Below are 56,945 nucleotides of genomic sequence, written 5' to 3' on the forward strand. Positions count from 1 at the left end.
AATACGCTGGCGGCTTTTTTTGTATCAAAATATTATGTCTCTAAAAAACTACAATTTTAATGGTGTGATTCGTACCGAACGAGCCTTAGGAAACCGTTAAATCTACGCTGTTTTTTTAATGCTAAGCTTGTACTATTTATAGAAACTTCTGCTCTTTGTTATTTACTAGATAAATGAAAAAAGTACCGTCTGTCACGGCTAACAGAAAAGATCTCCTACTGGCCCTTTTTCGCAATAGTGATCGAGATTTTACCGCTTGACTCCTTTATTACCAGCCACGTTTTTCACGACGCCATTGCCCTTATAGGATGTCGCTATTTCTACCAACCCCAGTTTTAGCAACTTCATCCCTCGCCTATGGCGTCGCTGTATCAACCATCTGCTAATTTCACGACGTTATTGTGCCTCTATGCCGTCGCTATTTTCTCCAACAACAAATTTTACAACACCATTCAGCTCTTCTTCCATTAAAAAACAGCCTCTCGTTTTGAAAGAGTTGCTTTTTTCCTTTTATCTGGCTTGGAAATAAAAAACGTTTTTCGCCCTTGAGGAAAGTGAACCCAGATAGTAATTGAGAGTGAGTACACTTCAACAGTAAGTGTTCCGGCATTTTCTGTGTTGGGAACTTTTCAGGCAGACGTTTTATTAAAAGAGGTTATCCCACAATTTGTGTGACTGTGGTAACCTTGATGGAGAACAATGATAAGGGATTAAAATTATGATCAGTGTTGTGGTGAATCAAGCTAGCGGATAGGTAAAATGCCAACTGGCGACAAAGACAAGGGGAGGAGAAAAGGATGCATCCTTTACGGATTGAACCGCTGGGAGATCAGGCGCTGCGTGTTGTATTTGGTACTAGCATTTCTGTGGAAACCAATCAACATATTAGAAGCCTGTCGTGGATGCTTAAAGAACAAAAGATAGAAGGCGTACTAGAATGGGTGCCGACGTATACGACCTTGACGGTTTATTATGATCCATTAATAATCTCGTTCTCGAGTTTGGAGGAAAAGATGCAATACTTGGCTGTTGGTACCGGGGACGTGCCGCCCGCGAAAATTTACCGACTTCCTGTCTATTACGGAGGCGATATGGGGCCGGACTTACAGAAAGTCTCCGAGCAAAATGGCCTCGAGTGGGAGAAAGTGATTCAGATTCACTCAGCGAAATCCTATCTCATTTATATGCTTGGGTTTACGCCGGGATTTCCTTACTTAGGAGGTATGGACGAGCGCCTGGCCACACCCCGTCTAGCGGTTCCGCGTAGACAAGTAGCAGCCGGATCCGTCGGGATTGCCGGAGCGCAAACAGGTGTTTATTCGATAAACAGTCCAGGTGGATGGAATATTATTGGAAGAACACCTGTTAAACTGTTCGACCCTGGTCAGTCAGTTCCGGTGTTACTGGAAGCCGGAAACTATATTCGGTTTACACCGGTTACGCTAGAACAGTATAAAGAAATTACGGAGCAGTTGGAAGAAGGGACGTATGAAGTGTCTTATGAGGAGGGGACCAGTGATGGGGCTTCAAGTAGACCTTAACTGTGATTTAGGCGAAAGCTATGGGGACTATGTTATCGGACAGGATCATAAAGTGTTGGACTATGTGACGTCGGCGAACGTTGCCTGCGGGTATCATGCGGGGGATCACAATGTAATGGCAAAGACGGTAAGACTTGCGAAAAAAGCTGGAACAGCGGTCGGAGCTCACCCTGGTTTTCCGGATCTAGGCGGATTTGGACGAAGAAAAATGGAGATCAGTGCGGACGAAATATACCGACTTATTATATACCAGATCGGTGCCTTGCAAGCGTTTTGCCGAGTGGAGGGTGTCCGTGTGCAGCACGTGAAGCCTCATGGTGCCCTTTATCAAACTGCCTTACATGATCGCTCCGTTGCAGAAGCAATAGCAGAGGCAGTTTATGCGATTGACTCATCGCTTGTTTTATTTGGGTTGTCAGGTAGCGAGCTGATAGCAGCTGGTCAGAAGCGCGGATTGCGGACGGCAAGTGAAGTGTTTGCGGATCGTACATATCAGCCAGACGGCACGCTAACGCCACGTCATGACCCGGATGCCTTTATCCGAACACCTGCGAAAGCCGCAGAACGAATCATGGAAATGATCGAACAGCAGCAAACAACAGCTGTCGATGGTACTTTCTTAAGCATGAGGGCAGACACCATCTGTGTTCATGGGGATAATCCGGAAGCATTGGCTTTTGTCAAAGAATTGCGCAAAATGATGACAGCTAAACAGATTACGATTGCGGCTGTGGGTGATAAAAAATGAAACAACAGGAACTCTGTTACGTAAGAAAGCCAGGCTTGTTTACAACGATTCAAGATAGCGGGCGCTATGGATTCCAGAGACAAGGCATTTCTCCAGCAGGTGCGATGGATCCTTACGCTTTAGCGCTTGCAAATATGCTGGTGGGAAACGAGGCGTCTAGCGCGGTGCTTGAGATAACGATTACGGGACCCACTTTACTATTTAAACAGGACACGGTAGCCGCGGTAACCGGTGCAGATGTGGAACCGATTTTGAATGGAAATCGCATTGCTATGTGGAAGAGCTTCGCCATTGAAAAAGGAGATGAACTGCGCTTTAAAGGAGCCCGTTCTGGGATGCGTGCTTACTTAGGAGTACAGGGCGGCTTTGCTGGGGAAGGAAGGATGAGCAGCCACGAAACATACGTGCGTGCAAACATAGGGGGCGTCAACGGAAGAGAACTCCAGCGAGGGGATACGATCTTTTGTTATGGGGGTAAGCAAGCAGCCGTACCACCAGGAACCGCCCTTCACGAGGATCTCATACCAGGCTATCCGAATAAGCAAGTGCTGCGTGTTCTTGCCGGACCGGAAGAAGATGCTTTTACAGAAGAGGCGCTGACGACCTTTTATCAATCGTTATTCACAGTTACGAATGAAGCAGATCGAATGGGACTCAGGTTAAAGGGAGCGAGGCTAGCCCATGCTCGTCCAGCCGACATTTTGTCCGACGCCGCCACTTTCGGTACGGTACAAGTCGCCGCGGAAGGTCAACCTATTATCCTGATGGCGGACCGGCAGACGACAGGCGGCTACACGAGAATTGCAAATGTAATCAGTGTCGATCTCTCAAAAGCAGCCCAAGTACGTCCCGGTCAGCAAGTCTCTTTCCGAAAAGTAACGTTGAGAGACGCCCATGAGCTGATGCGAAAAGAAAGAAAACTCATGCGAAGCTTGGCAACGCGCTTGGCGGACCAACAAACATAAAAGAGGCTGTCTCAAAGATTTCCTCGCTGTAGGGGGGGAATCTATTAAAAGAGACAGCCTCTTCCTCTTTTTCATTATTTGTTATTTAAGTAGTTTAGCAAGTCTTGATAGAAACTAATATTATCCGTGAAGAGAAAAATAGGTAAAAAAACAAATGTTGCAATCAATGCTACATTTGCGAGTAAAAAGGAACGAGTATAAGCCCAGACTTTCATTGTAAACCACTCCTTCACGATCGGAAAATGACTTTTCCTTTGTTCGATTGTAACAAATTTGTCACAAATAAACAAGAAAAAATTTTAAAAATGAACATACTCTTGCATTGTAAAAAGATACATGGTATATTTATATCTATCACATAAGATACTATTTCACATCGCGGGGTGGAGCAGTCTGGCAGCTCGTCGGGCTCATAACCCGGAGGTCGAAGGTTCAAATCCTTCCCCCGCAACCAATTTAAATAATGATTGAACCATAAAGCCTACTTTGCGAAGGCTTTATTTTTTTTGCTTTACGGATTGGACTGCATTTTTTCAATGATTAATTTTTGCAAATACGTTAAACTAGAAAGGAAACGGAAAAACGAAGGATGAGTTAGTATGCTGAAGGATGAATTCGAATGGATTAATCAACAGCGGCCCACCTCCCACTTCCACCATAGTCTCATCCAGGGGATTGGCGATGATGCCGCTGTTTTTGCAAGCAGCCAGAAGTACGAACAGCTGCTATGTGTTGACACGTTAGTGGAAGGGATTCATTTTAGAAAGAATACGCTCAGCCCGGAAGATGTCGGTCACAAAGCATTAGCGGTTAACATCAGTGATATCGCGGCGATGGGAGGGGAGCCGCTTTTTTATATGGCTGCACTCGCGGTGCCGGAAGCGTGGTCAGAAGAAGAGTTAGCAGGCGTATACAAAGGCATGACAATGCTCGGCAGCCGGTATAACATGGATTTAATTGGTGGCGACACCGTGTCTGCTCCCAGCGATTTCATGATATCCGTAACTGTGTATGGGCGCATTGAAAAAGGGCATGCCCTGTTAAGAAGAAATGCCCGGCCTGGAGATATTGTGTTCCTCACGCGCCCTGCTGGCTGTTCTGCTGCAGGGCTGGAAATATTACTGCAAAAAGGGCGACGTTTCCCTTTTCAAATAGAAGAAAAGCGGTTAGTCTCCGCCCATCAACGCCCGGAACCGTGTGTGGAAGCAGGTCGAGTGATTGCTTCCGTTGATGCGGAGGCATCGTTGAATGATATAAGTGACGGCCTTGCCAGCGAACTGCATGAAATCGCGGAAGCCAGTCATTGTACTATTGAACTGGACAAAAACAAAATCCCGGTGGCTCCGGAATTGCAGGTTTTTTCAGAGGAGCAGTACTGGAAGTGGATTTTTTTTGGCGGAGAAGATTTTGGTCTCACTGGTACCGTTCGAGAAAAGGCCTGGCCGCGGCTTCAAAGAGAAATGGATAAAAAAGAGCTGGACCTCTACCCGATTGGGCGTGTTCAGGCAGGCTCTCCGGCTGTTTTCATCGTGAATGGTGAGAGACGAGAAAGTTTGCAAAAAAAAGGGTACAATCACTTCAAAAAGAAGCGGTAGCCCGCTAATAAGAAAGTTAGGTGCGAAGATGGAGGGTACGGAAGTGAAAAGCGGTTCGCCGGAAGAAACACATGAAATCGCAAAGCGCCTTGGAGCTCTTTTACAAAAAGGAGACATTGTAACGCTCTCAGGCGGGCTTGGTGCGGGAAAAACTCACTTCACCAAAGGGATAGCGGATGCACTTGGTGTACGTAAGATCGTGAACAGCCCAACCTTCACGATCATTAAAGAATACGAGGGACGTCTTCCTCTCTACCACATGGATGTTTACCGGATTGACGAAGAAGAGGCGGATGCACTTGGGATCGAAGAATATTTAGACGGGGACGGCGTCTGTGTCATAGAATGGGCTGAAAAAATCAGCAGACTGCTTCCGGAGGAGCGGCTGGCCATTACGATCGATAAGGAAAGTGAAACAGCCCGGATGATCCGCATCGAAGGAGCAGGTAAGCGGTTTGAGGAAGTGTGCAAGGAGCTGTAAAGGATGAAAATATTAGCAATTGATACGTCAACCCATGTATTAGGTATAGCGCTTGCTGACGAAGAACGAATAGTAGGCACATACGTCACGAATTTTAAGAAGAACCATTCACTGCGTCTGATGCCGGCCATTGATTATCTCTTGAAAGAGCTGAACGTGAAGCCAGAAGAACTTGATGCTGTTGCTGCAGCTAAGGGACCAGGTTCTTATACAGGGGTGCGAATCGGCGTCACTACTGCCAAGTCACTTGCGTGGGCACTTGGCATTCCAGTGTACGGCATCTCGAGTCTGCAAGTGCTCGCCAGGAACGGCAAGCACTTTGGCGGTTTCATCTGTCCATTTATTGATGCAAGAAGAGGACAGGTTTACACAGGCTTATATAAAATCGGTAGAGATTATTCAGTTGAAACGGTCGCCGAAGATCGTATTATGTTGCTGGAGGAGTGGCTCGCTTTTCTACAAGAAAAACAAGAGCCAGTCCTGTTTTTGAGCCAAGATTGGGAAGCGCATGAAGACACGGTCCGGCGAACGCTTACAGATTTGGCTGTACAGGGAGAGAAGGCGGATATGCTGCCACGGCCGGAAGAGCTGGCTCTTCTCGCTTACCAGCAAGGAGAGGCGATCCCCGCCCATCTGCTTGTCCCGGAATATACACAGCCAACGGAAGCTGAAAAAAAGTGGCTGGCAGAACAAGAAGGTAAAAAAGATGCCTGATTTTCCAATTATCCGTTTTATGGAAGAAACTGATATTGACGGTGTATTACGGGTGGAACACGATGCATTCCAGATGCCTTGGACCCGCTATGCATTTGAGAACGAATTACGACACAACCGGTTTGCCCGTTATTTGGTAGCAGAGTGGGAAGAGGAAATAATCGGTTACTGCGGGGTATGGATTGTTTTAGATGAGGCCAATATTACGAATATCGCCGTTCATTCTCGACACCGTGGAAAAAAAGCTGGTGAGACGCTGCTTATCCATGCAATAGACCTGGCCTCTGTATATGGGGTAAAACGGATGTCACTGGAAGTAAGAGTAAGTAACACCGCTGCCCAATCCCTTTACACGAAGCTCGGTTTTCAAAAAGGTGGCATTCGGAAAAGCTATTATACAGACAATAATGAAGACGCATTAGTAATGTGGGTGAATATCGATGAATATAAAAAACAGACAAACAGATGACGAGCTCATTTTAGCGATAGAGACAAGCTGCGATGAGACTGCAGCAGCTGTCGTTAGAGGAGGCACGGAAATACTGTCGAATGTGATCGCATCACAAATCGAAAGTCATAAACGTTTCGGCGGTGTCGTTCCGGAGCTTGCCTCCCGCCACCACACAGAAAGCATCACGTGGATTGTGGAGGAAGCGCTGAAAGAGGCAGAATTAACACTTGTGGACATTGATGCGGTAGCGGTGACACATGGCCCGGGACTTGTCGGCGCCCTTTTAGTCGGGGTGAATGCGGCGAAAGCAATTGCTTTTGCGCACGGACTGCCTCTTCTGCCGGTCCACCACATTTCCGGGCACATTCAAGCCGCTCGCTTGGAACGAGAATGGCAGTACCCAGCGCTTGCGCTCGTCGTCTCCGGAGGACACACGGAGCTTGTACTTATGGAGGAAGAAGGCCGTTATCAAGTGATTGGGGAGACACGCGATGACGCGGCTGGAGAGGCGTATGATAAAGTTGCCCGCAGCTTGCAGCTTCCTTATCCAGGAGGTCCCCATATCGATCAACTTGCCAAAACAGGGACTGCGAATATCGCGTTCCCGATTGCCTGGTTGGAAGCGGGTTCTTATGATTTTAGCTTCAGCGGTTTAAAATCAGCAGTTATTAACACGCTCCATAACACCCGGCAGCGTGGGGAGTCGCTTGCTCCGGAAGACGTTGCTGCAAGCTTTCAAAAAAGCGTTGTCGAAGTACTTACTACCAAAACGAAACGTGCAGCTGAGGCCTACCAGGTGAAGCAAGTTGTTCTTGCAGGAGGGGTTGCTGCCAATCAAGGACTGCGGAATGCGATGGAAGCAGCATTCCAAGGGACAGATATGGAGTTAACGATCCCGCCACTTTCCTTATGTACCGATAATGCTGCCATGATCGGTGCTGCGGCGCACATTCAGTGGAAACAGAATCAAAGGGCCGGTTGGGATTTAAACGGCACAGCAGACTTGGCACTTACGTAAGTGCCAAGTCTTTTTTTGCGTGTATAACTTTTCTGTGGATAATGTGGAAAAAGCTCGAAAAGGCTTTTATTCACAGGAAGTGGAGTTGTTAACAAAAAATCTGTGGATAACTTAACGATTCTGTGAATAATGGATATAATTCCTAGTTTTTCAGCCATACTAGTGTTAATAACTCTGTGGATTATGTGGATAGTCGTGTTTTTCTGAAAGGATAGGAACGGTATGAAGGTTTTAAAAGTAATGCTGTCTCTTTTCATTCTCGTCGGCAGCATGGTGGGATTCATAGGGCTGAGTAAAGCTCAAGAGACGCAAAAAGAAAAACATGCGGTGTTGGTTGTCGTTCCTGGTCTCTCCCTTGATCATTTTTTTAGAGTGATGGAGACAAATGTGGACAGTTTGTGGAAAGGGGCTTCCGCGATCGCCCTTAATCGGCTCACAGGCGGAGGGAAGACACCTTTGAATGAAACGCTGACACTTAGTTCAGGAAAACGAAGTACAGGCAGGGATCTCGTGCAAACGGATGAGCTTTTGTTCATGGAAACGTCAAATAAATACGAGAACGTTTACACCTTGCCCTACTTAAAAAAAAATACCCCTATTACAGGGACGAATGAGGAGAAGCGATTGGCAGAACTCTTAATGGCAAGAGGGGTCCACGTCAGCTTTACCGGACATAGTGACACCGCGACAAGCCGTCATCAGACCGCTCCATTTTTTACAGTAGACAAAGAGGGGAAGACGAATGGAAACCGGGAAATTTCCGTTGTGAAAGATGACGGCTCGCCGGGTGGGTACAGGATGGACGGCACGAATACAAGGGAATGGGTGGAGAAGGTAGAAGCGCGCTATCCGTTGACATGGACAGTAGTGGAGTGGGGGGATTTATACCGGGATCAGACAGCGACGGAAGAAACCGTTTCCCGTTTAGCCCAGTTTCTAAGCGAACTTCGCCAAACCGGAACAACGGTATTTTTGCTCGGCACGGACCCTGGAGTTTCTAAAGGGATCGGAAATGATAAAATGGTTCCGTTTGTGAAATGGGAAGAGGATGACGATACAGAGGGAGCCTGGTATTCCCCGACAGTACGGCAGCCATTTTTGGGGAGCAGCCTGGATGCTGCGCCGACTTTTTTAGATTATTACAGGATACCTGTCCCGAATACTTGGCATGGACGCCCTTTAGAAGAAGGGAAGCGCTACCGGGACCCTGCTGGAAATATGCAGGCGGCTGTGAACGGAGCTGCTCATATTTTTCAGACACGCGGGCCTGTTCTTTCCACGTATGTTTTACTGCTAGCTCTACTTTTGATCGTCACTTTTCTTTATTGGAAATATAATAATAAACTGGGACGGGCGAAACCGAGGGTCGTACAGACGGCAATAACGGCAGGGATGGTTTCTCCGCTCTCATTTATCGGAGCCGCGGCGGTCTTCGGTAGAAATATCACAAGCGTCGCCCTGTACAGTTCGGTAGTCGTTGTCTTTTCGATAATAATTGCGCTTCTTCTCGTCCACTTTGGAAAATTCCGTCTGGTGTGGCTTACATCTTGTCTGACACTTGTTGTCCTTACAGGAGATTTACTACTTGGGGCCCCACTGATGAAGCACTCTTACCTCGGCTACGATCCGTTGATAGGCGCTCGTTACGGCGGTATCGGCAATGAACTCGGAGGCTTCTATGCAGCGGCGGCTGTTGTTTTTTTAGAGCCATGGGCTGGACGGAAAAATAAACAGTGGATTGTCTCCGGAATGGCTGTCGTATTTCTTATCATTCTTGGATCCGCTTATTTAGGACAAAACGCCGGGGTTACCTTGGCTTCCGGGTTCATGTTCGCCGCACTGTTACGGGAGTCGGGTTTATGTAAAAGATGGGGAAAACGATACGGTCTTGTGTTAATCGTGGTGGTCTTTTTCCTATTAATAGGCATGTTGTGGTTGTTGCAGCAAGCAGGAGGTGCTTCACACATTGGCAGTGCGTTTCAACTGGCGCTGTCTGGAGAATGGCAGGAGCTTTATACACTTATCGAAAGAAAACTGGCGATGAACAGAAAAATTATTATACACTCCAATTGGACAAAGCTGCTCGTGACAAGTTACTTGCTGGCAGTTATTTATATGATCACAGAACGCTCACCTGCGTTATCAAACTCGCAAAAAAGCGTTCTCCGCGCGGGTGGGATCGGATCGATATTTCTACTCATATTGAATGATTCAGGAGCGGTTGCTGCGTCGACTTCGATGTTTTATTTACTTTGTGCCCGTTCGCTATGGCTGTTTCAGACGGCAAAGAAGAAGGGGATGTAAGACATAACTAAAAAAAGCACTGCAGCTTATACTTCTTCAAGCTGCAGTGCTTCCCATTGTTCCATTTTATTGTCAAGCTCCTGGCGGATGTCTGTTAGTTGTCCCTGCAACGTACCGGCAGCTTCAAAATCCTCGTAAATTTCCGGTTTCAGCATTTCTTTTTCTAGTTTTTCAATTTCACATTCGAGGGCTTCGATCTCCTCCTCGATGAGTTCAATTTCCCGCTGACGTTTGCGTGACTCCCTTTTCGCTTCCTTGTCCTGAAGATATGTCTTTTTGTCACTTTCTTCAACAAGGCGGGGAGCTGCTTGTTTGCCATGCTCGTTAGCCTGTTCTTTCATCCGGATTGCTTCCCGCTGTCGTTCCTCATCCTTTTTTCGAGAATAATAATCGTAATCTCCGAGGTATTCCGTTAGACCGTTTTCATCAAGCTCGATAATTTTAGTTGCCATCCGGTTCAGGAAGTAGCGGTCATGGGAGACGAAAATCAATGTGCCGGGATAGTCAAGCAGGGCATTTTCGAGTACTTCTTTGCTATCTAAATCAAGATGGTTCGTCGGTTCGTCAAAAATGAGTAGGTTGGCCTTTTGCATCATTAACTTAGCAAGAGCAAGCCGTGCCTTTTCTCCACCGCTTAAGTCACGAATTTGCTTCAACACATCGTCACCGCTGAATAAGAAATTACCAAGAACGGTACGAATGTCTTTTTCGAGCGAATGTGGATAGTCGTCCCAAAGCTCATGAAGGACATCTTTGTTTGAATGAAGTTCAGCTTGTTCTTGATCATAGTAGCCGATCGTTACTTTGCTGCCAAGCACAACGTTACCCGATACCGGTTGCAACTTCCCGGCAATTGTTTTGAGAAGAGTTGATTTTCCGATTCCGTTAGGTCCGATGAGCGCAATGCTTTCTTGTTTTTTCACATGGAAACTAATGTTATGAATGACCGGTTCTGCATCTCCGTAAGCAACACTTACATCCGAAACGCTTAAGACATCATTTCCGCTTTGCCGTTCTACATCAAAAGAAAACTTAGCGGATTTTTGACTGCCGAGCGGCTTGTCCATAACCTGCATTTTCTCCAGTTTTTTGCGGCGGCTTTGGGCACGTTTAGACGTAGAGGCACGAACAATGTTGCGCTGCACGAAATCTTCTAATTCTGCTACCTCTTTTTGCTGTTTTTCAAATACTTTTAATTCCTGCTCGTAACGTTTTGCTTTTTCTTCTAGATAATCACTGTAGTTGCCGTGGTAGAGAAATGCTTTCGTCCGGGCAACCTCATATACTTTTGTCACGATGTTATCAAGGAAATAACGATCGTGTGAAACGATTAGCACCGCACCATTATAGTTTGATAAAAAACTTTCCAGCCAGCTGAGCGTGTCGATATCGAGATGGTTCGTCGGCTCGTCGAGGATAAGGACTTCCGGCTTGGACAGCAGCAGCTTCCCAAGGGCCAGCCGTGTTTTTTGGCCGCCGCTTAAGGTAGATATCGGGGTGCTATAGTCAAAATCGGCAAATTTCAGCCCGGAAAGCACACTGCGGATATCAGCTTCATATTGATAGCCGCCTTTTTCTCGAAAGCTGTGCTGCAACTGGTCATATTCTGCCAATACTTTCTCATAAGACGATGGGTCATCATGCACGGCGGGGTCTGCCATCTTTTGTTCCAGCGAACGTAACTCTTTCTCCATTCGCCGGATTTCTGCAAAGACGCTTAACATTTCGTCCCATATGGAACTCTCTGACTGAAGACCGCTATGCTGGTCCAAGTAGCCAAGCTCGATTCCTTTCGGGGTGATAATGTCGCCGGAATCATAAGGAAGCTCACCTGCGATAATTTTGAGCAGCGTTGATTTACCTGCGCCATTGCGGCCGACAAGCGCTATACGTTCGTTCGCTTTTACTTCTATCTTTATCTTGTCAAGAATCGTTTCTGCCCCGTAAGATTTTATAATGTCGACGCACTGTAACACTATCATTGGATCCATCCTTTATAAGAAAAAATTCCTTAAACTTTTCTTTATTGTAACTTACTTTTTCAGGTTATGCGATCGTTGGTGATGGAAGACGAAGCGGCAGGACATCGCTTATTTCATGGCAATTTTATGAACAGGTAGAATGACTCGTTATCTTCCTATTACATACAAGGTTAGAATAGTGTACAATATAAAAGAGTCAGGCAGTTCCGACGCTGTGAGTTACTTTTTCGTGTCAAACGGTGCTATACTGTTGAACAGAAACAAGAAGACATGGTTGGAGGCTGCTATGAACATAGACGAACAGAAAATACCACAAGCTACAGCAAAAAGGCTCCCGCTTTACTATCGATTTTTGGAGCATTTGCATGCATCAGGGAAACAGCGCGTCTCTTCGACGGAGCTGAGTGATGCCGTAAAGGTGGATTCTGCAACGATCCGACGGGACTTCTCCTACTTTGGGGCACTCGGAAAAAAAGGGTACGGATACAACGTTCAATACTTGTTGTCTTTTTTTCGGAAAACGTTAAATCAAGAAGAAGTGACCAAAGTCTTTCTCGTCGGTGTTGGCAATTTGGGTACGGCTCTTTTGCGATACAACTTTGCAAAAAGAGACAATACACAGATTGTAGCAGCTTTTGACGTGAATGAAGCGATTGTCGGAAAAGAAGTGGGCGGGGTAGAGGTGTATCACATTCGTGATATCGAAGCGGTGAAAGAAGAAAAGGATGCAACTGTTGCCATTCTGACTGTACCATCAACTGCTGCCCAGCTTACCGCAGAAAGCCTTGTGGAAGCAGGAGTGAAAGGTATTCTGAATTTCACCCCAGCACGCATCACCATTCCCGAGCATATTCGCATACATCATATCGATCTTTCTGTGGAACTGCAGACACTCGTATATTTTTTGAAACACTATCCTCTGGACACGTAGAGGATCATTTTAGACGGAGGTGACCTGTATGCCAATAGGTCCAGGAAGTATTGTGTTAATCGTGTTAGTTGCTTTGTTAATTTTCGGTCCGAAAAAATTACCGGAACTCGGACGCGCGGCCGGAAACACATTGAGAGAGTTCAAGCACGCAACGAAAGGGCTCGCCGATGATGATGACGACTCGAAGTCAAAGTCTCAGCAGCACTCCAACTCTTCTGATAAGTAATGAATAGGACGGGGACGGTCATGGCTCAGAAGGATATGTCCATTTATGATCATATTGGCGAGTTGCGAAAACGCCTGATAATCTCCGGAAGTTTCTTTCTTGCAGCGATGATTGTCGGGCTCTTCCTCTCTCCGAAACTGATCACTTATTTACAAAACATTCCAGAGGCTGAAAGTTTTCCAATGAACGTTTTTCAGCTGACGGATTCACTGAAATTATATATGAATTTTTCCTTTTTTGTCGGCTTAATTTTGATCTTGCCGATACTTTTGTACCAGCTTTGGGCGTTTATTGCGCCGGGTCTTCTGGAAAAAGAGAGGAAAGTGACACTGTCTTATATTCCAATTGCGACGGTGTTATTCTTCGGCGGGCTTGCTTTTGCGTACTTTATCCTGTTTCCAAATGTCATTCATTTTCTCAGCCAATTATCGGATAGGCTGAATTTGACGGAACAATACGGCGTCAATGATTATTTTGGCTTTCTCTTTCGGCTGACGATTCCATTCGGATTTTTATTCCAGCTTCCAGTAGTCGTGATGTTTTTAACGAGGCTCGGTCTTGTCACGCCGGCATGGTTGCGGAAGATGAGAAAGTTTGCCTACTTTGTATTACTCGTGGTCGCCGGTTTCATTACCCCGCCGGAAATTATCTCCCATTTAATGGTGACGGTGCCGCTCTTGCTTTTATATGAAGTGAGTATTTTTATTTCTCGTTTTTCATATAAAAAAGTTTTGCAGGCAGAGCAGGAGAAAATGGCACAATGGGCGAAAGAAGATAACGAAAGACAAAAGGATTAAATACAAAAAAACTTGGCTCTTCAGCCAAGTTTTTTATTTAGGAAAAACATTTCCGTAACGTCATGATTTATCCTGGCGTTTCATTCTGAAAAAGCGGATGCCGATCATAATGTCAATTGCTGCAACTGCTGCAAAAAAGAAAGCCCACCCATCCCACGATGAGGAATTGACGTTTTGGACGGCTAAGTAAATAAACAGTCCCGCCAGTCCGAAGTATATAAGGCCCATTACAGGCTGTGACGTTTTCATGCAAACAGTCCTCCTAAGATAAGCTGCATTTGTTCCAGTTCTTTTTGCATTTCTTGAATATAATCGCCGAGCAATACTTGCACAAGGACCGCGTACCCATTCATTGATACGTGAGCGATGATCGGTACGATAATGCGTCCCGTTTTGACATACAAGAATGAGAAGGTAAAGCCGACAGCAGCATAAATTAATAGATGGGTAAAGTCAAAATGGACGACAGCAAAGATAATCGAACTGAAAAGTGCCGACAGAAAGAAATTCAAGCGTTTATAGAACGCACCAAAGATTACTTTTCGGAAGACGATCTCTTCAAGGATGGGACCGATGATCGCGACCACCACGGCAAAAACAGGGACCATTTTCACCATATCAAGAATTTCTTTCGTGTTTTCTGATCCTGGTGGAATGCCAAGTATTTCACTTTCAATAACACTTGCCGCAAATTGCGCAATAAAGGCCAGAAATATTCCGAGTATCGTCCACTTTACCGCATGGCCGGCCGAGGACCGCGGCAATGACGGGCGTCTGTCAAGACGGCGTTCTGGTAGAAGCAGCGCGACGATAACAATAAGGGTCACGACAAAACTGCCCATGCTCCAGGCAGCAAAACTCTCAATTAACCCCATTCCGCGGCTGTACAGGAAGGGGACCCCGACAAGACTTGAAAGCTGCATAAGAATGTAAAGAATAAGTATTGCCCAATAACGTCCGTTCACACTGTTTCAACTCCTCTGATTCGCATGATGCTTTCAACATGTTCCACTTACGCTTTTCTATCATATGTTCGTATTGTATCATAGATGCGTTTAAGGACGGGAGCATTGAACTTGCGAAGGCTATCCCGTACGATAAAAGGTAAAACAGTAAATTTGGAAATTTTTTATGCTTCCCCCTTGCAAAACTAAAAAAGAATGGCTATCATAATAATTGGTGTTAGCACTCGTCGTGAGTGAGTGCTAACAAACACAAAATTGTCGGTAACCAATACCGCGCAAATACTAAAGGAGGGTGTTTACCATGTTAAAGCCTCTTGGTGATCGCATTATTATTGAACAAATCCAAACGGAAGAAAAAACACAGAGCGGGATTGTGCTTCCAGACTCTGCCCAGGAAAAACCGCAAGAAGGAAAAGTGGTGGCTGTTGGGAATGGTCGCGTCACAGATAACGGAGAGCGTATTGCGCTGGAAGTGAAAGAAGGAGACTCTGTTATTTTCTCTAAATATGCAGGTACAGAAGTGAAGTATGAAGGAACAGAATATCTAATTCTTCGTGAAAGCGACGTTCTTGCAGTAATCGGATAATGACAGGGTGCGAACCCTACATACATGTATTTAAATAATTGGAGGTTGAGAAAATGGCTAAAGAAATTCAATTTCGTGAAGATGCCCGCCGTGCGATGAAACGCGGGGTAGACGAGCTCGCTAATGCTGTCAAAGTAACACTTGGGCCAAAAGGCCGCAACGTTGTACTTGAGAAGAAATTCGGATCTCCATTGATCACAAACGATGGTGTTACGATCGCAAAAGAAATTGAGCTTAAAGATCACTTCGAGAACATGGGAGCACAGCTCGTATCCGAAGTCGCCAGCAAGACGAATGACATTGCCGGTGACGGTACGACTACGGCAACTGTTTTGGCGCAGGCTATGATCCAAGAAGGACTGAAGAACGTAACATCCGGCGCTAATCCAATGGGACTGAAAAAAGGAATTGAAAAAGCAACCCAGACAGCAGTCAGCGAACTGCAAAAGATTTCGAAGCCAATTGAAAGCAGTGAATCAATTGCTCAAGTTGCAGCTGTTTCTTCTGGAAGCGACGAAATTGGACAAATTATTTCCCAGGCAATGGATCGCGTCGGAAATGACGGTGTCATTACTGTAGAAGAATCCCGCGGGCTGGAAACAGAGCTCGAAGTAGTAGAGGGTATGCAGTTCGACCGCGGCTATGCTTCTCCGTATATGGCAACTGATACTGAAAAAATGGTTGCTGAATTGGACGATCCGTATATCTTGATTACAGATAAGAAGATCTCCAACATCCAAGAAGTATTGCCAGTGCTTGAGCAAGTTGTCCAGCAAAGCAAGCCAATTCTGATCATCGCAGAAGACGTAGAAGGCGAAGCACTTGCAACACTCGTGGTGAACAAGCTGCGCGGAACCTTTAACGCAGTTGCGGTGAAGGCACCAGGCTTTGGTGACCGTCGTAAAGCAATGCTTGAAGACATTGCCCTTCTTACTGGCGGCCAAGTTATCACGGAAGACATCGGTCTTGATTTGAAATCCGCTACGATTGAACAGCTTGGACGCGCAAGCAAAGTTGTTGTGAATAAAGACGACACTACCATTGTAGAAGGCGCAGGAAACCCTGAAGACATCGCAGGCCGCGTGAACCAAATTCGCGCTCAAATCGAAGAAACTACTTCTGATTTTGACCGTGAAAAGCTGCAAGAGCGCCTTGCTAAGCTTGCGGGCGGTGTAGCAGTGGTGAAAGTCGGAGCTGCTTCCGAAACAGAAATGAAAGAAAGCAAGCTTCGCATTGAAGACGCACTGAACTCTACACGCGCAGCAGTTGAAGAAGGTATCGTATCCGGCGGTGGTACTGCCTTGATGAACGTATATCAAGCAGTTAAAGCGCTTGACGCAGAGGGTGACGAAGCGACTGGTATCGGCATCGTCCTCCGTGCTCTCGAAGAACCACTCCGCCAGATCTCACAAAACGCTGGCCTGGAAGGTTCTGTCGTCGTAGAGCGCATGAAGAGCGAAGAAGTAGGAATCGGCTTCAACGCCCTTACTGGCGAATGGGTGAACATGATCGACGCTGGTATCGTGGACCCTACAAAAGTAACTCGTTCTGCGTTGCAGCACGCCTCTTCCGTTTCTGCCATGTTCTTGACAACCGAAGCTGTTATCGCTGACGAGCCTGAAGAAGAAGGCGCCGGCGGTGGAATGCCTGATATGGGCGGCATGGGCGGCATGGGTGGAATGGGCGGCATGATGTAGTGATTGCTTGAAATCCCTATACATCAAGGGTTTGGTAACTGCATCACCCAGTGCTAACATTTTGCTCACATTGAGAATATTAACAGAGGCTTCTCAATAGTTCACTAAACTATTGAGAAGTTTTTTTATTTCTCCTTAGTCCACTTGATCGAATTCCCCATCTCTATATCAAGCGATTACTAGATACCTCGTAAAGTAATAGATCGCTTTTTTAACTTTTATTCCCTCGTAAGTCGGATTATAATAGACCTTCCGGTTGCCTATGGCGGTGGTAGTGGCGGAAGGTAACTTTTCGCTGGATCTGACACCAGTACAGATCGTCCTTCTCCTCGTATGTCCAATAGAAAAAGGGCTGTTAAAAGGTCATGTCTTCATAACCTTTTGATACAGCCCCATTTTATTAACCTTCCAATTTTTCAATGCGACAGATGGATTGTTTCAGGATGGGTTGATGGGATAGCGGATCGATTACATCCCCGGTTAACTCGTTGGCTGGTTGTTCGTTCTGCCATTCGCCAAAGTGAAAAGGAATGAAGACATCGCCTTGTTTTACTTCCTTGCTTATTTTTACTGGTACTTTGATGGCACCGCGAGGAGACTGAACTTGCACTTTTTCCCCGTCCTCCACGTTCAGTGAATCTGCATCTTGTTTGTTAAGCTGCACAAAAGCTTGAGGTGCCTTTTCTTCCAGGTCGGCCACTCGGCCAGTTTTGGTCCGGGTGTGCCAGTGCCACAAGAGACGCCCAGTATTCAGCCACAGTGGATAATCTTCCCTTGGTTTCTCCGGTGAACCCAAATGATAGGTCGGGTGGAAAATGGCCCGTCCGTTTGCCTGTATATCTTTGAATTCTTTTTCGGTCTTTGGTCGGCCAGTGACGATGTCTTTACCATAACTTTGACAGTACTCTGGGGTTGTTGCAAACTCCCCGTCTTCATACAAGCGTACAGTACCAGTTGGGTTATCTTCCGGTGCCGGCCAGCGGATGCCATTCTCTTTTTCTAGAAGGTCATACGTCATTCCCGACATATCACTTGGCCGTCCTTTGGATACTTGCTTCCATTCCTCAAAAGCTTCTTCCGGTGTGGAGTATCCTACCAATGGTTTACCATCCTTATCCTCCAGCTCCATCCTTCTGCTGAATTCTACTAGGATCTCAAAGTCGGTTTTGACACCTTCCGGGGGCTCTACGGCCTTACGTAACACATTGATGGTCCGATCCGCGTTTTCCATTGTTCCTTCTTTTTCACCCCACATGGCAGGAGGGAGGACAATGTCCGCTACTTCTGTTGTTTCAGTCAAAAACGGATCTTGAACAACAACGAAGGCTTTCTCCATTGCAGCCCTTGCCCTTGGGAGGTTTGGCAGGGATACAAGCGGATTGGTATGGATATTCCAGAAGAATCCGATCTGGCCTTTTTCCATTAATTCTATCTGTTTGATAATTCCTTTTTCAGGGCCGACAGCCAGGGAAGACTCTTCAACATTCCACAGTTCTGCAATCTCACGAAGATGATCCGGGTTCTCCGGATTGCGGTTGCCCGGATAGGTTCCCACTCCGCCTACTGTACGGTTGCCCGAGGAACTTGGCTGACCTGCCATATGAAGTGGACCGCTGCCCGGTTTGCCTATCAGCCCCCTCATTAAGTGAAGGTTGTTGATAGCCACACAGGCTGCTGTTGCATCACTGCTTTGAAATGCACCCTGGAGGGTGGTGGAAATCAGACTCTCTGTCCGTCCGAGCTGTTCTGCCGCTTTTCGGAGCATGCCAACCTCTATGCCCGTCTCTTTGCTTGTTTTCTCTAGTGTCCAGTCCTGGACGGATGCTTTCATTTCTTCAAATTGAACCGTATGTTCTCCAATAAACTCTTTATCCAGCCAGTCGTGGAAGATGACTTCCCTAATCAAACCATTCATTAAAGCTACATTGGTGGCCGGCCTCAATGCCAAATGCAGATCGGCCTCTTTAGCTGTGAGGGTCTCCCTGGGATCCACAACAATCAGGTAAGGTTTTCCTGTGGTTCTTTTCCGTTCCATGATCCGTTCGAAAAAAACACTGCCGGTTTCGGCTGGGTTATGACCGAACAACATGATAGTGTCCGCTATGTCCAGGTCTTCAAAGGAAGCTGGAACACCATCAGAACCGAATGACTCCAGCAGACACCATTCTGTCGTAGCCGTACAAAGGCGAGTGTTGGCATCAAGCAGGTGAGTGCCGATCCCGGCTCTGCCGATTTTAGCAATCGTATAGTAATCTTCGAGGAAACCTTGACCGGTGGAATAGATAGCCACTCCGTCACCGCCATTTTTTTGGATCACTTCCTTCGCTTTTTGGACCATAAGATCCATGGCTTCCTCCCATGTCGCCTTCTCCAGTTTCCCTTGGTCATTCCGTATTAAAGGTTGGAGCAGACGGTCTGGACTATTGTTTGGCTGCCATTGGTATTCTGCCTTGGGATCAAGTCTTCCTAGATTGATGGAATGGTCTTTATTTCCTCTGACCCCGGCAATCTTTCCATCCTTGACGGCAATCTCACATCCACAGCCGATCGAGCATAGGTTACAGGTGCTGTGTACCCATTTGTCTATACCATCTTTGCCATCGATGTTTTGGTCAGTTTTTTGCTCTCCCCAAGCCATGATGAAAACCTCCTTTTAATTTTCCGCGTATAATGTAGGAACGACATACGGGATATGCGCGTCCTTCATAAAATCTTCTTCGACCGGCAGTGCTTCTTCCAATTCCTCTTTCATCTCGTTGAACATCCGCTCCATCTCCTGCAGTGTCTGTTCCTCCAGCAATTTATTCTGGCTGCAAATCCGCTTCCAGCCTTGGAAAATAAGTTTTTCCGTTTCATCATCCCGGTAAATGATATCCAACCATTCGACCAAGTCGGAATACTGCGGTACATCTTCTTTGGCCAGATATGGCAGAAGTTTGTCCAGGTTTTCCTGTTTTTCCTGAAGAATCAAGTGGACTCTTTCTTCCAGCGGATCTTCCGGGAAATATCGGTGACTAAGCAGTCTGTCCGTCAAGTCCTTAACTTTAGACAAAGCCTTGTACATATGATCGATTTCCTGACGTTTTTGTGCATTCAAAATTATCCCTCCCGAGAAAATTTACTTGGCAGGACCTATATAGTTCATCGGTACATTGCTTGATGCAATAGCTGTGTATATATTCCCGTTGGAATGTTACTTAAACAGGGGGGGAGATTGAGAGTCTGATAAGGAGGAGGGCGGATGCCTTTCGTGCGAGGGGGAAAAGTACCCGAAAAGCCTGTGCTTACTTACCCTGAATAACCGGTAATACAGCATAAGTTGATAACGAAGTATAATACTGTTATAATGAAAAAGGAATGCTTACCGAATCAACTTGAAAAATATCATGGATGATATGAATTATCTGGCGTTCTTACGCTTTAGTTAAGGACTTAATCACACTGGAACGGCTTCGGAGCCGTAAGGATGTACGAGAGGAAGGGCTTACGTCGTTTGGGTTTTTATTAAAATGGTTAGGATATAGCCGCGGCAATTGATCTTAAGATTAATAATAATTACAAGTTGCTTAAATATTCGTCTAGTATTTACAGAGTCATCATTTGAATGGTGGCTTTTTTTATTTCAGTGAATCTGTTTTTCTGCACGATATCCATAACGTTCTATAATTTAACTTCGTCAAATGGTCTGTTTTTGTTTGTAAGAAATCCGAGATTGTTTAAAAGGGTGAGGTGGGGACGGTCTCCTTCTTTTCCGTTTCACATTTCCTTGTATGCATTTATAATTAGATATAACTACATATAATTGGGGGAGACAAATGAATCGCTTGATAGCGTTATTGTTGGGAATGACGGTTTTTATGACCGGTTGTGGCAACGGGGAGGAGAACGGAGCTCGGCAAGATCAAGAGATGGATGATTCGGCTTCGTTAACCATATCAGCAGCTGCGAGTATGACAGATGCGTTGGATGAGGTACAAGAGCTGTATGAAGAAACTCATGATACCGTGTTAACGTTTAACTTTGCAGGCTCTGGCAAGCTGGCACAGCAGATACAACAAGGTGCACCGGTGGATGTTTTCATTTCGGCGAACCAGGAGTGGATGGACAGGCTGGAAGAAGAAGAGCTGGTCGCAGTAGACACACGTACCGATGTTACAGGCAACAGTATCGTGTTGATTGCCGGGAAAGACTCTGATTTAGCATATGATTCGATTTCAGACATAAAAGTGGGGAAACTCGACCAAATCGCTATTGGCAATCCGGAAAGTGTGCCAGCTGGAAAATATGCGAAACAGTCTCTTCAAGCCGTCGATATATGGGATTCGGCGGAGAAAGCAGTCGTATTAGCCAAAGACGTACGCCAAGTGCTTACTTATGTAGAAACCGGGAATGCCGAGATCGGTTTTGTCTACCACAGCGACGCTTTATCATCAGACAAGGTTCAAGTGTTGACGAAAGCGGAAATGGAGACCCATGATCCGATTATTTATCCGGCAGCTGTAACGACGGACTCGGAACAGCAAGAGGCAGCAGGAGAATTTATCGAATTCCTCCAGGGCGAAGAAGCACAAGCCATTTTTGAAAAATACGGATTTGAAAAAAATTAGGTGATACACGTGGCAGGCATTGATTTTACACCGCTTTGGCTTTCTTTTAAAACAGCAGCTATCGCGACGGTGATCGTATTTATTATCGGGGTATTCCTGGCAAGAATAATCGCCCGCCATCATTTTTTCGGGAAGAGCGTTGTCGAAGCGTTTTTTCTGCTTCCGCTTGTTCTCCCGCCCACCGTCGTCGGTTTTGGGCTCCTCATGTTGTTTGGAAAACGCGGACCGTTCGGCACCTTCCTCGACAAGTGGTTTGATATGCAAATCGTCTTCACATGGAATGCTGTTATCCTCGCAGCTGTGGTCGTCTCCTTCCCTCTCATGTACCAGAGTGCCGCAGCAGCTTTTCAACAGTTCGATGCGAATGTGGAAAAGGCAGCCTACACGATGGGCGCTTCCAAGTGGAAAGTCTTCTGGACCATCTCTTTCCCACTCGCCTGGCCAGGTCTCTTGTCAGGCCTTGTCCTCGCATTTGCACGCGCTCTCGGAGAGTTTGGAGCGACGCTCATGCTTGCCGGCTATATTCCAGGGGTGACAAATACGATCCCACTTGCGATTTACTTTGAGGTAGAAGGCGGTAACACCGAAATGGCGTCATTCTGGGTCGGAATCATTGTTGTACTTGGTTTCAGTGCCATTCTCTGGCTTAATTGGTGGAGCAGGCGGAATATGATGCGACATACTAAAAAAACAAGCTAGATCGTGAGGGTTACGTATGCTGGAAGTGTCAGTACAAAAACAATTGTCTCATTTTGATTTACATATTTCCTTTACAACCGACGCGGAAATAATTGTACTGTTCGGACCGTCCGGATCGGGGAAGACAACCGTGCTGGACTGTATTGCTGGATTGGTGAAGCCAGACAATGGGTTCATCCGTTTGCAAGAGCGAACGTTATTCGCGGAAAAAATTTCGCAACCCATTCAAAAACGCAACATCGGCTATTTATTCCAAGATTATGCGCTCTTCCCGCATAAAACCGTATGGAAAAACATTGCATATGGCATGAAGGACAGCAATCTTGCCCGCGGTTTAATGCAGGAGCTTCGCATTGAACATCTCCGTGATCATTATCCGGCCCAAATATCTGGTGGCGAAAAACAGCGTGTGGCGCTCGCTCGTGCACTTGCCACCGCACCGAATTTACTGCTTCTTGATGAACCCTTCTCCGCTCTAGACGACAGCACTCGTGAAAAAAGTCACGCCGAACTGCTCCGCCTTCAAAAGGACTGGAAGATCCCCGTTATTCTTGTCACCCATTCAAGGGAAGAAGCGGAAAAGTTAGGCGATCGTATTCTGTTCGTGGAAGACGGTAAGCTTGTAAGGGAGGAGACAAAAAACTTTAGTTAGAAAAAACATATGGGTAAGATACATAACGATACATTCCTTACCCGTATAATGAATAAAAAAAATTGTAAAAAAAATCGCATAAAAGTTATTGACAAATACATAATAGTCAGTTATTTTTAAATTACCTTGTATGGTACATACAACATGCAAGGAACAATCATTATTCGTATTTTTTTATTCCAACAACTTGTATGGTACATGGTAGAGGAGGGGTTGTCCTGAAAGCAATTGTTGTAGAGAAAACGGGAGCTCCAACAGAACTGGTCTACAAAGAGGTAGAACAGCCTGTCATAAATGAAAACCAAGTTTTAATTAAAGTCAAAGCAGCTAGTGTTAACTATGCTGATGTGAAAATGAGAAGCGGTACGTATCCAGGAAAGTTGAGTTTACCATTCACCCCTGGACTTGATTGCAGTGGAATAGTGGTAAAAACGGGTGCAAATGTTACTCATTTACAAGAGGGCCAGCATGTCATCGCGTTTCCGGCAGGCGGATCATACGCGGAGTTTGCAGTGGCTGATGAGAGAATGACATTTGCTATTCCAGATGCAGTCGATTTCAAGAATGCGGCCGCCTTTCCAATTGCAGCTTTTGTTTCCTATGAGTTATTATTCCGCGCTGCACGGATTCAGCCAGAGGAATTTTTGCTCATTCATGCAGCAGGCGGAGGAATTGGAACTACAGTTATTCAAATGGCAAAAAACGCTGGATGTAAGCGTATTATCGCCGTATCTGGAAATGAGGAAAAGACACAAATTGCAAAAGAAATGGGAGCCGATTGGGTGATAAATCATCAAGACAAGGACTTTGAAAGAGAAGCTGCCGCGATAACTGGCGGTCAAGGTGTGGATGTCATTCTGGATTCCATCGGCGGAGAGTTTTTCCATAAGAACATGCAGATTTTAGCATCCTTCGGCAGATTGATTTACTTTGGTAATGCAAGTCAAGAAACAGCCAAAGTAGATATAAGCGAATTGTATCCAAGCGGAAGAACGATCACGGGCTACAGTTTTGGAAAGGTTAGGAAAGAACGTCCGGAAATGGTCAAAGAAATTGCCAATAAGGTAATCCCAATGTTGGCCGAGGAAAGGATCAACATAAATATATCCAAGGTGTACCCGATGTCAGATGCTGACAAAGCTCATGAATGGGTAGAAAGCCGAAAGAGTACAGGGAAGTTAATTTTGGTACCATAGGGTTAAAAGGCTGAAAGAGGTGCATGAAAATAGCGATTTCGACGATTAGTATCACTGCTCAAGTTACCGAGACAATCAGAAAAGCGATTGTAAAAGGGGAATACGAACCAGGTGAGAAACTTTCAGAATCTGCTTTATCTAAGCATTACGGTGTGAGTCGTACCCCCGTAAGAGAAGCGTTAAAACAATTAGAAAGAGAAGGGTTAGTAGAAATCAGCCCGCGGGTTGGGACTCGTGTTACTAAGCCGACAGAAAAAGAATTAAACGAATTGTTCACAGTAAAAGAATCTTTAGAGGGGCTGGCAGCTGGATTATTAGCTGAGAGACAGGACCAAGTAAAGATAGCAAAAATTGAACAATCTGTCATCAACATGGAAAAAGCTGTAGAAGAAAATGATCATGATTTGTATGTGACATCCAACAGTATTTTTCATGAAACGATCTTGGAAGGAGCAGACAACTCCAAACTTAGCTATTTACTTGAACTGCTTTTGAATCAAATGCCGTATCAACGGTATGTGTATTTAAGCATCGAGGTGCCAGAACGTCTGCATCAGTCATTACAAGAACATAAAAACGTGTTGGCTGCACTTAAATCTGGCGATCCGCTGAAGGCTGAAGAAGCGATGAAGGCCCATGTTAAAGCAAGCGGGCTTCAACTGAAAAAAGGGATAGCTCAAAAATTATTAAAGGGGTGAGAGAACAATGAAATTCGGTATTTTTGCGAATTTGAACGGTCAAGGCAGATTGGATGAGTATGGCAAGGTGTTAGAGGAAGCAAGAGAACAGGCGGTTTATTGCGATGAAAATGGGTATGATTCCATCTGGTACACGGAGCATCATTTTGGTCATGAAGGTAATGAGTTGATTTCTAACCCCATTCTAATGGGAGCCGATATTGCAGCACGAACGAAAAATATTCGAATTGGCCAAGCAGCTAACGTAGCAACTTTTTGGCATCCGCTACGGTTAGCGGAGGACATTGCGATGCTCGATCAATTGAGTGGGGGCAGAGTAGAAATCGGATTAGCGCGAGGTTTGTACGGTAGAGAAGCAGCCAATTTAAATGAGAATGCGGACCCGACAAATCAAGCCCAAAACCGTAAATTGTTCGAAGAAACCTATGACATTCTAAAGAAAGCGTTATCTAACCGCTTCTTCTCCCATAAAGGTGAATTTTATGAATTCCCTCCACAGGGACTGAAGTGGAGCCATCCGATGAGTCCGGCCTCCGAAGAATTTATGGATATGGAGAAGGGAGAAATCAATAAAATATCGCTTGTCCCAAGACCTGTCCAGCAGCCACATCCACCAATCTGGCAGACGATTGATTCACCTCGTTCTATTAAAGCGGCTGCGGAAGAGAATATTAAAGGGATTTTCTGGATGCCGACAGTGAAAGAGCTAAAGAACCGCTTTGAACTATATAAAGAGACGGCATCGAAGGCGCAAGGCAGAGACGTTCCCATGGGAGAAGGAATAGCACTAGTTCGTGACGTTTATGTTGCTGATTCCATGGAACAGGCAAGAAAAGATGCAGGTGAGGCTGTGTTAAATAACTACCGCTGGATCTGCCATTGGAGAGGATTAGGAAATCTGCTTGATCCTGGTGAAGAGCTTCAGCCGGGCCAAGAATTAACCTACGACTTTCTCCATCACCGGAACCTATTATTTGGTACACCTGAATATGTAGCCGAGAAAATCCAAGAGTTGAAAGAAGAATTGAATGTTGAGCACTTGTTGCTGTGGGTGGATCATAATGGGTTAAGCCATGAAAAGAAAATGAGAAGTTTAAAGTTATTCACTGAGGAAGTTATGCCAAAGTTCCAGAAAAGTGAAGTGACAAGTAATCAATAAAACTAATTTATATTCCAACAGGGAGGAAACGACTATGTTAGAAATCAGAAAAGTATTTACAGCTATTGAGGAAACGCGTGTGGAAGGTGGAAAAGAATTAGAAACGCCAATTAAAATCGTTGCGTCGATGGCGGTTATAAAAAATCCATGGGCTGGCAGAGGATTTGTTGAGAACTTGAAGCCGGAAATCGATGAATATGCTCCGGAATTAGGTGAACTTTTAACGGGTGAGCTGCTTCAAGCTATTGGTTCTCCAGATAATGTAGAAGCGTTTGGAAAAGCAGGCGTTGTAGGAGTAGACGGCGAAATTGAGCATGCTTCTGCTTTTATTCACACGTTGAAGTTTGGGAATAAGTACCGCGATGCTGTAGAAGGAAAAAGCATTTTAAGCTTTACTAATAAAAGAGGTGGAGCCGGAACAGCGATTACTATTCCGATGGTACACAAGAATGATGAATCGAAGCGTTCTCACTATATTACCTTTGAAACTATGATACCAGATGCACCACGTGCTGATGAGATTATTGTAGTGATCGGTGCATCAACAGGAGGACGTCCTCATCCACGGACTGGGGATAGACACACAGATATGAAGGAAATGGGTCTTGTATAATGCAAGCCGAAGATCGTAAAGGATTGGCAACGTACTGGCAAGAGAAAGGCAGTGGAGAGCCAGTGATATTAATACATGGTGTGGGAATGGACCACACCATGTGGCAATATCAAACGGAGTTTCTCGCTTCTTATTACCGTGTTATCACTTACGATATGCTTGGGCATGGAAACTCGGGAAAACCGGGCGGCGAGTATAAACTCGATCATTACGTTTCTCAGTTGCTAGGATTGATGGATCAATTATCTCTCGATCAAGCCCATATTGTTGGCTTCTCGATGGGAGGAATGGTTGCTCAGTTATTCGGAATTATACATCCGGACAAAGTGAAAACGCTTACCTTCATGAACGCTGTGGCGAACCGTTCAGAAAAGGAACAGCAAGCCGTCAAGAATAGAGTGAAACAAGTTGAAAGAGAAGGCCATCAATCCACGATTGATGCTGCGATTGATAGGTGGTTTAACGAGGATTACCGCAAGAACAACCCAGATTTAGTGGAAAAAGTAAGAGAACGGTTGAAAAACAACGATGCCGACGCTTATTTAAAGTCATATAAGGTGTTTGCTGCAGCTGATCAGGAAATTTGGCCACAATTAAATGAGATAAAGAAACCAACACTTGTTATAACAGGAGAAGGGGATGTCGGTTCTACGCCGCTCATGGCAGAGGACATCCATGAACAGCTTTCAAATTCTGAACTCGTTATTTTCCCAGGATTCAAGCATATGCTGCCCATGGAAAATTATGAAGCTGTCAACGAAACGATCTTTCGTTTTATTGAAAAACACAGATAGGGTTCGTTAGGAGGACGTTATTGATGGAAGCACTAAAGAAGTATGACATGTATATTAACGGGGAGTGGACTGCTTCCTCCGACGGTCAGTATTTTGAAAGTTTCAATCCGGCAACTGGACAGCCGTGGTGCTATGTTGCGCAAGGTACTTCGGAAGACGTGGAAAGGGCTGTGAAAGCAGCAGACAATGCCTTTTATAACAAAGACTGGGCAGACATGACATATACAAAAAGAGGGCATTTACTGCGCAAACTCGGTGATCTATTATCCGAGAATGTCGAAGAACTTGCGGAATTTGAAACGCGAGATAATGGGAAGCTAATCCGGGAAATGAAAGCACAGTTAACTTACATGCCTGAATTCTTCTATTACTATGCAGGCCTTGCTGACAAAATCCAGGGTGAAACATTACCGATTGACAAAAAGGATATGTTCGTCTTTTCGGAAAGAGAGCCTTTAGGTGTGGTAGTAGCTATTACTCCTTGGAACTCCCCTCTTTATCTAACTTTTATTAAACTGGCTCCCGCTTTGATTGCCGGGAATACGATTGTGATCAAGCCATCTGAGCATTCTTCAGCTTCATTGCTTGAGTTTACGAAGTTAATAGAGAAGGCTGGATTTCCCCCTGGAGTGGTTAATATAGTGACGGGCTTTGGGGCTGATATTGGCGATTCATTAACCTCCCATCCTTTTGTGAGCCGAGTAGCGTTTACCGGTGGAGAAAAGACAGCCAGGAACATCGTTAGGAATTCCGCTGAGAATTTTGCCCAATTGTCTTTAGAATTGGGAGGCAAGTCACCTAATATCGTATTTGATGACGCTAATTTGTATAACGCAGCGATGGGCACCATTGCAGGGATATTTGGCGCGACTGGTCAAAGCTGTGTAGCTGGCTCAAGATTGTTCCTTCATCAAAAGATATACGACGAGTTTATGGATATTCTCGTGTCTCGAGTAGAGAAGATAAAAATTGGGGATCCGATGTCTGCGGATTCTGAGATTGGCCCAGTTGCCACGTTAAATCAGTTGGAAAGCATTGAAAGGTATGTAGAAACAGGTTTGGACGAAGGTGGGAAGCTTCTACTGGGAGGAAAGCGGCCTGAGCATATGAAAGAGGGCTGGTATTTTGAACCGACTATTTTTGAGCACACAGAACACAATGGCTGTATTACCAAAGAAGAAATATTTGGTCCAGTGTTAAGTGTCATGCCATTCTCTGAGGAAGAAGAAGTTATCAAGCTCGCGAATAGCACTGACTACGGGCTGGCAGCTGGTATTTGGACGAATGACATAGGTAGAGGACATCGACTCTCGAAACGGTTGCGCGCAGGGATTGTCTGGGTAAATACGTATCGTAGCATCTCACCAATCGCACCAATTGGCGGATCAAAACTCAGCGGTTATGGACGAGAAGGTGGGCTAGAATCAGTTCATGACTATACCCAGAAGAAAACAGTGTGGATAAACACTTCATCTGCCCCTATGTCTGATCCATTTATTATTCGATGAGTTTGATAATAGGTGATCTATTAATTAAAAGAAGCGAGGGATAGGTTTATGACTTCTATCCAAAAAATATATGACGAACTGCTAAAAGGACGACTTGTTGTGGTAGTGGATGACTTACAGCATCATCATGTAAGTTATCTGGCTGGGGACCTTCGTGCGATCCAATCGGACCATGTTAATTTCATGATCCAAAAAGGAAAGGGACTTGTTTATGCTTGCATAAGTGAGGAGCAAGGAAAAAAACTGGCCCTTCCCATGATGACTGAAAATAATGATGATACGATGACGGTTTCGGTTGATCATTATACGTCGACCACAGGTATTTCCGTCAACGAACGGACACAGACTCTGAAAGCGCTTAATGAAAATACGGCCAGACCGGAGCATTTTATCCGGCCGGGCCATGTGTTTCCGGTTATATATTCCGAGCAGGGCCTTCTAGAGCGGCGCAGTGTATTTGAAGCTGTCACCGATATCTCACGGATAAATCAACAAGAGCCTGCCAGTTCCTACCTTTGTGAAATATTAAATAGCAGAGGTGAAATAGCGGATACAGAAGAAGTTCAATTACTATGCAGCAAGTATCGTCTTTCTTCTATATTATTAAGTGACCTTTTATCATGTAAAGCAGATCGATATATTACCTGCTTTGAAGCGAAAACGACATCCATTCCTTATGTCAATCAGTCAAAAGGATTTCCCAATCTTAGCTTAACTTTACCGGCAGAGAACCCATATCTGAAAACTGGAGTATACGGTATAAAGGTTCATTGTGAAGACCAAATGGAAACAGGCATTATGCATGTCAACGAAAACAATGGTGAAAAGACGTTTGATATGTGTTTGCTTCGTGAGGATGTTTCTTTACTAAAAAAAGAGGTAGTAGTGGAAGCTGCTTTTTACCTGAGACGCTTACGATTTTTTTCGTCCTCTTCCATTGATGAGCTAGTCGTCATGTATGAAAAAGATCACGATGCGGTTACTACTCTGTTCCAACTAATTTCTGATGAAAAATGGCGGGTGAAAGGAAGTAATGAGAGAACACAAACAGCACGTACTTCAATTTCCTGATCTTCGATTTGCAAGTTACTGTTGTAAGACGTTCGGGGTGAACCGTGGCGTATTTAACGTAGTAGACGAATGGTTTTTCGAACAAGGGATCGTGGATGTTCTAACGCGCCGAAACTTTATTGTTCATTTTTTTGAAACTTTATATCAGGAAAATAAGGATATTAGCTTTGGAAGCGGCGGAGTGAAAAAAGCTCTCCATACATTTTGGGCAGTTCAAAGAACACCACAAAAGGTTGAAAATCCAGCTCTTAATATTCACTCATATGTCTGATTATTAACAATAAATGATTGATTAATGCTATTCTAACTACCTCGTTTGTATGGTACATGGTAATCGAGGGTTAAAGGTTTTGTCGACGAGTAAGTCAAATGTGTCAGGAACGTGTAACAACCGAAGTGATCGATTATGCTAGAGGAGGGAAATGTATGGAAAATGGTATGCGCACAGGTAAAATAAACTGGCCAGTCTTTATTCTAACTGGTGGAGTTCTGACAATTTTTGTCATCATGTCCTTAATTTATACAGACGGTGTGGCGGCACTTGTTAATTGGGGGTTCACCCAATCTATCAAATATTTCGGTGCTTTTTGGCAGTTATTATTACTTGCAACATTTGTGGTCGGTGCTGTATTAGCTATCTCTAAATATGGAAAAGCACGTGTGGGAAACTTGGATAAACCAGACATGAGTTTCTTTAAATGGGCGGCGATCATAACAGTTTCGGGACTTGGGGCCGGCGGTGTATTTTGGGCAGCGGCAGAACCGATGTATTACTTTACAGAAGTGCCGCCTATGCATGACGGGATTTCTGCTGCGACAGAAGGAGCAGTAGGAGTTGCAATGGCGCAAAGCTTTATGTCCTGGGGTTTTACGGCGTGGGCCGTGTACGGAGCGATAAGCGCGATTATTATTATGTATGCTCATTACAACAAAGGTTTGTCTTTGCGCCCAAGGACTCTATTATATCCGATATTTGGAGAGAAAATTGAGACAAATAATTGGGGTGTAGCGGCTGACGTTTTCTGTATTTTAGGTGCAGTCGCGGGGACGATTGGAACAATTGGTTTTTTTGGATTTCAGTTCAGTTACTGGATGCATGACCTATTTGGATTGCCGGATACACTTTTGACTCAAGTGTTAGCGGTAGGGGTGTTGATAGCATTAGTAACCATATCAACAGTGACAGGTATTGAAAAAGGAATCCAGTTTTTAAGCCGTTTTAACGTATGGTTTGCGATCGGTGTTGGTATTATCCTCCTTCTGATTGGTCCTGGAGGTTTTATCATTGATACGTTTATTTCTTCATTTGGAACCTATATGGGCGAATATATGAATATTCACACTTATAGGGATGATCAAGCCTGGCTTGGATCTTGGATGCTATTTTTCTTTGGGTGGTTTATCGGTTTCGGACCTCTTATGGCAGTCTTAGTGGCCAGGGTATCTCGTGGGCGGACAGTTCGAGAAGTGTTTCTTGTCGTCTCCATTGTAACAGCGCTTGCATCAAACGTGTGGTTCAGTATTCTCGGTGGCAGCGGTATTTTTTATGAACTGCAAAACAGCGGTTCTGTCAGCACCCCTCTTTTAGAAAATGGGCTGCCGGCTGCTATTATTGCGATTGCCGAACAGCTGCCTTTAGGCGGAATCATGGCTATCGTCATGTTAATCTTAACCATTACTTTCGTCATTACAACAGCTGATTCGATGTCTTATTCGGTATCTATGGCCGTTACCGGTGAAGGGGACCCACCGAAGGCAGTACGAGTATTTTGGGCCATCTTGATGGGAGCTATTTCTGTTATTCTCATTAATATCGGGGAGGGTAGTATCGGTGCCCTGCAGTCGTTCATTGTCGTCACAGCTGTTCCGATTTCTATCATCATGCTGCCTGTATTATGGGGCGCACCAAAAATTGCTAAAAAAATGGCTATCGAACAGGGTGTTGTCAAAGAAGAGTCAGTAGGTTATCCAAGCGGTAAGGTTTCACAAAAAGTAGAAAATCTATAGAATAGAGATGAATAGGGATTGAAAGGAGAATGAAAGTGTCAGAGAAAGAGAATGTATTCAAGGAAGTAATGGGGAATTATCCGACAGGGGTTACGATTGTAACAGCCCGGAACGAAGAGGGGGAGCCGGTTGGCTTGACGGTTAATTCATTCGCATCGGTATCCCTGGACCCACTGCTAGTCTTATGGTCCATCGATCATAGAGTATCATCGCTCGAAGCGTTTAAAAGCGCGGATCATTTTGCGATACACATTTTAAGTGGGGATCAGCAGGATCTGTGTAAAACGTTTGCTTCGAAAGATACGGACCGCTTCAACTCTTGCACTTGGGAGAGCTCGGAGTATAATCTTCCTGTCATTAACGATGCATACGCCGTACTTCAATGTAAAACGTTCAAGCAGGTGGAAGCAGGAGACCACACCATTTTGATCGGCGAAGTACAAGACATTCAAAAATCCGATACAAAGGAACCAATGATGTACCACCAACGCCGTTTTGGGCCAATTCCGGTTGAGTTCCACAGCTAAAAAAACACACTTCCCACGGGTCTGTCGGACTTGATGGGAAGTGTTTTTTTGCGATATTTTGCAGATACCATAATTAAAAGTACCGAGAAATATAGAAAGCTGCCGCTATTTCAAAGAGGGCAATAAACGGAACGAGGAGAGTAAATGCTGGCTTTCTTATTTTGTGACGAAAGAGCATCATCCCCGCTATAATGCCAATAAAACCGCCGAGACAAGCAAGGAGAAGGAGATTTTTCTCCGGTATACGCCTTTTCCTCCGTATTGCTTTCCATTTATCTACCCCCATAAAGATAAACGACAAGATAGTTATTACTATTATATAAGTCAGAAAAACTGCCAAGAGTATGAAATCCTTTCCTTAAGAGGTTTACTTATTATACCAGGTTTTAATAAAACCCCCACGTAGTCTCCAATTAAATGAAAGCAGTTGGCTGATTCGATTTGCCCCTGCATTTTCCTACCTTGTATTTTACATCCTTAATTGTTAAACCCGTAGTGATTTTATTAGAAAAAGTGAACATTCTGTTTCAGTTGTGCAACGAAAATGTAGACAATTTATTGCAATCTAGCAAAGGTAGTCTTTATGTAGAAGGCAACTTGCTATAATCAATCTACGGTACAAACATTTACGGAGAAGTTTTGGAATGGAGGAGGTTGCCCTCATGAAGCGTATGAGAAACCATATGCAAAAATGGATTCCTATAGGAATGCTAGCTCTCATCATGTTACTGAGCGGTTGTGAACAAATGGCCGTGTTTGATCCGAAAGGACCGGTAGCGGAGAGCCAAAAGGATCTTATCGTGTACTCACTTTGGTTTATGCTTGTTATTGTGGTTGTCGTATTCGCGTTATTTGCTTATATGGTTTGGAAGTATCGTGATCGCCCAAATCGTAAAGACGGTGACTACAATCCGAATATCCATGGAAATCTTTTAATTGAAATCATATGGACCGCAATTCCGATTGTGATTGTAATTGCTTTATCTGTACCAACTGTTCAGACACTTTTTGATTTAGAAAGACCGTCGACGGCACATGAAGCGGAAGAGCCACTTGTCGTGTATGCAACAGCGGCAGATTGGAAATGGTTCTTTAGTTATCCGGAGCAAAATATTGAAACCGTCAATTATTTGCATATCCCGACAAATCGGGACATTGAATTTCGATTATCGTCGGCAGATTCTATGGCAGCGTTGTGGATCCCACAGTTAGGCGGCCAGAAATATAATATGGCGGGCATGGAAAACACCCTTTATTTACAGGCCGACGAACCAGGGGTGTATGACGGCCGCAACGCTAACTTCAATGGAGAAGGTTTTACGAAACAAACCTTTCAAGTTCACGCCGAAGACAAAGAACAATTCGAGGAATGGGTGGAAAAAGTGCAGGACGATTCCCCAGCACTCACGCAGGACCAATATGACAGCCTGCTCGAACCCGGATTAACGGAGACCATGGCGTTTTCCTCCACTCATCTACAGTGGGTGGATCATGGAACCAATGAAGGACGCGATTATTCTATCAACCTTCACCGCGATGCGTATGAAGAATTAATGCATCTAGAAAACGGTAAAAAAAGGGAGTAACCACAGAAAGCAGGTGAACAAGAATGAAACTAGATGAGTTTTTTGTAACAGGGGAGCCGCTCATATACGGAGGAATGGTTTCCATTGTTCTCGTGACATCGGCTGCCATCTTTTTATTAACCTATTTAAAAAGGTGGGGCTGGCTCTGGCAAGAGTGGCTGACTACTGTTGATCATAAAAAAATTGGGATTATGTACATTTTAAGTGCGTTGGCGATGCTCTTTCGCGGAGGCGTGGACGCGCTCATGATGAGGATACAGTTAACATTCCCTAATATGAATTTTTTAGGTGCCCAGCACTATGATGAAATTTTTACGACTCACGGAACAGTCATGATTATTTTTATGGCCATGCCGTTTCTCATTGGACTTATGAATATTGTCGTACCGTTGCAGATCGGAGCACGTGACTTTGCTTTCCCTTTTTTAAACGCGCTGAGCTTCTGGTCGTTTTTCTTCGGGGCCATGTTATTTAACGTATCTTTTGTCATCGGAGGATCTCCAGATGCAGGATGGACAAGTTACACACCGCTTGCCGGTGCGGCTCTGAGTCCAGGTCCCGGCCAAAATTTTTACTTGCTGGGACTGCAGCTCGCGGGAATCGGAACACTTGCAACGGGTATTAACTTAATGGTTACTATTTTGAAAATGCGGGCACCGGGAATGAAATTGTTTCAGATGCCGATTTTCACCTGGTCTACCTTAGTGACAACGTTCATTATTATCTTTGCTTTTCCCATTTTGACAGTAGCATTAGCATTGATGACGATTGACCGGATATTCGGGGCGCAATTCTTCACCTTGACCGGCGAGGGAATGCCAATGATGTGGGCCAATCTCTTCTGGATGTGGGGGCACCCCGAAGTATACATCGTCATCCTGCCGGCATTTGGTATTTTTTCCGAGATTATAGCCACATTTGCCCGCAAGCAGCTATTCGGTTATAAAGCGATGGTTTGGTCGATGATTTTGATTGCAGGGTTAAGCTTTCTCGTCTGGGTGCACCACTTCTTTACAATGGGAGCGGGCGCGCTCGTTAACTCTGTATTCTCGGTCTCTACGATGCTTATAGCAGTACCGACCGGGGTGAAAATCTTCAACTGGCTGGCAACGCTCTATAAATCACGTATTCAAATAACAACTGCGATGCTGTGGGCACTTGCGTTTATTCCAAGCTTTGTTATGGGCGGTGTGACGGGTGTTATGCTCGGTATGGCGGCAGCTGATTATCAGTTCCATAATTCGTATTTCTTAATCGCTCACTTTCACTATGTCCTGATCGCGGGAACTGTTTTCGCTTGTTTTGCAGGACTTGTCTACTGGTATCCGAAAATGTTCGGCCACAAAATGAACGAGCGAATCGGAAAACACAGCTTCTGGTGGTTCTTAATCGGTTTTCATGTCTGTTTCTTCCCGCAGCATTTTGTTGGTTTAGACGGGATGCCGCGCCGTATCTTTACGATTATTCCGGAATGGATGCCGCTTAATGTAATTTCGACAGTCGGCGCATTTGGAATGGGTGTCGGCTTCGTTATCTTTGTGTACAACATTTATTACAGCTGGAAAAACAGCCCACGGGAAACCAATGGAGATGCATGGGACGGCCGCACCCTCGAATGGGCGACACCGACGCCAGTTCCTTTTTATAACTTTGCGACCGTACCGAAAGTAAGTGGCCTTGATGCGTTTCTCTCGATGAAGAAAAAAGGAGAGACGACATTCGACGAGACGAAACTGGAAGCGATTCATATGCCAAGTAACACAGGACGTCCGTTTATCATGATGGGGATTCTGTTTTTCGCGAGCTTTGCGCTCGTATTTGAATGGATTGGACTTGCCGCTGTCGGACTCATTGGTACGCTTATTATGATGGGGATTCGTTCCTTCGACTATGACGAGGGATACTATGTCGAAGTGGATGAAATAAAAAAAATAGAACGAACCGTAAGGGGGTTGTAAAGTGAGCACACAGGAATGGAGCACAGGCCCTTATGAATACCGGACACAAGAAGGTCGAATGACGATCCTCGGTTTCTGGATTTTCCTCGGGGCTGAAGTGGTTCTCTTTTCGACCTTGTTCGCAACATACGCAGTACTATTCGGCAGAACGGCTGATGCGCCTTTGCCAGGTGATCTTTTTGAACCTGGTATAACGCTTGCGATGACATTTCTTCTGTTAACAAGCAGTTTCACATGCGGTCTCGCGATTCATAATATGCGAGCCGGGTCACTAAAAGGACTGATCACGTGGCTTATTATCACCTTAGCGCTCGGTCTCGGCTTTCTTGGTTTTGAAATATATGAATTTGTTCACTATGCCCATGAAGGAGCCACTTTACAATCAAGTGCATTTTGGTCTGCCTTCTTTGTTCTTGCTGGTACGCACGGTGTCCACGTCACACTTGGGATTGGCTGGGCTGTACTGCTGCTCATCCAACTCGTACAACGCGGCCTAAACCCGGTAACGAGCCGTAAAGTGTTCGTAGTCAGTCTCTATTGGCACTTTTTAGATGTCATTTGGATTTTCATTTTTACGAGTGTCTATTTAATCGGGATGGTGGTGTAGCATGGAAAAAAACACAAAACACCTACCAGTACAGCATATTATCGGTTTTTTGTTGTCAATTGTTTTGACGCTTCTGGCGGTATGGGCAGCGTTAGGCTCAGATCTTCCCGTGAAGTGGATCATTATTGCGATCATGGTTTTGGCCGTTATTCAAGCAGGGATTCAATTGTTTATGTTTATGCATATGACGGAATCGGCAAGCGGAGGGGGACATGTTCCGTGGAATATGATGTTTCATGGTTTTGTCCTGGCGGCAATCGTTGTAGCCGGTTCGCTGTTTACGATGTCGTTTGGTTTTACGCATGACCATGACGGCGATCACAGTGGTCATGGCTCTCACCAAGAAGAGCAGCAGATGCATGACTAAAGGGACAGGAAACAATGAAGAAATAACTTGAAGAAAGGTGGCAGCATATTGAAAATAAATAAGGAACGTTCATCAGAGAATTCAACGAATAGTGATCTGTTTGGATTCCAGATGAAATATGTAATAAGCTTCATATTATGTGTCATCCTGACAGCCTTCGCCCTCTGGGGAGCTGTATATTCAGGCGAAGGTATCGTATTAAAGGGCCTGCTTGGCGTAACGGCAGTCGTTGCCTTTCTGCAAGCGATGTTTCAATTGTTTCATCTGCAACCCGAAGACAGACAATGAGAGAAAGCCTTCTTTTCTATGTTTTTAGGAAAGAAGGCTTTTTACATACTATTGATAGCTTTTTTGAAAGCCAGCTGCAGGCCGTACGAGGCGGATCACAAACATAACCCATCCGATTTCAGCTGCAAGTAAGCTTAGATAAAATGTAACGGTTAGTAAAGAAAACAGTGGTGGTGCTGCGTTAAACATTGTTTCGATGAAATACATCCACATTCCAATCAGTAAAACGGTATGCACCACGGCAAACGCGCGTTTTTTCATTTGAATGAATAAAAATGGTGTAAGCGTTGCCAATAGCATAAATACGAGAGTTACACCCATGGGAATTCACGCCCCTATTCTTGAGGTAGTTATCTTATAATATAATTGTAACATTTAGTTCGCAAAATGAACACAAAAGGTTCACATTTATTTTAATGAGCCACACCTCAATATTGCTCTTCTATTTAATGGTAAGATGCCAATGTAGCTCTTTTTGTAAAAGTAAAGAAATGATGAAAAGAAAGGTGTTTTGGTAACGTGACTATTTTTTCCAAAGAGGCATTTGTCGGAGAGCATATTCTTCTGACTGGTGCTACAGGTGGGATTGGCGCTGCTACAGCCCGCACACTTATTAATATGGGGGCTGCACTCACGATCACCGGCCGAAGCGAAGATAAATTATCTGCCTTACAAAAGCAGCTGGTAAATAGCAATGGAGACCCAAAAATAGTGGCTATCTCTGCTGATATATGTAACGCAGCCGACAGGGAGGGACTTGTTTCTGCAGCCGAAGCAGCACAGGGCCCGGTTACGATGCTCGTGAATAATGCTGGTATCCACCAGCGCGGAAAAGTAGAAGATGTAAACGAAGCGATGCTTACGGAAATTATGCACGTCAACTACACCGCGGCAGTCCTCTTATCCCAACAGGTGTATGAAACGATGAAAAAACGTGAAAAGGGAGCTATTGTGAATGTTGCTTCTCTCTCGGGATTGCGCGGTACAGTTGGAAATACGGCCTATGCGGCTTCCAAATTTGCCATGATCGGTTTCACTCACTGTTTTGCACTCGAAGCGATCAACCACGGAATCCGAGTGAATGCAGTATGTCCTGGCTTTGTCGATACAGAAATGGCAGAGCAGGTAATACGGGCAAAGGCAGCCAGCAATACTCTTTCGTATGAAGAAAATAGGGAAGCGACTGAGAAGGGAATTCCATCCGGACAAATTACCACTCCGGAAGAAGTGGCGAACAGCATCGCTTTTCTATTGTCGGATGCAGCCCATAATATCGTAGGAGAAAGTTTGAAAATTTCAGGAGGCGGCGTACTGCACTAATGAATGTAAGGGGAGAGTGTACCATAATGTACTGCTCTCCCGTTGCTATACACTTTCGAAGCGTCTACTCCCTTTTCCGAAAGAAATATCATCTATTTAACTTGCGTATTGGCTACAGTTTGCTGAATAAAATCAGCCAGCCGCTGTTCGAACTCTTTAGGAGCAGTGTCATACGCTTCGATGTGGCCTGCATCAGGGACAATCCAAAGCGATTTCTCCCCGTTTGCGGCCTCATACAAGTCGGATGCCATGTCGGTAGGGACGAGTTCATCCCCCTCCCCGTGAATAAGGAAGAGAGGCCGCGTATTCTTCTTGACTTGTGCAACAGCAGATGCCTCTTCGAATGTGTAGCCTGCTCGCACCTTTGTAATGAAACTAGTCACATCAAGAAGCGGGAATGCAGGCAGCCCATAAAGATGCTTCAGTTGGTGGGTCAATTCATCCTTTACTGTTGTATAGCTGCTGTCGGCAATGATGCCTTTTACTTCATCTGGAAGATCTTCGCCGCTTGTCATTAAAACGAGAGAGCCTCCCATCGAATTGCCATGCAGTAATATGTCTGTTTCCTCGTACTTATTAATTAAAAGCTTGATCCAGTTTTCATAGTCCAGGCGGTCATGCCAGCCGTATCCAATATAGTCACCCTCACTATCGCCGTGTCCACGGGCGTCAGGGAGAAGAATGTCGAAGTCGTGCTCATAATAGAACTTTGCGAGTTTTTTCATATCTTCTTTCTGTTTGCGGAAACCATGAGCCAAGATCACCGCTTTTCCCTTGTTTTTCTCATTATCAATGAAATTCGCCTGCAATACTAATCCGTCAAAGGAGGTCTGTTCTAACACTTTGACTTTTTGGCTGTGAAACCACGTGTCTGCTTTTTCTTTAACCGACTCCTTCTTTGGAGAAGTGCTTGCGGGCTCATTTCCTCTGTACAATTCCACGTCTGTACCCCGTTTAACACTTTCGCCATACAAATAATTCCCAGCCACTAACAGGACAGTTATTAGGAGAACCGCTACTGTCCCTATAGCTAAAAGGATCCATTTCCTCATCAATTCCACCCTTGTCTATCATATAATACTTTTCTCTGAGAATTCTTCTATAATACTATGAATACGCTTTTCTTAATATAGCACAATGAGGCAAATTAACGCTGCTGTGTAGTATTCCTTAAGCGAAGCAGGCACTTGAAAAAGTGTTGTAATGAAAATAACGACACTATTGGAAGTCTATGATGTCGCCAAAAAACGATGACGGGAAGATAGTAACGTCGATGAGCGCGTATGGAGTTACGAAAAAGTATTCGCTGCAAAATAGCAACGCCATCGGAGGTGTATGGCGTCACAAAAAGGTGCAGTCGAAAAAATAAAAGCATCATAGAATCGCATGATACCATAAAAAGTGCATTTTTCATTGCTAAGCTATGTGTAATAAATCGTTTGTTTCGGAATGGCAATAGGAGGGTAAATTCTTAATAACGATTGATATATAAAGGAGGAGTGCTGTTATGTTTACCATTCTTCCAAGTCGCGACCCTTCCACTGTGGCGATCGAAATGGAAGGGAAAATGACCGAGACGGATGCCAAGAATTTGGAAGACCATGTCAGTGAAAACTTCGGTGACAACGATCCTTTCAACCTTTTTGCGATTATACATGACGTAGAAGGGACGTCATTCAACGGATTAAAAGAAGGAATGAAATTTGATACGAAACGCTGGAAGCAGGTCCGCAAGTATGCGGTAATCAGTGAAAGCAGCTGGATTCGAAACTCAGCAAAAGCGGGAAAACTACTACCGGGGATTGATATCAAACAATTTGAACCGAGTGAGCAGGAAGCAGCATGGGATTGGATAAAAGATTAGTTCGTGCTGCTGTCTTGTTCAATGAAAAGGAAAAAGCCTCCGCTCAGTAAAGTGCCTGCGGAGGCTTTTTGTCTGAAGGAATTAAAGAAGATCGGCAAGCATCAATTGTTCCAAGTTAAGTGGTTCTACATACTCACCATTTTTATAGGCTCTCATATTCCCTCCAGAAATTTCGTCAATTAAAACGATACTGCCATCATCTAAACGGCCGAATTCTAGCTTGATATCATAAAGTTCCAAATCTTTTTTGCTCAGTTCCTCTTTCACAATCTTACTGACTTCCCTTGTCAATTCTTTCAAACGAGCATATTCCTCCCGTGTTAAGATGCCAAGCATGTCTAGGGCATCGTCACTGATAGGCGGGTCGTTACGTTCATCGTCTTTCAATGTCACTTCTACGAAAGCGTCTAACGGCTGCCCTTCTACAGCGTATTTTCCGTACCTGCGTAGAAAGCTGCCGACTGCTCGAAAGCGGCAGATAACTTCGAGTCCTTCGCCAAAAACAGAGGCGGGCTTCACAGTCATGGTGGCCTTGTCGATGTCTGCGTCGATATAGTGGGTTGGGATATTTTTTTCTTTTAACTTTTCAAAGAAAAATGTCGTTAACCGGAGTCCGGCTTTTCCGGCTCCTTCCATCGTAAGGCCAACTGTATTTGCGCCAGGATCAAAGACACCGTCCGCTCCCGTTACATCATCTTTAAACTGGAGTAGGTAGCTTCCATCCGCTTGTTCGTATACATCTTTTGTTTTTCCGGTATAGATATGTTTCATCGGCACAGTCCTTCCGTGGCTAAATTTACTTGCTTATTATAACACGATCCCCGATACGGATGCTGCCGCCTGAAATAATCGATGCGTACACGCCGATATTCCCTTCATTTTCGTTGAAAGCAGATTTCAGTACATTCGAGTCGTGTGGAAGATCTCCTTGCGCCAAAGTTGTCATCACACAGCGCTTCGTAGGTTGAATGATTTTTAATTGAACATCGTCTCCGATTGATAAAGTTCTCCCCACCCATTCATTTTCAATAAATCCATCTGCATTAGGGACATCAATAATAAGGTTCGGACGGAAACGCCTTGCTTCAATTCTGCTATCGGGGGCGAGTCGTTTTAGGGTTTCCAGGGAGGAAGTGGTTACAATATGTACCATGCCAATGTCAAAAAAAGTTCCTTGCGGGGTGTCTTTCGAAAACACACTTCCTGGGTTAGCCAAACCGTCAATACCTTCCGGAACGTATCCTTCAAACTCTCCTGATACGGATTCCGGTGTGCTTACTGTGACTGTACGGTTAAAACTTTTCGTGAGCACTTCACCGGCTTTTTCATCGGAACTGACTGTCATCGTGCCGTCTGGACAAGTGATCCGGACCGGGGGGAGGGAGGAAGACATTAGTTGAGGTGGCTCGGTAAACGTTGCACGGTGCTGGAACATCGTTGGCCACTTCAATGGGTTCTTTGCATTAGCGAGCTTACCGGTCTCTTCGTCGATCACGCCATATGACCGGTCACCGAGCACTCCTTTCTCGGTAATCTCACAAGCATTTAATTCTTCTCCCATCATAGATTTTACCGGATATCTCCATAGTGATTTAATGATTGCGTGACTCACACATAAACACCTCACCTTTATCAATAGTTACTACATATACGATAGCACAGTTTACTTTTTCTTTTCACATCAATTTTACCAACGAGAATTTAAAAAAGTTTGACTTTTGTGACGGTTGATTTTATGATATAAAATAATTACGAATGAAAAACGTATTGAGACTTTATGACCACATATATACCTCCCTATGAATGGCTTCATCATCTCAACATGGATATACAACTTAAAAAAACAGCCCTATTAAAAAAATTCTAATTGAATTTCAGAATATTTCACATTGTGAAATATCTATATAGAACGAAAATTTAAACCTCCCTATACTAAAGTTATATTCGTTTTCGAGGAGGGGAGTTGACATGGATACGAGAGAGCTGCGGAACTGTCTTGGTAAGTTTGCGACAGGGGTAACGGTAGTGACCTGGTACGGAGATGACGGCGAGCGCTATGGTGTAACAGTAAATGCCTTCACCTCTGTTTCCTTAGATCCACCGCTTGTGCTCGTCTCTATTGATTGTAAAGCGAGAGCGTGCAGTGCTCTAAAGGGACGGAATTTTGTAGTGAACGTTCTCTCGCACAATCAGGAAAAGGAAGCTTGGCAATTTGCCGGACGCAGCCAGCCTGATCTTCAGCTAGAGTGGGACGATGCACTGCAAGGACCGAAAATAAAGAACGCTTTAGCTCATTTCGAATGCGAACCATGGCGAGAGTATGAAGGTGGGGATCATACCCTTTACCTTGGAAAGGTCGCAAAGTTCTCATCGACGGACAAGGAAGGGCTTGTTTTTTTCAAAGGAAAGTTTAGCCGCACGAATAACATGGATGAAGAAACAATGAAAAATTAATAGGGAGGGAACGACGTGGCAATTCGTACAGGTGCAGAATACATGAATGGATTAAAAAATAGATCTCGAGAGGTATGGCTGGAGGGTAGACGAGTTACCGATGTTTTAAATGAACCGAATTTAAAACAGCCGATCCGGGAATTGGCCAAGCTTTATGACATGCAGCACGACCCTGAATATCAAGATAAAATTACCGGGATATGCGAAGAAACAGGAGAGCGCGTTTCAAATGCTTTCATCATCCCAAGGTCATACGAAGATTTAATGAAACGTCGTGCACTTTACGAAGCGTGGGCAGAGGCTACCTTTGGCCTCATGGGCCGGTCCCCTGATTTTCTGAACGTTACGGTTACTTCGATGGCAAGTAATGCGAAGTTCTTTGAAAAGTTTAACCCGGACTGGGCTGATAATATCCGCAATTACCATAAGTACATTCGAGACAACGACTTATTTTTAACGCATGCGCTCATTAACCCGCAGAATGATCGCAGTAAAGCAGCTCACGAGCAAAAAGATCAATTTACACATCTAGGTGCGGTAAAGGAAACTTCTGATGGAATTATCGTACGCGGCGCGAAGATGCTGGCAACGTTAGCACCGATTGCGGATGAAGTAATCATCTATCCATTTCCGGGATTCCGTCCTGGTGATGAGCGCTATACCCTTTCGTTTGCGATTCCGATTGACACACCAGGTTTGAAAATCGTCTGCCGTGAACCAGCACAGAGTGGAAAGCGTCCTCTATTCGATCATCCGGCAGCCTCACGGTTTGAAGAGATGGATGCCGTGCTCGTCTTTAATGATGTACTCGTCCCTTGGAATCGGGTCTTTGTTTATAACAGTTTAGAAGCAGGCAACTCTGTTTACGCACAGACAGGATTAAGCCAAAATACGCACCAGAATGCGGTACGCGGTCTCACAAAATTGCGTTTTGCTCAACAGGTTGCCTCAAAAGTTGCCGATGCCATCGGTGTGGATGGATTTTTAAACGTCCAGACACAGCTCGGGGAATTAGTACAGTCTGTGGAGACGATACGGGCGCTGCTTCGGACGGCAGAAAATGAATACGCTATCAATGAAAACGGAGAAGCTGTACCATCTTTCTTTTCCTTAGAGACGATTCGCGGCATTTTACCAAAAGCATATCCACGCGCAATTGAAATCATCCAAACCATTGGTGCCGGCGGTCTTTTGTTATCGCCGACGACGCATGACGTGCATCACCCAGAGCTTCGTGAGGATATTGATAAATATTACGGCGGCCGTGAAGGAGTAGAAGCGGTCGATCGCATTCAACTCTTTAAGCTTGCGTGGGATCTGTCAGGTGAGGCATTTGGTCAACGTCTTGTTCAATATGAGCGTTACTATTCAGGAGATCCAGTGAGAAAACTGGGCATGTTTTACGGTAATTACAAAAAAACAGCTACCTTTGACTTAGTCGATCGTGCTTTGAAAGAAGCGGCCTCCGAGGATTTGATTATTGAAAACTAATAATCTGTGAAAAAGTGAATGACCCCACTCGCATGAAGAGCAATCAGCAGCCGGCCGCTTAATGAAACTATTATTACTTGGAGGGGAACGAAGATGATTGCATCCGTTCGAAAAGTAGCCCAAATTCTTAATTGTTTCACAGAAGACGAGCCTGCGCTGCGGAATCTTGACATTGCTCAGAAATTAGATATGAGTACAAGCACGGTCTATCGGATTGTGCAGACATTGTGCAGCGAAGGAATGTTAATTAAAGATAGCAACAACCGTTACAGGCTGGGCTGGAAGCTGTTGGAGCTTGGCAACATGGTCATGTATCAGAAGGATATTTATAACGAGGCCGTTCCACGCATTGAGGAATTGACGAGAAGGTTTAAAGGCACGGTGCACATCGGGATGCTTGACGAGAATGGTGACTTTATCTTTGTGCTGAAAGTAGCATCCCGCGATACTGTCCAAATTCCAACTTCGATCGGGGACAGAAGGCCGACCTACTGCTTCAGCACAGGGAAGATCCTCTTGTCTTCCCACCCCTCTTTAGTAGAAAAGCTTACCCCACAAGATCTTTTGAAGCGAGGGCCGAATACGATTCAGACAGTGGAAGGATTAAGAATTGAGATGGATCAGGTAAGAAACAACGGATTTGCGCTTAGTAACAATGAAAATGAATTTGGCGTTTACGGAATCGCAGCGCCTATCCGCTCCTACTCGGGAAAAAACGTAGCTGCCTTAAATATGGTCGGCCCGATTTCTTACATTGAAGGCAATGAAAAGAAAACAATGATCAGGAACGTGATGAGCGTTGCCAACAGTATCTCTAAAGACTTAGGGTATATTTTCGAAGATTGACAGTATCCAGATAACCACTACTTGTGTAAGGGGAGATATATATGGTTTCGAAATCAAAAAACAGCAGCCTGCAAACCAGATCATTCAACTTAATGAAAATGATAGAAGACAATAAAGATTTGCTTCAACCGCCAGTGAACAACAAAGTGATGTGGGAAGATTCAGAGTTTATCGCAATGATGCTTGGAGGGCCGAATAAGAGAAGGGATTTTCATGTCGACCCCTCCGATGAATTCTTTTATCAAGTGAAGGGGAGCTGTCACGTCGAGTGTATCAATGAACACGGTGAACGGGAAGTCGTGACAGTTAAAGAAGGGGACGTATTCATGCTGCCGGCGATGGTGCCACACTCCCCACACCGTCCTGCGAACACGTACGGCATTGTGCTGGAACGTAAACGAAGTAAAGGGGAACTCGAAGACTTTGTCTGGTTTTGTGACCAATGTGATCACGAAATGCACCGCGTCACCGTGCAAGTGACCAATATCGAGACCCAAGTGAAAAGTGCAATTGAACAATTTAACAGCAGTGAGAAATTGAGGACGTGTGACAATTGCGGTCACAAAATGCCTCCAGAAGCGGATGAGTGGACATGAGAATAGACTTTCATACCCACATCATCCCTCAGGAAATACCGGATTTCGCTGCTAAGTACGGACAGGACCGCTGGCCGACTTTACAGCAGACGTGCACATGTGGCGCCAATATTATGGTTGGCGGCAAGGTGTTCCGCGAAGTGACAGATCAAGTGTGGGACCCCGAAAAGCGAATAAAAGATATGGAACGGGAAGGCGTAGACATGCAGGTGCTCTCGCCGATACCTGTCACCTTCTCTTACTGGGCACCCGCGTCGGAAGCTTTGGAAATGGCACGCATCCAAAACGACTTTATTTCTGACACCGTGAAAGGGAATCCGTCGAAGTTTCTCGGTCTTGGCACCGTCCCTCTTCAAGATGCGGATCTAGCTATCCAGGAGATGGAGCGTTGCATGAAAGAATTGCATCTTTCCGGCATTGAGATTGGCACAAATGTTAATGGTAATAATCTTGATTCTACAGAGTTGGCTCCATTCTTTGAGATGGCAGCCAAGTGGCAGGTACCGCTTTTCATTCACCCGTGGGAGACACTTGCACGGGAACGGACACCGCGCCATAACTTCATGTATACGATTGGAATGCCGAGTGAGACAGCACTTGCAGCCGCTAGTTTGATATGGGGAGGAGTCATTGAAAAGTATCCCAATTTAAAACTATGTTTCTCCCACGGCGGCGGGTCGTTTCCTTACATTTTGCCGCGCTTGGATCAGGGATGGAAAGTATGGCCGCACCTGCGCCTCACAAGTCATCCGCCCAGCCATTACATTGATAATCTCTATTTTGATTCGTTAAACTATGACCCGCTCAACTTGCGTTATCTCCTTGACCGCTTCGGACATGAGCGCGTCATGATGGGATCCGATTACCCGTTCCTATTGAGAGAAATACCACCCGGCAAGGTTATTGATGACACGATTGAGCTGACGGATGAGCAGCGGCAGCTTATTTTGGGCGGAAATGCCCTCCGATTTTTACATGTAAAGGAGCAGAAGAGCCAACATGTCAAAGCTGAAAACGCCAGAAGAAAATCTACAAGCACTAGGAATTGAGTTGAGTGATGTTCGACCGGCAGCCGGCAATTACATCAGTCATGTTAAAACCGGCAACCTTATCTTTATGTCCGGACAGGGTGTTGATAACTATCACGGCAAGCTGGGGAGAGAATTGACGACTGACGAAGGTTATCTAGCGGCCAGGCAGTCGATGATCAACTTATTCAGTGTTTTGAAAGCTGAATTGGGTGAGCTGAGTAGAGTGAAAAAAGTCATAAAAATCTTAGGGTTCGTCAACAGTACCGAGGATTTTACCGAACAGCCAAAAGTACTAAACGGAGCCTCTGACCTATTGGTGGAGACGTTTGGCGATGCAGGTAAACATGGACGTTCTGCTGTAGGCATGGCCCAGCTCCCCAATAATACCGCCGTTGAAATTGAAATGATTGTCGAAGTTGATGAATAAAGCTCAGGGTTTACGCCTGAGCTTTAGGCTATAAAGAAAGACAAGAAACACCTTGCGCTTCTAGATGTAAATCATTTTTAAACATCTTAACATCCACGAGGAGGAAATCATGCCAATTGCTCATATTCATATTTTGGAAGGCCGCGATGCCGAGCAGAAACAAAAATTAATCGAAGGTGTAACAAACGCGATGTGTCACACCCTTCATGCAGACCGCAGCAAAATAAAAGTTCTCCTTCACGAGGTCCCCAAGGAAAATTGGGGTTCCGCAGGGATGACGAAAAGATCAGAAGAGAACGTCAAAGAAGAATCATAGTCTGTAGCTGCAGAGAAGGGAGTCAGTACTATGCACATACACACCTCTGATAAGCTTCCCGAACTCGAGGGGTCCGTCGTAACGGTTGGGGCGTTTGATGGTATGCATCTCGGTCATCAGACCATTATCCGAAAAGCTGTGAAACACGGTCTTGATTACGGTGTGACAAGTGTCGTTTATACGTTTGATCCACCGCCGCGTTCATATTTTCAACAGAAAATGATATTGACAAAATTGGATGAAAAGCTGAAAAAAATAAAGCAGTTGCAAGTTGGTCACGTTATTATCGCTCCGTTTAACGCGGCCTACTTACAGCAAAGTGCCGCCGCCTTTATTCACGAATTGAAGCATTTGCAGCCGAAAGAAATCATTGTCGGACGCGATTTTCGTTTTGGCAGAGACCGTGAAGGGAACATAGATCTTTTGCGCCGTCATTTCGCCGTCACCATACCTGATAAGGTCCGCTGTACGAGGGGGGAGGTGATTTCCTCCACGCGGATCAGAAAGTTAATCGATCTAGGGAAAACAAAAGAAGCAGTTTCTCTGTTAGGACAATAACAAGGGAGGTACACATAATGAGTTTACTAAAGTATTGGAAAAGCCTTACTGCATCTCTTGGCTTAATGTTTTTACTCACAGCTTGCGGGGGCGGGGACGGAGGATCAGACACCGCTTCTGAACCGGAACCGGCTGAAGGAGAAACGGGAGGAGAGGAAGAAGCTGCCTCGGAAGGATCAGCAGATGCAGAACACAGTTTCAAACTAGGTGTCATTACGCCTCCTGCTCATATGTGGCACCAGGCGGCTGAAAAATTTAAAGAAGAGTTAGAAGCGAATTCTGATGGCAGAATGACGCTTGAAATCTACCCTTCTGGACAACTTGGAAATGAAAGCGATATGCTCCAACAGATCGAAGCAGGATCCCTTGATTTCGGTTTCATTACCGCGGCTGAGATCAGCTCACGTGAAGAAGCATTTTCTGCCTGGTTCACACCATATTTATTTGAGACGATTAAAGATGCTCATGAAGCACGTCAATCAGATGTTGCAACTGAAATGCTCGGTACGCTTGATCAATACGGCATGACTGGTCTTGATTATTTATTTGCCGGCCAACGCGTCATGTTATTTAAAGATAAAGAAGTCAAGAAGCCGGAAGACATGGAAGGACTCGTTCTTCGTGTAACGCCAAGTCCGCCAATGCTGGAGTTTTATAACTCTACTGGAGCGGCAACAGAAGGAATTCCGCTTCCGGAAGTATACTCGGCTGTCCAGACTGGTGTAATTGACGGGATGGATATGGATCTTGATGCCACGATTACAAACAAATTCTTTGAAGTTGTAGATTATGGTGCGGTTACGAATCACATGGTGTGGCCGGCGGTTGCAGTTATGAACTCCGCTACGTTCACCGACCTTCCGGAAGAAGATCAGCAAATTATCAGAGATTCCTTAGCGACAGCTGCTGACTTTGCTGTAGAAACAAGATTTGCGCAAGAAGAAGAGTTTAAAGAAACGCTGGCAGACGAGGGAATGACTATTTACGAATTAGACAAGAGTGTATTCGAGGAACAGATTCAGAATTTTGACGAAGTATACAAACAAAAAGATCCAATGATCGAGAAGTTTATTACAACATTCCGAGAGTAGCCTAAGGAGGGAGAGCAAGTGAATGCTGTTAGTAACGGTCTATCCATACTAGAGAAATATCTTGCCATTGTGCTGATGTTTTCCATGACAGTCGTGATGGCTTTAGCCGTTCTGTTCCGTTACTTTCTTAACTCCCCTTTATCATGGGCCGGCGAAGTGGCCGTGTTTCTCTTAACATGGATAAGTTTTATAGGAGGAAGCCTCGGGCTTAAATACAAAGCCCAGGCTTCTGTTACCTTTTTTTTAGATGTAATACCAGTGAAACTTAGAAAAGCACTACTGATTATTGGTTACGTTCTTATGCTGCTCTTTATGGCTATTGTCCTTTACTATAGCTATTCATGGGTATTCTCTTCTAGCGTTCTCTTACAAAAATCGAACAATTTACAAATACCGATGTGGATTCCCTACAGCGCCGTACCTTTCGGTCTTAGTTTTGCCACGGTTCACCTGCTAGCGAATTTACTCGGCATCATGAGAGAGGAGGAGGGTGAATGACTGTCCTGGTGATAAGCGCATTTTTCATCTTTTTACTAATTGGTGTGCCTATTTCCTTAGTGCTTGGCATGATCACCATTTTGTATTTTTTCACATTAGGTAATACTCAGCTACTTCCCTCGATGCCGCAGCAGTTGTTTTCAAGTTTGGACAATTATGGGTTGCTCGCTATTCCGCTCTTTATGCTTGCCGGGGAATTGATGAATGGGGGCGGCATTACTTCTAAGCTAGTCAGGTTCGCAAGAGTACTTTTAGGTCACGTTCGCGGCGGGCTTGCGTACGTGACCGTCATTGCCAATATGTTTCTTGCCTCGATTTTAGGATCAGCGAACGCGCAGGCAGCGATGATGAGTAAAACGATGGTACCGGAAATGGAAAAAGAAGGATATGACCGCGGTTTTGCTGCCGCACTGACGCTGTCTTCTTCGATAGTCGCGCCAATTATCCCGCCGAGCATGATTTTTATTATTTACGGAACGCTGTCGGGAGCTTCCATCGGTGGTCTTTTTATGGCAGGGATTATTCCGGGCCTGTTGTATGGAGTTGCTTTTGTCGCGTTAATTGCTTTTATGGGGTATAAATACAATTTTCCTAAAAGTGAACGTGCTTCAGGGAAAGAAATTCTGAAAAGTGTCCTATCCGTCCTTCCTGCTTTACTAGTGCCGCTAATCATTATTGTTGGTATTTTAAGCGGTGCGTTTACTGCAACAGAATCAGCGGCCGTCGCCTGTGTGGTTGCTTTTCTTGTTGGCAGCTTATTTTATAAAGAGTTAAAACTCAAAAAGCTTCCATCTATATTTATGAACACCGTAATTAGTACGGCAACCGTCACTTTTTTAATTGCAATGGCTGGCGCATTCGGATGGATGATTGCCTTTGAACAGATTCCGCAGATGGTGGCAAACGCTATGCTGTCCCTTTCTGAAAATCCACTATTGTTTCTCTTGCTTGTGAATGTTTTTTTGCTGCTTCTTGGTGCAGTGCTCGACGGGATCGCTGCGCTTATTATATTGGTGCCAGTATTAATGCCGCTTTTAGCAACGTACGGGGTAGATCCCGTTCATTTCGGGGTCGTTATCTGTATTAATTTAACGATTGGTCTGTTAACCCCGCCGATCGGAACAGGGCTTTTTATCGTATCATCCATTGCCGAAGTGCGTTTCGAGCGTCTTATCAAAGATGTTCTTCCTTTTTTGATTATGGGTATTCTCGTACTGTTTGTTATTACGTATTGGGAGGATGCCGTCTTGTTAATTCCGCGCTTAATCGGTTTGTAATCTGTTGTCAAGAGGAAACGAATGGCCGAGAGCTTCATCTTTTTTAAAAAAAGAAAGCGGGGGTGACATGCTGTGTTTGTATCACGTGAGCTGGAAGAACAAAACTGGAGGCGTTACTTACAGTATGGAAAAAGGATGTTTTTCAAAAAACACGCTACGATATATGAACAAGGGACAATGGGGGAGGATTGCATTTACTATTTAAAACGAGGAACGGTCAAAGTTTTTATGACGACATACTCCGGTAAAGAAAGAACGATTGAAATCATTACCAATGAGCGGATTTTTGGTGAGCAAACCGTTGACCGAAAGCCGTATTTTTCATCGGCCAAGGTTCTTGATGATGCAGTCGTATACTGCATAGAAGGGCGGACGATAAAGGATTTATTAAAGAAAGATCCGGACCTGCGTCTGCTTCTGTTTGATTCGCTTCGTAATAAATTAGAGCTGCTCGTCCATACAGTGGTCATGGACAAACTCCCTGCCGAACAGTTGCTCGCGCGTTCAATTATCGACATACTGGCAGTATTTAATACGAATCAAATTCCGCTCACACAGCAGGAATTGTCCCAATATACAGGGTTAACACGAGTGACAATCTATACGATACTTCGAAAATGGGGCCCCGAGAAAATAAAAGCAGCAAACAGACATCTAATCGTAACAGATCCAAAGAGCATCGAAGAAATAGCTGGCAAAACAGCAGGGTAAAAAATGGCCATAGGCGAAAATTGATGCGCTGTTTTATTGGTACAGCTTTTCTTTCAGCCTTGGTAAGTCTTTTAAACGAATGACTCGGTCATGGACAGAAACGATCTGTTCCTTTTTCCACGTCTTTAATACACGCCAGACAGCGACACGAGATTTTCCGACATAGTTGGAAATGGCTGATTGGTTGAGGTGTAGCGTACAACTCCCGCGTTTTTCATGCAAGGAGAGCAAGTGATGAGCGAGCAGGGCTTCAATTGGCGCTTCCTGTATCGATTTTCTTTCAACTAATAGGCGGATCTTGGAAATAAGGGAATAACTCAGGGCTTGCGCTGCATCAGGATAGTCCATACATATTTGATGAAACGATTCATCGGTGTAGTAATACAGAGTGGAATCGACAGCAGCCTGGGCGGTTGTCACATAAGAAGAGCCGCTTATTCCTTGTTCGCCTAAGAGCCCGCCGGCGGCTACGTAGTCGATGATACGCTCGTATCCATCTTCCCTAAGTGTAGTGATCTTTATTTCACCTTCATACAAGTAATAAAACCCTCGACCCGTCTCCCCTTGGTGGTAGAGGGTTGTTTTTTTAGGTACAGAAAGCCGTTTTCCGTAATCGATGATCCGTTCCCAGTCAAACATCGTGCTTTCCACAGCAGGTCCTCCTTTCTGTGATTCAGTAAATAAGTGAGATGGGAATAATGGTATTTTATGTTAAACAGGTAACAGAAAGATATCTTTCTATCTATTAGTATAAAGGGAAAGCAGTCATCACACAAACTGTATTCAGAATTTTTTAAATCAAATTTTCGAAAGGGGGGACGTGTGTGTACACAACAGGGACTGCGTTTTTAGAAGCATTACAGGAAGCAGGAGTTTCTTATATTTTTGCCAATCTTGGGAGCGACCACCCAGCCATCATCGAGAGCTTGGCCCGGGCCAGGCAAGTCAATAAAGAGCTCCCGACAGTGATTACGTGTCCGCACGAGTTTGCTGCCCTTAGTGCGGCACATGGATATGCACAGGTAACCGGAGAACCGCAGGCAGTGATGGTGCACGTGGAATGCGGAACACAGAATCTTGGCGGAGCGATTCACAATGCGTCTAGAAGCAGGGTGCCCGTCTTCATTTTTGCAGGTGCTTCTCCGTACACACAGGAAGGGGAATTAACAGGAAGTCGTAATGAATTCATCCACTGGATTCAAGATGTTCCGGATCAGCGCGGAATAGTCCGTGGTTACACGAAGTACGACAATGAGATTCGCTCAGGAACGAACGTGAAGCAGCTCGTTTTCCGCGCTCTGCAGATTGCAAAGAGTGATCCGCCAGGACCCGTCTACTTAATGGGCCCACGTGAAGTGATGGAAGAAAAAGCAGAACCGGTCGTACTCGACAAAGAATTGTGGGAGCCAATTTCCTCAGGCGCGATTGCACCAAGGCCGTTACAGGAGTTGGCAGAAGCACTCGCGACTGCAGAATCTCCGCTTATTGTGACTTCTTACTTAGGGAGGAACAAGGAAGCGGTTAGTGAACTGGTCCGACTCAGTGAAACGCTAGCTGTCCCCGTAATCGAATCGATACCGCACCAGATGAATTTTCCGCACGAGCACCCGATGCACTGTGGGTCAGAGTGGAACACGCCAGGCCAGAATGAGCTCCTCGCGGAAGCAGACCTTGTACTCGTCATTGACAGTGATGTCCCGTGGATCCCGATGAAAAATAAGCCGGCTGCCGAAGCGACGATTTATTACATGGATATTGATCCGTTGAAAGAAGATATGCCGCTATGGTACATCCCGTCCAGGAAGTTTCTCAAGGTTGATTCCTGTACCGCACTTAAGCAGATCAACCATTACATGGCTGAACATCACGGGCTCTTGGATGCCGCCGCTATTGAAAAGCGCTGGGACAGGTTCGCCAAGATCCATGATCAACAGTGGATAGAAAAACACCGAAAAGAACAAGCGGAAACCGATATTATCACGCCTGAATATTTGACGGCTTGTGTAAGGGAAGCGATTGATGAAGAGACCATTGTTTTAAACGAAGGGATCACGAATTACGGAGCTATTTCCAATCATATCGGCGTTAATGTTCCTGGTTCATACTACGGAAGCGGCGCCGGATCGCTCGGTTGGAACGGCGGGGCCGCAGTCGGCATGAAACTGGCCAAACCTGAAAAGACGATCGTCAGTTTAACAGGGGACGGCTCCTACTTATTCAGTGTTCCGTCAACCGTACACTGGATGTCCCAACGTTATAATGCGCCGTTTTTAACGGTGATCTACAACAATTCCGGCTGGAAAGCGCCAAAAATGTCTACGTTAGGAGTTCATCCGGAAGGTGTTGCCAAACAAACAGAAGGATTTTGGGTAAACTTTGATCCGGAAGCGGACTTGGCGAAAATTGCGGAAGCCGCCGGGGGTGCCCATCCAATCGATGTAAAGGAACGCACTGCTTTAAAAGAGGCACTCAAGGAGGCCCTGCAAGTTGTTAGAAACGGCAAGTCCGTTGTTTTAAATGTTAGGATCCCTCACGTCTACGATAATGAAGATTACACGAAGGAAAAAGGAAAATATGAAATGGAGGCAGAATCATGAGTGTGAAAACGAATGTGTTAGGAGACTTGCTGGCAAGTATTGTGGATGGAAAAGTGGAAATTGTTGATTTATCCCAAGTCCTAAATGAAGACACACCCGTGATCCAACTACCGCCCCCTTTTAAAAACACAGGAGGATTTAAGTTTCTGCCTCTTTCTGAATATGATGAGACCGGGCCTGTTTGCTACTGGAATGACTTCGTTGCCGGTGAACATTGCGGTACTCACTTTGACGCTCCTGTCCACTGGGTATCCGGAAAAGATGGAGATTCTGTTGACACGTTGCAGATGAAGAACATGATTGGGGAGGCGTGTGTCATTGACATCACGCAACAGGCAGCGCTTGACCCTGACTATTGCCTCAGCATGGAAGACATCGAAATGTTTGAGAAAGAGCACGGAGAAATTGCAAGCCAGTCATGGGTGGTTATTCATAGCGGCTGGGCGCAATACAAAGACGATCCAGAGAAGTTTCATAATGTTGGGGAAGATGGTCAGTCGCACACCCCCGGTATTACAAAAGAAGCATCGATATTTTTGGCAGAAAAACGTGATATTCTCGGAATTGGTGTGGAAACCGTCGGCACCGATGCCGGAATCGCCGGCTCCTTTGACCCGCCGTTTCCGAATCACCATTACATGCATCAAGCAAACAAATACGGGATCGCCCAGTTGACGAACGTAGAAGCACTGCCGCCCAGAGGCTCTTTGCTGATCGTGAATCCGTTAAAAATTGAAAGAGGAAGCGGCAGCCCCGTGCGTGCCATTGCCCTCGTACAGAAATAAATATTTCTCTGTGTTTTTTATGGCGATGGAGCCATTGCATTATAGTACAATTAACCATATAAGGGGATGATTACATGGAGAAAATGAAACAAACAGTTGATGTAAATTTAGACAAACAGTACGGACCGTTTATTAACGGCGAGATCGTCGAGCCGGCAAACGGCTACATCGACGCGGTTAACGCTGCTACCGGAAAATTATTGTCCACGATCGGACGCGGCGGCGAAGAGGACATTGACCGGGCGGTGAAAGCTGCACGAGAGGCTTTTCCGAGCTGGGCTAATACGCTCATCGAGGAGCGGTCCGCTTTGTTGAACAAAATCGCGGACGTGCTGGAAGAAAACCAGGAACGTTTGAAAACGATTGAGTGTATGGACACGGGACGAGCGCTTCATGAATTCGACCTGGACTATCAACTGGCAATCTATCAATTTCGTTATTTCGCTTCGGCCATTCTTACCTATGAAGGTGCGTCCCGCCCGGTGCAAAACGGACACCTGATTGTGAAAAAGGAACCGCTCGGTGTATGTGCTCAGATTATCCCATGGAACGTACCGATGATTATGGCTTCCTTCAAACTAGCACCGGCAATCGCCGCCGGGAACACGGTCGTATTAAAGCCAGCAGAAGATGCCTGCCTGTCGATTATGGAATTCGCGAAGTTGCTGGCCGATGTTCTACCAAAAGGTGTCATCAATGTGGTACCGGGATATGGAACGGAAGCTGGTCAGGCGCTCATTGATCACCCAGATGTTGATAAACTGGCATTCACAGGAAGTGTGGAGGTTGGGCGACTAGTCGGCAAAACAGCCGGCGAGCGCATTCTTCCTGTTACGCTCGAACTTGGCGGGAAAGCGCCGCATATTGTTTTCCCTGACGTAGATATCGATCGTGCTGTCGAAAATGCAACACTCGGCTACACTTTTTTTAACGGCGAAAGCTGCATCCTCGGTACCCGCTTGCTTATTCATGAAGACATTTACGATGAATTTGTTGAAAAATTAATCGAACGGGCGAAAGAAGTGAAAATCGGCGACCCACTCGACCGCTCGACAAGGCTCGCTTCCCTCATAAACGAAAAACAGGGAAAACGAGTGCTCGGATACTTCGATATTGCCAGGGAAGAAGGGGCCAAAATTTTATACGGAGGCAACCGAGTCACTGTTCCGGGCAATGAACATGGGTACTTCATTGAACCAACTATTATTGAAGCAGAGCCGCATATGCGAATTGCTCAAGAAGAGATCTTTGGGCCGGCTGCCACCGTTACGCGCTGGAGCGATGTGGATGAAGTTATTAAGATGGCAAACGACGTTGACTACGGTTTGGCTGCCGGTATCATGACCGAAGACCTTGAAAAAGCGCTCGACACAGCCAACAAAATGGAAGCAGGCAGCGTGTGGATTAACTCTTACTTCAACTTCCAGTCCGGCGCTCCGTTCGGCGGCTATAAAAACAGCGGTATCGGAAGAGAATACAGCAAGGAAGCGTTAGATGAGTACAGCCAATCCAAAAGCATTGTCGCCGCTTATCAACTACCGCCAGCCGGATTTTTTAAATAAGGAACCGAGAGAAAAAAGCCAAAACAGTGCATCAAACGCTGTTTTGGCTTTTTTGTGGAGCAAAGGGGTCTTCCTAGGCGAATGATACTGTGAAAATGGGGTCAACACGCAATAACGACACCATAGGAACTCTATGAAGCTATGAACACCAAGAGAGTGAGAAATAACAGCACCGTAGGGGCT

60 protein-coding genes and 1 tRNA gene are annotated in these 56,945 nt (G+C 45.2%); 49 read left to right on the plus strand and 12 right to left on the minus strand.

Translation table 11 applies throughout. The annotated features are described in order from the left end of the window. Positions 1 to 797 precede the first annotated feature (797 nt). The 3 genes from pxpB to LOR49_RS14275 are packed head-to-tail and all read left to right on the plus strand — an operon-like array spanning position 798 to position 3,254. Positions 798 to 1,541 (plus strand): 5-oxoprolinase subunit PxpB, encoded by a 744-nt coding sequence (gene pxpB / locus LOR49_RS14265; RefSeq protein ID WP_240377458.1) that lies wholly within the window; start codon positions 798 to 800, stop codon positions 1,539 to 1,541. After that, positions 1,519 to 2,289, plus strand: a complete 771-nt coding sequence (locus LOR49_RS14270; protein ID WP_240377460.1) for a LamB/YcsF family protein — start codon at positions 1,519 to 1,521, stop codon at positions 2,287 to 2,289. Before pxpB ends, LOR49_RS14270 begins: the two co-directional genes overlap by 23 nt. Then, a complete protein-coding gene (locus tag LOR49_RS14275) occupies positions 2,286 to 3,254 on the plus strand; it encodes a 5-oxoprolinase subunit C family protein (RefSeq protein WP_240377462.1) in 969 nt (322 codons plus the stop codon). The genes LOR49_RS14270 and LOR49_RS14275 overlap by 4 nt, the downstream gene beginning before the upstream one ends. Positions 3,255 to 3,328: 74 nt before the next feature. Here LOR49_RS14275 and LOR49_RS14280 read toward each other — a convergent pair whose 3' ends face one another. Then, positions 3,329 to 3,469: a hypothetical protein gene (locus LOR49_RS14280; protein ID WP_240377464.1), complete on the minus strand. Its 141-nt coding sequence runs from the start codon at positions 3,467 to 3,469 to the stop codon at positions 3,329 to 3,331. Between the two features lie 162 nt (positions 3,470 to 3,631). Here LOR49_RS14280 and LOR49_RS14285 point away from each other — a divergent pair. From LOR49_RS14285 to LOR49_RS14315, 7 genes are all read left to right on the plus strand, one after another. Continuing rightward, positions 3,632 to 3,708, plus strand: a tRNA-Met gene (locus LOR49_RS14285). 145 nt (positions 3,709 to 3,853) lie between these two features. Beyond that, complete coding sequence (gene thiL, locus LOR49_RS14290) at positions 3,854 to 4,849, plus strand: thiamine-phosphate kinase (protein WP_240377466.1); 996 nt, start codon at positions 3,854 to 3,856, stop codon at positions 4,847 to 4,849. Positions 4,850 to 4,877: 28 nt separating this feature from the next. Beyond that, positions 4,878 to 5,330, plus strand: a complete 453-nt coding sequence (gene tsaE / locus LOR49_RS14295; protein WP_240377468.1) for a tRNA (adenosine(37)-N6)-threonylcarbamoyltransferase complex ATPase subunit type 1 TsaE — start codon at positions 4,878 to 4,880, stop codon at positions 5,328 to 5,330. 3 nt (positions 5,331 to 5,333) lie between these two features. Further along, entirely contained in the window at positions 5,334 to 6,044 is a 711-nt protein-coding gene (gene tsaB / locus LOR49_RS14300) for a tRNA (adenosine(37)-N6)-threonylcarbamoyltransferase complex dimerization subunit type 1 TsaB (RefSeq protein WP_240377470.1), read from the plus strand. After that, positions 6,037 to 6,513: a ribosomal protein S18-alanine N-acetyltransferase gene (gene rimI, locus LOR49_RS14305; protein WP_240377472.1), complete on the plus strand. Its 477-nt coding sequence runs from the start codon at positions 6,037 to 6,039 to the stop codon at positions 6,511 to 6,513. The genes tsaB and rimI overlap by 8 nt, the downstream gene beginning before the upstream one ends. Then, positions 6,485 to 7,513 carry a tRNA (adenosine(37)-N6)-threonylcarbamoyltransferase complex transferase subunit TsaD gene (tsaD, locus tag LOR49_RS14310; RefSeq protein WP_240377474.1) on the plus strand — a complete coding sequence of 343 codons (1,029 nt, stop codon included), beginning with the start codon at positions 6,485 to 6,487 and terminating at the stop codon, positions 7,511 to 7,513. The genes rimI and tsaD overlap by 29 nt, the downstream gene beginning before the upstream one ends. 222 nt (positions 7,514 to 7,735) lie before the next feature. Beyond that, the gene (locus LOR49_RS14315; RefSeq protein ID WP_240377476.1) at positions 7,736 to 9,817 is read left to right on the plus strand and encodes an alkaline phosphatase family protein; all 2,082 of its coding nucleotides are present in this window, start codon (positions 7,736 to 7,738) and stop codon (positions 9,815 to 9,817) included. Positions 9,818 to 9,843: 26 nt separating this feature from the next. On the opposite strand, the gene LOR49_RS14320 is transcribed toward LOR49_RS14315, so the two are convergent. After that, a complete protein-coding gene (locus LOR49_RS14320) occupies positions 9,844 to 11,799 on the minus strand; it encodes an ABC-F family ATP-binding cassette domain-containing protein (protein WP_240377477.1) in 1,956 nt (651 codons plus the stop codon). Between the two features lie 286 nt (positions 11,800 to 12,085). Between LOR49_RS14320 and LOR49_RS14325 the strand changes: the two genes are divergently transcribed. Genes LOR49_RS14325 through tatC form a run of 3 tightly spaced genes read left to right on the plus strand, consistent with a single transcriptional unit; the run spans position 12,086 to position 13,753 of the window. Continuing rightward, complete coding sequence (locus LOR49_RS14325) at positions 12,086 to 12,730, plus strand: redox-sensing transcriptional repressor Rex (RefSeq protein ID WP_240377479.1); 645 nt, start codon at positions 12,086 to 12,088, stop codon at positions 12,728 to 12,730. 28 nt (positions 12,731 to 12,758) lie between these two features. Next, positions 12,759 to 12,956, plus strand: coding sequence for a twin-arginine translocase TatA/TatE family subunit (locus LOR49_RS14330; protein ID WP_240377480.1), 198 nt, complete (start codon positions 12,759 to 12,761; stop codon positions 12,954 to 12,956). Between the two features lie 20 nt (positions 12,957 to 12,976). After that, entirely contained in the window at positions 12,977 to 13,753 is a 777-nt protein-coding gene (gene tatC, locus LOR49_RS14335) for a twin-arginine translocase subunit TatC (protein WP_240377482.1), read from the plus strand. Positions 13,754 to 13,813: 60 nt separating this feature from the next. Here tatC and LOR49_RS14340 read toward each other — a convergent pair whose 3' ends face one another. Together LOR49_RS14340 and LOR49_RS14345 are read right to left on the minus strand one after the other, a co-directional pair. Beyond that, positions 13,814 to 14,002 (minus strand): YdiK family protein, encoded by a 189-nt coding sequence (locus tag LOR49_RS14340; protein ID WP_240377484.1) that lies wholly within the window; start codon positions 14,000 to 14,002, stop codon positions 13,814 to 13,816. Beyond that, positions 13,999 to 14,676, minus strand: a complete 678-nt coding sequence (locus tag LOR49_RS14345) for a CPBP family intramembrane glutamic endopeptidase (RefSeq protein WP_275899687.1) — start codon at positions 14,674 to 14,676, stop codon at positions 13,999 to 14,001. Before LOR49_RS14345 ends, LOR49_RS14340 begins: the two co-directional genes overlap by 4 nt. A gap of 343 nt (positions 14,677 to 15,019) precedes the next feature. On the opposite strand from LOR49_RS14345, the gene groES reads away from it, so the two are divergent. Both groES and groL read left to right on the plus strand, forming a co-directional pair. Further along, positions 15,020 to 15,304, plus strand: coding sequence for a co-chaperone GroES (gene groES / locus LOR49_RS14350; RefSeq protein WP_240377487.1), 285 nt, complete (start codon positions 15,020 to 15,022; stop codon positions 15,302 to 15,304). A gap of 53 nt (positions 15,305 to 15,357) precedes the next feature. Continuing rightward, positions 15,358 to 17,001, plus strand: coding sequence for a chaperonin GroEL (gene groL, locus LOR49_RS14355; RefSeq protein WP_240377488.1), 1,644 nt, complete (start codon positions 15,358 to 15,360; stop codon positions 16,999 to 17,001). Positions 17,002 to 17,401: 400 nt separating this feature from the next. Here the strand turns inward: groL and LOR49_RS14360 are convergent, their stop codons facing one another. Both LOR49_RS14360 and LOR49_RS14365 read right to left on the minus strand, forming a co-directional pair. Beyond that, a complete protein-coding gene (locus tag LOR49_RS14360) occupies positions 17,402 to 19,639 on the minus strand; it encodes a molybdopterin oxidoreductase family protein (RefSeq protein ID WP_240377489.1) in 2,238 nt (745 codons plus the stop codon). A gap of 15 nt (positions 19,640 to 19,654) precedes the next feature. Beyond that, the gene (locus LOR49_RS14365) at positions 19,655 to 20,098 is read right to left on the minus strand and encodes a hypothetical protein (RefSeq protein WP_240377490.1); all 444 of its coding nucleotides are present in this window, start codon (positions 20,096 to 20,098) and stop codon (positions 19,655 to 19,657) included. Between the two features lie 718 nt (positions 20,099 to 20,816). Between LOR49_RS14365 and modA the strand changes: the two genes are divergently transcribed. The 12 genes from modA (at position 20,817) to LOR49_RS14425 (ending at position 32,532) form a co-directional block, all read left to right on the plus strand. Beyond that, a complete protein-coding gene (gene modA, locus LOR49_RS14370) occupies positions 20,817 to 21,608 on the plus strand; it encodes a molybdate ABC transporter substrate-binding protein (protein WP_240377491.1) in 792 nt (263 codons plus the stop codon). Positions 21,609 to 21,626: 18 nt separating this feature from the next. Further along, positions 21,627 to 22,307 (plus strand): molybdate ABC transporter permease subunit, encoded by a 681-nt coding sequence (modB, locus tag LOR49_RS14375; protein WP_420830486.1) that lies wholly within the window; start codon positions 21,627 to 21,629, stop codon positions 22,305 to 22,307. 16 nt (positions 22,308 to 22,323) lie between these two features. Then, entirely contained in the window at positions 22,324 to 22,959 is a 636-nt protein-coding gene (locus LOR49_RS14380; RefSeq protein WP_240377494.1) for an ATP-binding cassette domain-containing protein, read from the plus strand. Positions 22,960 to 23,177: 218 nt separating this feature from the next. Continuing rightward, positions 23,178 to 24,155 (plus strand): quinone oxidoreductase family protein, encoded by a 978-nt coding sequence (locus tag LOR49_RS14385; RefSeq protein ID WP_240377611.1) that lies wholly within the window; start codon positions 23,178 to 23,180, stop codon positions 24,153 to 24,155. A gap of 23 nt (positions 24,156 to 24,178) precedes the next feature. Continuing rightward, entirely contained in the window at positions 24,179 to 24,853 is a 675-nt protein-coding gene (locus tag LOR49_RS14390) for a GntR family transcriptional regulator (protein WP_240377495.1), read from the plus strand. 7 nt (positions 24,854 to 24,860) lie between these two features. After that, positions 24,861 to 26,012, plus strand: a complete 1,152-nt coding sequence (locus LOR49_RS14395) for an LLM class flavin-dependent oxidoreductase (protein WP_240377497.1) — start codon at positions 24,861 to 24,863, stop codon at positions 26,010 to 26,012. Between the two features lie 34 nt (positions 26,013 to 26,046). Continuing rightward, positions 26,047 to 26,625 carry an amino acid synthesis family protein gene (locus LOR49_RS14400; RefSeq protein ID WP_240377499.1) on the plus strand — a complete coding sequence of 193 codons (579 nt, stop codon included), beginning with the start codon at positions 26,047 to 26,049 and terminating at the stop codon, positions 26,623 to 26,625. After that, positions 26,625 to 27,419, plus strand: a complete 795-nt coding sequence (locus LOR49_RS14405; protein ID WP_240377501.1) for an alpha/beta fold hydrolase — start codon at positions 26,625 to 26,627, stop codon at positions 27,417 to 27,419. The genes LOR49_RS14400 and LOR49_RS14405 overlap by 1 nt, the downstream gene beginning before the upstream one ends. Before the next feature lie 23 nt (positions 27,420 to 27,442). After that, a complete protein-coding gene (locus LOR49_RS14410) occupies positions 27,443 to 28,927 on the plus strand; it encodes an aldehyde dehydrogenase (protein WP_240377503.1) in 1,485 nt (494 codons plus the stop codon). A gap of 48 nt (positions 28,928 to 28,975) precedes the next feature. Continuing rightward, positions 28,976 to 29,998 carry a 3,4-dihydroxy-2-butanone-4-phosphate synthase gene (locus tag LOR49_RS14415; protein ID WP_240377504.1) on the plus strand — a complete coding sequence of 341 codons (1,023 nt, stop codon included), beginning with the start codon at positions 28,976 to 28,978 and terminating at the stop codon, positions 29,996 to 29,998. Positions 29,999 to 30,424: 426 nt separating this feature from the next. After that, on the plus strand, positions 30,425 to 32,005 hold the full coding sequence (locus tag LOR49_RS14420) for a BCCT family transporter (protein WP_240377505.1): 1,581 nt from the start codon (positions 30,425 to 30,427) through the stop codon (positions 32,003 to 32,005). Between the two features lie 29 nt (positions 32,006 to 32,034). Next, complete coding sequence (locus LOR49_RS14425) at positions 32,035 to 32,532, plus strand: flavin reductase family protein (RefSeq protein ID WP_240377506.1); 498 nt, start codon at positions 32,035 to 32,037, stop codon at positions 32,530 to 32,532. A 73-nt stretch (positions 32,533 to 32,605) separates the two neighbouring features. Here LOR49_RS14425 and LOR49_RS14430 read toward each other — a convergent pair whose 3' ends face one another. Next, positions 32,606 to 32,872, minus strand: a complete 267-nt coding sequence (locus LOR49_RS14430; RefSeq protein WP_240377507.1) for a DUF1294 domain-containing protein — start codon at positions 32,870 to 32,872, stop codon at positions 32,606 to 32,608. A 265-nt stretch (positions 32,873 to 33,137) separates the two neighbouring features. Between LOR49_RS14430 and qoxA the strand changes: the two genes are divergently transcribed. From qoxA to LOR49_RS14455, 5 genes are read left to right on the plus strand one after another with little or no spacing between them, the layout of a single operon-like run. Then, a complete protein-coding gene (gene qoxA / locus LOR49_RS14435) occupies positions 33,138 to 34,118 on the plus strand; it encodes a cytochrome aa3 quinol oxidase subunit II (RefSeq protein ID WP_420830487.1) in 981 nt (326 codons plus the stop codon). Positions 34,119 to 34,141: 23 nt separating this feature from the next. Then, on the plus strand, positions 34,142 to 36,076 hold the full coding sequence (qoxB, locus tag LOR49_RS14440) for a cytochrome aa3 quinol oxidase subunit I (protein ID WP_240377509.1): 1,935 nt from the start codon (positions 34,142 to 34,144) through the stop codon (positions 36,074 to 36,076). Position 36,077: 1 nt separating this feature from the next. Next, positions 36,078 to 36,683, plus strand: a complete 606-nt coding sequence (gene qoxC / locus LOR49_RS14445) for a cytochrome aa3 quinol oxidase subunit III (RefSeq protein WP_338021152.1) — start codon at positions 36,078 to 36,080, stop codon at positions 36,681 to 36,683. A gap of 1 nt (position 36,684) precedes the next feature. Then, positions 36,685 to 37,050 carry a cytochrome aa3 quinol oxidase subunit IV gene (qoxD, locus tag LOR49_RS14450; protein ID WP_240377511.1) on the plus strand — a complete coding sequence of 122 codons (366 nt, stop codon included), beginning with the start codon at positions 36,685 to 36,687 and terminating at the stop codon, positions 37,048 to 37,050. Between the two features lie 48 nt (positions 37,051 to 37,098). After that, the gene (locus tag LOR49_RS14455; RefSeq protein WP_240377512.1) at positions 37,099 to 37,338 is read left to right on the plus strand and encodes a cytochrome C oxidase subunit IV family protein; all 240 of its coding nucleotides are present in this window, start codon (positions 37,099 to 37,101) and stop codon (positions 37,336 to 37,338) included. A gap of 48 nt (positions 37,339 to 37,386) precedes the next feature. Here LOR49_RS14455 and LOR49_RS14460 read toward each other — a convergent pair whose 3' ends face one another. After that, the gene (locus tag LOR49_RS14460; protein WP_240377514.1) at positions 37,387 to 37,659 is read right to left on the minus strand and encodes a hypothetical protein; all 273 of its coding nucleotides are present in this window, start codon (positions 37,657 to 37,659) and stop codon (positions 37,387 to 37,389) included. A gap of 198 nt (positions 37,660 to 37,857) precedes the next feature. Here LOR49_RS14460 and LOR49_RS14465 point away from each other — a divergent pair, with 198 nt between their 5' ends. Then, complete coding sequence (locus tag LOR49_RS14465) at positions 37,858 to 38,658, plus strand: SDR family NAD(P)-dependent oxidoreductase (protein WP_240377516.1); 801 nt, start codon at positions 37,858 to 37,860, stop codon at positions 38,656 to 38,658. A gap of 92 nt (positions 38,659 to 38,750) precedes the next feature. Here LOR49_RS14465 and LOR49_RS14470 read toward each other — a convergent pair whose 3' ends face one another. Then, on the minus strand, positions 38,751 to 39,710 hold the full coding sequence (locus LOR49_RS14470; RefSeq protein ID WP_240377518.1) for an alpha/beta hydrolase: 960 nt from the start codon (positions 39,708 to 39,710) through the stop codon (positions 38,751 to 38,753). Between the two features lie 455 nt (positions 39,711 to 40,165). Here LOR49_RS14470 and LOR49_RS14475 point away from each other — a divergent pair, with 455 nt between their 5' ends. Next, a complete protein-coding gene (locus LOR49_RS14475; protein WP_240377520.1) occupies positions 40,166 to 40,522 on the plus strand; it encodes a SpoIIAA family protein in 357 nt (118 codons plus the stop codon). 81 nt (positions 40,523 to 40,603) lie between these two features. On the opposite strand, the gene LOR49_RS14480 is transcribed toward LOR49_RS14475, so the two are convergent. Continuing rightward, positions 40,604 to 41,293 (minus strand): phosphoribosylaminoimidazolesuccinocarboxamide synthase, encoded by a 690-nt coding sequence (locus LOR49_RS14480; protein ID WP_240377521.1) that lies wholly within the window; start codon positions 41,291 to 41,293, stop codon positions 40,604 to 40,606. 25 nt (positions 41,294 to 41,318) lie between these two features. After that, entirely contained in the window at positions 41,319 to 42,134 is an 816-nt protein-coding gene (locus LOR49_RS14485; RefSeq protein ID WP_240377522.1) for an MOSC domain-containing protein, read from the minus strand. 356 nt (positions 42,135 to 42,490) lie between these two features. Here LOR49_RS14485 and LOR49_RS14490 point away from each other — a divergent pair, with 356 nt between their 5' ends. The 12 genes from LOR49_RS14490 to LOR49_RS14545 all read left to right on the plus strand — a co-directional run bounded on the left by LOR49_RS14490 (position 42,491) and on the right by LOR49_RS14545 (position 51,818). After that, positions 42,491 to 42,976 (plus strand): flavin reductase family protein, encoded by a 486-nt coding sequence (locus LOR49_RS14490; RefSeq protein ID WP_240377523.1) that lies wholly within the window; start codon positions 42,491 to 42,493, stop codon positions 42,974 to 42,976. 15 nt (positions 42,977 to 42,991) lie between these two features. After that, positions 42,992 to 44,467 (plus strand): 4-hydroxyphenylacetate 3-hydroxylase family protein, encoded by a 1,476-nt coding sequence (locus LOR49_RS14495; protein ID WP_240377524.1) that lies wholly within the window; start codon positions 42,992 to 42,994, stop codon positions 44,465 to 44,467. 93 nt (positions 44,468 to 44,560) lie between these two features. Beyond that, positions 44,561 to 45,313 carry an IclR family transcriptional regulator gene (locus tag LOR49_RS14500; RefSeq protein ID WP_240377525.1) on the plus strand — a complete coding sequence of 251 codons (753 nt, stop codon included), beginning with the start codon at positions 44,561 to 44,563 and terminating at the stop codon, positions 45,311 to 45,313. Positions 45,314 to 45,354: 41 nt separating this feature from the next. Next, a complete protein-coding gene (locus LOR49_RS14505) occupies positions 45,355 to 45,909 on the plus strand; it encodes a 3-hydroxyanthranilate 3,4-dioxygenase (protein ID WP_240377526.1) in 555 nt (184 codons plus the stop codon). Beyond that, on the plus strand, positions 45,906 to 46,958 hold the full coding sequence (locus LOR49_RS14510; protein WP_275899686.1) for an amidohydrolase family protein: 1,053 nt from the start codon (positions 45,906 to 45,908) through the stop codon (positions 46,956 to 46,958). Before LOR49_RS14505 ends, LOR49_RS14510 begins: the two co-directional genes overlap by 4 nt. Beyond that, a complete protein-coding gene (locus LOR49_RS14515) occupies positions 46,909 to 47,367 on the plus strand; it encodes a RidA family protein (RefSeq protein ID WP_240377529.1) in 459 nt (152 codons plus the stop codon). Before LOR49_RS14510 ends, LOR49_RS14515 begins: the two co-directional genes overlap by 50 nt. A gap of 91 nt (positions 47,368 to 47,458) precedes the next feature. After that, positions 47,459 to 47,683, plus strand: a complete 225-nt coding sequence (locus LOR49_RS14520; protein ID WP_338021153.1) for a tautomerase family protein — start codon at positions 47,459 to 47,461, stop codon at positions 47,681 to 47,683. 30 nt (positions 47,684 to 47,713) lie between these two features. Then, positions 47,714 to 48,241 carry an FAD synthetase family protein gene (locus tag LOR49_RS14525; protein WP_240377533.1) on the plus strand — a complete coding sequence of 176 codons (528 nt, stop codon included), beginning with the start codon at positions 47,714 to 47,716 and terminating at the stop codon, positions 48,239 to 48,241. 17 nt (positions 48,242 to 48,258) lie between these two features. Next, positions 48,259 to 49,332, plus strand: coding sequence for a TRAP transporter substrate-binding protein (locus LOR49_RS14530; protein ID WP_240377535.1), 1,074 nt, complete (start codon positions 48,259 to 48,261; stop codon positions 49,330 to 49,332). Positions 49,333 to 49,350: 18 nt separating this feature from the next. Beyond that, the gene (locus LOR49_RS14535) at positions 49,351 to 49,830 is read left to right on the plus strand and encodes a TRAP transporter small permease (RefSeq protein ID WP_240377537.1); all 480 of its coding nucleotides are present in this window, start codon (positions 49,351 to 49,353) and stop codon (positions 49,828 to 49,830) included. Continuing rightward, the gene (locus LOR49_RS14540) at positions 49,827 to 51,107 is read left to right on the plus strand and encodes a TRAP transporter large permease (protein ID WP_240377539.1); all 1,281 of its coding nucleotides are present in this window, start codon (positions 49,827 to 49,829) and stop codon (positions 51,105 to 51,107) included. The genes LOR49_RS14535 and LOR49_RS14540 overlap by 4 nt, the downstream gene beginning before the upstream one ends. Before the next feature lie 72 nt (positions 51,108 to 51,179). Beyond that, positions 51,180 to 51,818 carry a Crp/Fnr family transcriptional regulator gene (locus tag LOR49_RS14545; protein ID WP_240377541.1) on the plus strand — a complete coding sequence of 213 codons (639 nt, stop codon included), beginning with the start codon at positions 51,180 to 51,182 and terminating at the stop codon, positions 51,816 to 51,818. A gap of 33 nt (positions 51,819 to 51,851) precedes the next feature. Here the strand turns inward: LOR49_RS14545 and LOR49_RS14550 are convergent, their stop codons facing one another. After that, a complete protein-coding gene (locus LOR49_RS14550) occupies positions 51,852 to 52,469 on the minus strand; it encodes a Crp/Fnr family transcriptional regulator (protein ID WP_240377543.1) in 618 nt (205 codons plus the stop codon). A 173-nt stretch (positions 52,470 to 52,642) separates the two neighbouring features. Between LOR49_RS14550 and LOR49_RS14555 the strand changes: the two genes are divergently transcribed. From LOR49_RS14555 to LOR49_RS14565, 3 genes are all read left to right on the plus strand, one after another. Beyond that, a complete protein-coding gene (locus LOR49_RS14555; RefSeq protein WP_240377544.1) occupies positions 52,643 to 54,415 on the plus strand; it encodes a thiamine pyrophosphate-requiring protein in 1,773 nt (590 codons plus the stop codon). Beyond that, entirely contained in the window at positions 54,412 to 55,200 is a 789-nt protein-coding gene (locus LOR49_RS14560) for a cyclase family protein (RefSeq protein ID WP_240377546.1), read from the plus strand. Before LOR49_RS14555 ends, LOR49_RS14560 begins: the two co-directional genes overlap by 4 nt. A gap of 74 nt (positions 55,201 to 55,274) precedes the next feature. Continuing rightward, positions 55,275 to 56,762: an aldehyde dehydrogenase family protein gene (locus LOR49_RS14565; RefSeq protein WP_240377548.1), complete on the plus strand. Its 1,488-nt coding sequence runs from the start codon at positions 55,275 to 55,277 to the stop codon at positions 56,760 to 56,762. Positions 56,763 to 56,945 lie beyond the last annotated feature (183 nt).

Origin of the sequence: Bacillus piscicola (assembly GCF_022458745.1) — a bacterium.
Taxonomy (GTDB): Bacteria; Bacillota; Bacilli; order Bacillales; family Marinococcaceae; genus Alteribacillus_A; species Alteribacillus_A piscicola.

Excerpts from the sequence above, each read along its gene's own strand:
- groL (WP_240377488.1), top strand. The coding sequence starts at position 15,358 with ATGGCTAAAGAAATTCAATTTCGTGAAGATGCCCGCCGTGCGATGAAA.
- tsaD (WP_240377474.1), top strand. The coding sequence starts at position 6,485 with ATGAATATAAAAAACAGACAAACAGATGACGAGCTCATTTTAGCGATA.
- LOR49_RS14500 (WP_240377525.1), top strand. The coding sequence starts at position 44,561 with ATGATTGCATCCGTTCGAAAAGTAGCCCAAATTCTTAATTGTTTCACA.
- qoxB (WP_240377509.1), top strand. The coding sequence starts at position 34,142 with ATGAAACTAGATGAGTTTTTTGTAACAGGGGAGCCGCTCATATACGGA.
- LOR49_RS14460 (WP_240377514.1), bottom strand. The coding sequence starts at position 37,659 with ATGGGTGTAACTCTCGTATTTATGCTATTGGCAACGCTTACACCATTT.
- LOR49_RS14475 (WP_240377520.1), top strand. The coding sequence starts at position 40,166 with ATGTTTACCATTCTTCCAAGTCGCGACCCTTCCACTGTGGCGATCGAA.
- LOR49_RS14420 (WP_240377505.1), top strand. The coding sequence starts at position 30,425 with ATGGAAAATGGTATGCGCACAGGTAAAATAAACTGGCCAGTCTTTATT.
- LOR49_RS14525 (WP_240377533.1), top strand. The coding sequence starts at position 47,714 with ATGCACATACACACCTCTGATAAGCTTCCCGAACTCGAGGGGTCCGTC.
- LOR49_RS14320 (WP_240377477.1), bottom strand. The coding sequence starts at position 11,799 with ATGATAGTGTTACAGTGCGTCGACATTATAAAATCTTACGGGGCAGAA.
- tatC (WP_240377482.1), top strand. The coding sequence starts at position 12,977 with ATGGCTCAGAAGGATATGTCCATTTATGATCATATTGGCGAGTTGCGA.
- modA (WP_240377491.1), top strand. The coding sequence starts at position 20,817 with ATGAATCGCTTGATAGCGTTATTGTTGGGAATGACGGTTTTTATGACC.
- LOR49_RS14325 (WP_240377479.1), top strand. The coding sequence starts at position 12,086 with ATGAACATAGACGAACAGAAAATACCACAAGCTACAGCAAAAAGGCTC.
- LOR49_RS14395 (WP_240377497.1), top strand. The coding sequence starts at position 24,861 with ATGAAATTCGGTATTTTTGCGAATTTGAACGGTCAAGGCAGATTGGAT.
- LOR49_RS14345 (WP_275899687.1), bottom strand. The coding sequence starts at position 14,676 with ATGCAGCTTTCAAGTCTTGTCGGGGTCCCCTTCCTGTACAGCCGCGGA.
- LOR49_RS14405 (WP_240377501.1), top strand. The coding sequence starts at position 26,625 with ATGCAAGCCGAAGATCGTAAAGGATTGGCAACGTACTGGCAAGAGAAA.
- LOR49_RS14565 (WP_240377548.1), top strand. The coding sequence starts at position 55,275 with ATGGAGAAAATGAAACAAACAGTTGATGTAAATTTAGACAAACAGTAC.
- LOR49_RS14515 (WP_240377529.1), top strand. The coding sequence starts at position 46,909 with ATGTCAAAGCTGAAAACGCCAGAAGAAAATCTACAAGCACTAGGAATT.
- LOR49_RS14275 (WP_240377462.1), top strand. The coding sequence starts at position 2,286 with ATGAAACAACAGGAACTCTGTTACGTAAGAAAGCCAGGCTTGTTTACA.
- LOR49_RS14425 (WP_240377506.1), top strand. The coding sequence starts at position 32,035 with ATGAAAGTGTCAGAGAAAGAGAATGTATTCAAGGAAGTAATGGGGAAT.
- LOR49_RS14400 (WP_240377499.1), top strand. The coding sequence starts at position 26,047 with ATGTTAGAAATCAGAAAAGTATTTACAGCTATTGAGGAAACGCGTGTG.
- LOR49_RS14505 (WP_240377526.1), top strand. The coding sequence starts at position 45,355 with ATGGTTTCGAAATCAAAAAACAGCAGCCTGCAAACCAGATCATTCAAC.
- LOR49_RS14480 (WP_240377521.1), bottom strand. The coding sequence starts at position 41,293 with ATGAAACATATCTATACCGGAAAAACAAAAGATGTATACGAACAAGCG.
- tsaE (WP_240377468.1), top strand. The coding sequence starts at position 4,878 with ATGGAGGGTACGGAAGTGAAAAGCGGTTCGCCGGAAGAAACACATGAA.
- LOR49_RS14390 (WP_240377495.1), top strand. The coding sequence starts at position 24,179 with ATGAAAATAGCGATTTCGACGATTAGTATCACTGCTCAAGTTACCGAG.
- LOR49_RS14415 (WP_240377504.1), top strand. The coding sequence starts at position 28,976 with ATGACTTCTATCCAAAAAATATATGACGAACTGCTAAAAGGACGACTT.
- LOR49_RS14470 (WP_240377518.1), bottom strand. The coding sequence starts at position 39,710 with ATGAGGAAATGGATCCTTTTAGCTATAGGGACAGTAGCGGTTCTCCTA.
- LOR49_RS14330 (WP_240377480.1), top strand. The coding sequence starts at position 12,759 with ATGCCAATAGGTCCAGGAAGTATTGTGTTAATCGTGTTAGTTGCTTTG.
- LOR49_RS14340 (WP_240377484.1), bottom strand. The coding sequence starts at position 14,002 with ATGAAAACGTCACAGCCTGTAATGGGCCTTATATACTTCGGACTGGCG.
- LOR49_RS14490 (WP_240377523.1), top strand. The coding sequence starts at position 42,491 with ATGGATACGAGAGAGCTGCGGAACTGTCTTGGTAAGTTTGCGACAGGG.
- LOR49_RS14410 (WP_240377503.1), top strand. The coding sequence starts at position 27,443 with ATGGAAGCACTAAAGAAGTATGACATGTATATTAACGGGGAGTGGACT.
- LOR49_RS14270 (WP_240377460.1), top strand. The coding sequence starts at position 1,519 with ATGGGGCTTCAAGTAGACCTTAACTGTGATTTAGGCGAAAGCTATGGG.
- LOR49_RS14380 (WP_240377494.1), top strand. The coding sequence starts at position 22,324 with ATGCTGGAAGTGTCAGTACAAAAACAATTGTCTCATTTTGATTTACAT.
- LOR49_RS14560 (WP_240377546.1), top strand. The coding sequence starts at position 54,412 with ATGAGTGTGAAAACGAATGTGTTAGGAGACTTGCTGGCAAGTATTGTG.
- groES (WP_240377487.1), top strand. The coding sequence starts at position 15,020 with ATGTTAAAGCCTCTTGGTGATCGCATTATTATTGAACAAATCCAAACG.
- LOR49_RS14315 (WP_240377476.1), top strand. The coding sequence starts at position 7,736 with ATGAAGGTTTTAAAAGTAATGCTGTCTCTTTTCATTCTCGTCGGCAGC.
- LOR49_RS14530 (WP_240377535.1), top strand. The coding sequence starts at position 48,259 with ATGAGTTTACTAAAGTATTGGAAAAGCCTTACTGCATCTCTTGGCTTA.
- pxpB (WP_240377458.1), top strand. The coding sequence starts at position 798 with ATGCATCCTTTACGGATTGAACCGCTGGGAGATCAGGCGCTGCGTGTT.
- tsaB (WP_240377470.1), top strand. The coding sequence starts at position 5,334 with ATGAAAATATTAGCAATTGATACGTCAACCCATGTATTAGGTATAGCG.
- qoxD (WP_240377511.1), top strand. The coding sequence starts at position 36,685 with ATGGAAAAAAACACAAAACACCTACCAGTACAGCATATTATCGGTTTT.
- LOR49_RS14280 (WP_240377464.1), bottom strand. The coding sequence starts at position 3,469 with ATGAAAGTCTGGGCTTATACTCGTTCCTTTTTACTCGCAAATGTAGCA.
- LOR49_RS14360 (WP_240377489.1), bottom strand. The coding sequence starts at position 19,639 with ATGGCTTGGGGAGAGCAAAAAACTGACCAAAACATCGATGGCAAAGAT.
- LOR49_RS14540 (WP_240377539.1), top strand. The coding sequence starts at position 49,827 with ATGACTGTCCTGGTGATAAGCGCATTTTTCATCTTTTTACTAATTGGT.
- rimI (WP_240377472.1), top strand. The coding sequence starts at position 6,037 with ATGCCTGATTTTCCAATTATCCGTTTTATGGAAGAAACTGATATTGAC.
- thiL (WP_240377466.1), top strand. The coding sequence starts at position 3,854 with ATGCTGAAGGATGAATTCGAATGGATTAATCAACAGCGGCCCACCTCC.
- LOR49_RS14510 (WP_275899686.1), top strand. The coding sequence starts at position 45,906 with ATGAGAATAGACTTTCATACCCACATCATCCCTCAGGAAATACCGGAT.